The sequence below is a fragment of the Phenylobacterium sp. Root700 genome, assembly GCF_001429025.1.
In the GTDB taxonomy this organism is placed as follows: Bacteria; Pseudomonadota; Alphaproteobacteria; order Caulobacterales; family Caulobacteraceae; genus Phenylobacterium.
The window spans coordinates 1-46,177 of sequence record NZ_LMHT01000005.1; the positions used below are offsets into that span (position 1 = coordinate 1).

Annotated in this window: 53 protein-coding genes and 1 pseudogene; 23 read left to right on the forward strand and 31 right to left on the reverse strand. The window is 68.1% G+C overall.

Annotated features, from left to right (window positions below; translation table 11 throughout):
- Positions 1-158: 158 nt before the first annotated feature.
- Positions 159-1,040, reverse strand: a complete 882-nt coding sequence (locus ASE02_RS01505; protein WP_056730471.1) for an alpha/beta fold hydrolase — start codon at positions 1,038-1,040, stop codon at positions 159-161.
- Positions 1,041-1,186: 146 nt separating this feature from the next.
- Positions 1,187-2,272: a hypothetical protein gene (locus tag ASE02_RS01510; RefSeq protein WP_056730472.1), complete on the reverse strand. Its 1,086-nt coding sequence runs from the start codon at positions 2,270-2,272 to the stop codon at positions 1,187-1,189.
- A 176-nt stretch (positions 2,273-2,448) separates the two neighbouring features.
- On the opposite strand from ASE02_RS01510, the gene ASE02_RS01515 reads away from it, so the two are divergent.
- From ASE02_RS01515 to ASE02_RS01535, 5 genes are all read left to right on the forward strand, one after another.
- Positions 2,449-3,729, forward strand: coding sequence for a cytochrome P450 (locus ASE02_RS01515; RefSeq protein WP_056730474.1), 1,281 nt, complete (start codon positions 2,449-2,451; stop codon positions 3,727-3,729).
- A 5-nt stretch (positions 3,730-3,734) separates the two neighbouring features.
- Complete coding sequence (locus ASE02_RS01520) at positions 3,735-4,754, forward strand: phosphotransferase family protein (protein WP_056730635.1); 1,020 nt, start codon at positions 3,735-3,737, stop codon at positions 4,752-4,754.
- Positions 4,751-5,167, forward strand: coding sequence for a hypothetical protein (locus ASE02_RS01525; protein ID WP_156405875.1), 417 nt, complete (start codon positions 4,751-4,753; stop codon positions 5,165-5,167). The genes ASE02_RS01520 and ASE02_RS01525 overlap by 4 nt, the downstream gene beginning before the upstream one ends.
- A gap of 262 nt (positions 5,168-5,429) precedes the next feature.
- Positions 5,430-5,834, forward strand: coding sequence for a Zn-ribbon domain-containing OB-fold protein (locus ASE02_RS01530; protein ID WP_056730478.1), 405 nt, complete (start codon positions 5,430-5,432; stop codon positions 5,832-5,834).
- A gap of 10 nt (positions 5,835-5,844) precedes the next feature.
- Positions 5,845-6,984: a thiolase gene (locus ASE02_RS01535; protein ID WP_056730480.1), complete on the forward strand. Its 1,140-nt coding sequence runs from the start codon at positions 5,845-5,847 to the stop codon at positions 6,982-6,984.
- A gap of 202 nt (positions 6,985-7,186) precedes the next feature.
- On the opposite strand, the gene ASE02_RS01540 is transcribed toward ASE02_RS01535, so the two are convergent.
- On the reverse strand, positions 7,187-8,314 hold the full coding sequence (locus ASE02_RS01540) for a zinc-binding dehydrogenase (protein WP_056730482.1): 1,128 nt from the start codon (positions 8,312-8,314) through the stop codon (positions 7,187-7,189).
- 146 nt (positions 8,315-8,460) lie between these two features.
- Complete coding sequence (locus ASE02_RS01545) at positions 8,461-9,078, reverse strand: TetR/AcrR family transcriptional regulator (protein WP_056730484.1); 618 nt, start codon at positions 9,076-9,078, stop codon at positions 8,461-8,463.
- A gap of 90 nt (positions 9,079-9,168) precedes the next feature.
- Between ASE02_RS01545 and ASE02_RS01550 the strand changes: the two genes are divergently transcribed.
- The 4 genes from ASE02_RS01550 (at position 9,169) to ASE02_RS01565 (ending at position 12,224) form a co-directional block, all read left to right on the forward strand.
- Positions 9,169-9,519, forward strand: a complete 351-nt coding sequence (locus ASE02_RS01550) for a darcynin family protein (RefSeq protein ID WP_056730486.1) — start codon at positions 9,169-9,171, stop codon at positions 9,517-9,519.
- A 51-nt stretch (positions 9,520-9,570) separates the two neighbouring features.
- Complete coding sequence (locus tag ASE02_RS01555; RefSeq protein ID WP_082601817.1) at positions 9,571-11,073, forward strand: CehA/McbA family metallohydrolase; 1,503 nt, start codon at positions 9,571-9,573, stop codon at positions 11,071-11,073.
- Between the two features lie 123 nt (positions 11,074-11,196).
- A complete protein-coding gene (locus ASE02_RS01560; RefSeq protein WP_162257124.1) occupies positions 11,197-11,748 on the forward strand; it encodes a response regulator in 552 nt (183 codons plus the stop codon).
- Positions 11,745-12,224: a hypothetical protein gene (locus ASE02_RS01565; protein WP_056730490.1), complete on the forward strand. Its 480-nt coding sequence runs from the start codon at positions 11,745-11,747 to the stop codon at positions 12,222-12,224. Before ASE02_RS01560 ends, ASE02_RS01565 begins: the two co-directional genes overlap by 4 nt.
- 3 nt (positions 12,225-12,227) lie before the next feature.
- On the opposite strand, the gene ASE02_RS01570 is transcribed toward ASE02_RS01565, so the two are convergent.
- The 13 genes and pseudogenes from ASE02_RS01570 to ASE02_RS22795 all read right to left on the reverse strand — a co-directional run.
- Positions 12,228-12,677, reverse strand: a complete 450-nt coding sequence (locus tag ASE02_RS01570; RefSeq protein ID WP_056730492.1) for a hypothetical protein — start codon at positions 12,675-12,677, stop codon at positions 12,228-12,230.
- Positions 12,674-13,270 carry a response regulator gene (locus tag ASE02_RS01575; RefSeq protein WP_056730493.1) on the reverse strand — a complete coding sequence of 199 codons (597 nt, stop codon included), beginning with the start codon at positions 13,268-13,270 and terminating at the stop codon, positions 12,674-12,676. Before ASE02_RS01575 ends, ASE02_RS01570 begins: the two co-directional genes overlap by 4 nt.
- 14 nt (positions 13,271-13,284) lie before the next feature.
- Entirely contained in the window at positions 13,285-13,653 is a 369-nt protein-coding gene (locus ASE02_RS01580) for a hypothetical protein (RefSeq protein ID WP_056730495.1), read from the reverse strand.
- Complete coding sequence (locus ASE02_RS01585) at positions 13,653-14,213, reverse strand: chemotaxis protein CheD (RefSeq protein ID WP_056730497.1); 561 nt, start codon at positions 14,211-14,213, stop codon at positions 13,653-13,655. The genes ASE02_RS01580 and ASE02_RS01585 overlap by 1 nt, the downstream gene beginning before the upstream one ends.
- Entirely contained in the window at positions 14,210-14,599 is a 390-nt protein-coding gene (locus ASE02_RS01590) for a response regulator (protein ID WP_056730499.1), read from the reverse strand. The genes ASE02_RS01585 and ASE02_RS01590 overlap by 4 nt, the downstream gene beginning before the upstream one ends.
- Positions 14,599-15,633 carry a chemotaxis response regulator protein-glutamate methylesterase gene (locus tag ASE02_RS01595; protein WP_056730501.1) on the reverse strand — a complete coding sequence of 345 codons (1,035 nt, stop codon included), beginning with the start codon at positions 15,631-15,633 and terminating at the stop codon, positions 14,599-14,601. The genes ASE02_RS01590 and ASE02_RS01595 overlap by 1 nt, the downstream gene beginning before the upstream one ends.
- Positions 15,630-16,511, reverse strand: a complete 882-nt coding sequence (locus tag ASE02_RS01600; protein ID WP_056730503.1) for a protein-glutamate O-methyltransferase CheR — start codon at positions 16,509-16,511, stop codon at positions 15,630-15,632. Before ASE02_RS01600 ends, ASE02_RS01595 begins: the two co-directional genes overlap by 4 nt.
- Positions 16,508-16,975: a chemotaxis protein CheW gene (locus ASE02_RS01605; RefSeq protein WP_056730505.1), complete on the reverse strand. Its 468-nt coding sequence runs from the start codon at positions 16,973-16,975 to the stop codon at positions 16,508-16,510. The genes ASE02_RS01600 and ASE02_RS01605 overlap by 4 nt, the downstream gene beginning before the upstream one ends.
- Before the next feature lie 2 nt (positions 16,976-16,977).
- The gene (locus tag ASE02_RS01610) at positions 16,978-19,281 is read right to left on the reverse strand and encodes a chemotaxis protein CheA (protein ID WP_056730507.1); all 2,304 of its coding nucleotides are present in this window, start codon (positions 19,279-19,281) and stop codon (positions 16,978-16,980) included.
- A gap of 25 nt (positions 19,282-19,306) precedes the next feature.
- Entirely contained in the window at positions 19,307-19,672 is a 366-nt protein-coding gene (locus ASE02_RS01615) for a response regulator (protein WP_056017186.1), read from the reverse strand.
- Positions 19,673-19,682: 10 nt separating this feature from the next.
- Positions 19,683-19,964, reverse strand: a complete 282-nt coding sequence (locus ASE02_RS01620) for an STAS domain-containing protein (RefSeq protein ID WP_056730509.1) — start codon at positions 19,962-19,964, stop codon at positions 19,683-19,685.
- A gap of 35 nt (positions 19,965-19,999) precedes the next feature.
- A partial coding sequence (locus ASE02_RS22790; RefSeq protein WP_369818507.1) for a methyl-accepting chemotaxis protein occupies positions 20,000-20,795 on the reverse strand: 796 nt, incomplete at its 5' end.
- 14 nt (positions 20,796-20,809) lie between these two features.
- Positions 20,810-21,832, reverse strand: a pseudogene (locus ASE02_RS22795) (HAMP domain-containing protein); the annotation flags it as partial.
- A 641-nt stretch (positions 21,833-22,473) separates the two neighbouring features.
- Here ASE02_RS22795 and ASE02_RS01630 point away from each other — a divergent pair.
- The 4 genes from ASE02_RS01630 to ASE02_RS01645 all read left to right on the forward strand — a co-directional run bounded on the left by ASE02_RS01630 (position 22,474) and on the right by ASE02_RS01645 (position 25,992).
- Positions 22,474-23,667, forward strand: a complete 1,194-nt coding sequence (locus ASE02_RS01630) for an acyl-CoA dehydrogenase family protein (RefSeq protein ID WP_056730513.1) — start codon at positions 22,474-22,476, stop codon at positions 23,665-23,667.
- 1 nt (position 23,668) lies between these two features.
- Positions 23,669-24,754, forward strand: a complete 1,086-nt coding sequence (locus tag ASE02_RS01635) for an acyl-CoA dehydrogenase family protein (RefSeq protein WP_056730514.1) — start codon at positions 23,669-23,671, stop codon at positions 24,752-24,754.
- Positions 24,755-24,820: 66 nt separating this feature from the next.
- Positions 24,821-25,699, forward strand: a complete 879-nt coding sequence (locus ASE02_RS01640) for a hypothetical protein (protein WP_056730516.1) — start codon at positions 24,821-24,823, stop codon at positions 25,697-25,699.
- Complete coding sequence (locus tag ASE02_RS01645) at positions 25,696-25,992, forward strand: UBP-type zinc finger domain-containing protein (protein WP_056730519.1); 297 nt, start codon at positions 25,696-25,698, stop codon at positions 25,990-25,992. The genes ASE02_RS01640 and ASE02_RS01645 overlap by 4 nt, the downstream gene beginning before the upstream one ends.
- A 9-nt stretch (positions 25,993-26,001) precedes the next feature.
- Here the strand turns inward: ASE02_RS01645 and ASE02_RS01650 are convergent, their stop codons facing one another.
- The 3 genes from ASE02_RS01650 to ASE02_RS01660 all read right to left on the reverse strand — a co-directional run bounded on the left by ASE02_RS01650 (position 26,002) and on the right by ASE02_RS01660 (position 28,930).
- Positions 26,002-26,790: an SDR family oxidoreductase gene (locus tag ASE02_RS01650; RefSeq protein ID WP_056730521.1), complete on the reverse strand. Its 789-nt coding sequence runs from the start codon at positions 26,788-26,790 to the stop codon at positions 26,002-26,004.
- Between the two features lie 61 nt (positions 26,791-26,851).
- Positions 26,852-27,625: an SDR family oxidoreductase gene (locus ASE02_RS01655; protein WP_082601819.1), complete on the reverse strand. Its 774-nt coding sequence runs from the start codon at positions 27,623-27,625 to the stop codon at positions 26,852-26,854.
- 45 nt (positions 27,626-27,670) lie between these two features.
- Positions 27,671-28,930, reverse strand: coding sequence for a multidrug effflux MFS transporter (locus ASE02_RS01660; RefSeq protein WP_235536563.1), 1,260 nt, complete (start codon positions 28,928-28,930; stop codon positions 27,671-27,673).
- Between the two features lie 89 nt (positions 28,931-29,019).
- Here ASE02_RS01660 and ASE02_RS01665 point away from each other — a divergent pair, with 89 nt between their 5' ends.
- The 4 genes from ASE02_RS01665 to ASE02_RS01680 all read left to right on the forward strand — a co-directional run bounded on the left by ASE02_RS01665 (position 29,020) and on the right by ASE02_RS01680 (position 32,006).
- Positions 29,020-29,511, forward strand: a complete 492-nt coding sequence (locus ASE02_RS01665; RefSeq protein ID WP_056730525.1) for a helix-turn-helix domain-containing protein — start codon at positions 29,020-29,022, stop codon at positions 29,509-29,511.
- 96 nt (positions 29,512-29,607) lie between these two features.
- Positions 29,608-30,014: thioesterase family protein (locus ASE02_RS23270; protein ID WP_369818509.1), on the forward strand; the 407-nt coding region annotated here is incomplete at its 3' end.
- 20 nt (positions 30,015-30,034) lie between these two features.
- Positions 30,035-30,295: an acyl-CoA thioesterase domain-containing protein gene (locus ASE02_RS23275; RefSeq protein WP_056730529.1), complete on the forward strand. Its 261-nt coding sequence runs from the start codon at positions 30,035-30,037 to the stop codon at positions 30,293-30,295.
- Between the two features lie 82 nt (positions 30,296-30,377).
- Positions 30,378-32,006: a GMC family oxidoreductase gene (locus ASE02_RS01680; protein WP_156405876.1), complete on the forward strand. Its 1,629-nt coding sequence runs from the start codon at positions 30,378-30,380 to the stop codon at positions 32,004-32,006.
- A gap of 13 nt (positions 32,007-32,019) precedes the next feature.
- Here ASE02_RS01680 and ASE02_RS01685 read toward each other — a convergent pair whose 3' ends face one another.
- The 4 genes from ASE02_RS01685 to ASE02_RS01700 are packed head-to-tail and all read right to left on the reverse strand — an operon-like array spanning position 32,020 to position 34,890.
- Positions 32,020-32,805 carry an SDR family NAD(P)-dependent oxidoreductase gene (locus tag ASE02_RS01685; RefSeq protein WP_056730530.1) on the reverse strand — a complete coding sequence of 262 codons (786 nt, stop codon included), beginning with the start codon at positions 32,803-32,805 and terminating at the stop codon, positions 32,020-32,022.
- The gene (locus tag ASE02_RS01690; protein WP_056730532.1) at positions 32,802-33,347 is read right to left on the reverse strand and encodes a carboxymuconolactone decarboxylase family protein; all 546 of its coding nucleotides are present in this window, start codon (positions 33,345-33,347) and stop codon (positions 32,802-32,804) included. The genes ASE02_RS01685 and ASE02_RS01690 overlap by 4 nt, the downstream gene beginning before the upstream one ends.
- Before the next feature lie 26 nt (positions 33,348-33,373).
- A complete protein-coding gene (locus tag ASE02_RS01695; protein ID WP_200957586.1) occupies positions 33,374-34,363 on the reverse strand; it encodes a zinc-binding dehydrogenase in 990 nt (329 codons plus the stop codon).
- Positions 34,363-34,890, reverse strand: coding sequence for a VOC family protein (locus ASE02_RS01700; RefSeq protein ID WP_056730534.1), 528 nt, complete (start codon positions 34,888-34,890; stop codon positions 34,363-34,365). Before ASE02_RS01700 ends, ASE02_RS01695 begins: the two co-directional genes overlap by 1 nt.
- 205 nt (positions 34,891-35,095) lie before the next feature.
- On the opposite strand from ASE02_RS01700, the gene ASE02_RS01705 reads away from it, so the two are divergent.
- The 3 genes from ASE02_RS01705 to ASE02_RS01715 all read left to right on the forward strand — a co-directional run bounded on the left by ASE02_RS01705 (position 35,096) and on the right by ASE02_RS01715 (position 37,262).
- Positions 35,096-35,668 (forward strand): TetR/AcrR family transcriptional regulator, encoded by a 573-nt coding sequence (locus tag ASE02_RS01705; protein ID WP_082601821.1) that lies wholly within the window; start codon positions 35,096-35,098, stop codon positions 35,666-35,668.
- An 84-nt stretch (positions 35,669-35,752) separates the two neighbouring features.
- On the forward strand, positions 35,753-36,385 hold the full coding sequence (locus ASE02_RS01710) for a DUF1326 domain-containing protein (RefSeq protein WP_056730536.1): 633 nt from the start codon (positions 35,753-35,755) through the stop codon (positions 36,383-36,385).
- A 10-nt stretch (positions 36,386-36,395) separates the two neighbouring features.
- Positions 36,396-37,262: a DUF2182 domain-containing protein gene (locus ASE02_RS01715; protein WP_056730538.1), complete on the forward strand. Its 867-nt coding sequence runs from the start codon at positions 36,396-36,398 to the stop codon at positions 37,260-37,262.
- Here ASE02_RS01715 and ASE02_RS01720 read toward each other — a convergent pair.
- The 5 genes from ASE02_RS01720 to ASE02_RS01740 all read right to left on the reverse strand — a co-directional run bounded on the left by ASE02_RS01720 (position 37,259) and on the right by ASE02_RS01740 (position 40,564).
- Positions 37,259-37,558: a GNAT family N-acetyltransferase gene (locus tag ASE02_RS01720; protein WP_056730540.1), complete on the reverse strand. Its 300-nt coding sequence runs from the start codon at positions 37,556-37,558 to the stop codon at positions 37,259-37,261. The two genes, ASE02_RS01715 and ASE02_RS01720, sit on opposite strands and share 4 nt — an antisense overlap.
- Before the next feature lie 100 nt (positions 37,559-37,658).
- Positions 37,659-38,717, reverse strand: a complete 1,059-nt coding sequence (locus ASE02_RS01725) for a trans-aconitate 2-methyltransferase (RefSeq protein ID WP_200957587.1) — start codon at positions 38,715-38,717, stop codon at positions 37,659-37,661.
- 116 nt (positions 38,718-38,833) lie between these two features.
- Positions 38,834-39,472, reverse strand: a complete 639-nt coding sequence (locus tag ASE02_RS01730) for a VOC family protein (protein ID WP_056730542.1) — start codon at positions 39,470-39,472, stop codon at positions 38,834-38,836.
- Entirely contained in the window at positions 39,472-39,981 is a 510-nt protein-coding gene (locus ASE02_RS01735; protein WP_056730544.1) for a hypothetical protein, read from the reverse strand. Before ASE02_RS01735 ends, ASE02_RS01730 begins: the two co-directional genes overlap by 1 nt.
- A 187-nt stretch (positions 39,982-40,168) precedes the next feature.
- Complete coding sequence (locus ASE02_RS01740; RefSeq protein WP_156405877.1) at positions 40,169-40,564, reverse strand: hypothetical protein; 396 nt, start codon at positions 40,562-40,564, stop codon at positions 40,169-40,171.
- A gap of 82 nt (positions 40,565-40,646) precedes the next feature.
- Here ASE02_RS01740 and ASE02_RS01745 point away from each other — a divergent pair, with 82 nt between their 5' ends.
- The 3 genes from ASE02_RS01745 to ASE02_RS01755 all read left to right on the forward strand — a co-directional run bounded on the left by ASE02_RS01745 (position 40,647) and on the right by ASE02_RS01755 (position 44,132).
- Positions 40,647-41,636 (forward strand): YafY family protein, encoded by a 990-nt coding sequence (locus tag ASE02_RS01745; RefSeq protein WP_056730548.1) that lies wholly within the window; start codon positions 40,647-40,649, stop codon positions 41,634-41,636.
- Position 41,637: 1 nt separating this feature from the next.
- Positions 41,638-42,135, forward strand: coding sequence for a lactoylglutathione lyase (gloA, locus tag ASE02_RS01750; RefSeq protein ID WP_056730550.1), 498 nt, complete (start codon positions 41,638-41,640; stop codon positions 42,133-42,135).
- A 251-nt stretch (positions 42,136-42,386) separates the two neighbouring features.
- Positions 42,387-44,132: a hypothetical protein gene (locus ASE02_RS01755; RefSeq protein WP_200957588.1), complete on the forward strand. Its 1,746-nt coding sequence runs from the start codon at positions 42,387-42,389 to the stop codon at positions 44,130-44,132.
- A gap of 102 nt (positions 44,133-44,234) precedes the next feature.
- Here the strand turns inward: ASE02_RS01755 and ASE02_RS01760 are convergent, their stop codons facing one another.
- The gene (locus ASE02_RS01760) at positions 44,235-45,062 is read right to left on the reverse strand and encodes a PIG-L deacetylase family protein (RefSeq protein WP_056730553.1); all 828 of its coding nucleotides are present in this window, start codon (positions 45,060-45,062) and stop codon (positions 44,235-44,237) included.
- The gene (locus tag ASE02_RS01765; protein ID WP_200957589.1) at positions 45,050-46,057 is read right to left on the reverse strand and encodes a serine hydrolase; all 1,008 of its coding nucleotides are present in this window, start codon (positions 46,055-46,057) and stop codon (positions 45,050-45,052) included. Before ASE02_RS01765 ends, ASE02_RS01760 begins: the two co-directional genes overlap by 13 nt.
- Positions 46,058-46,177: the final 120 nt, after the last annotated feature.

Genomic DNA, 46,177 nt, shown 5'->3' on the forward strand with positions numbered 1-46,177 from the left:
GTTGAATCAGCTCAGCTCAGCAAGGGGAATCACTTCCGTGCATCCCGTAGCCCGCTGGGGGAGCTGTCAGCCGCTTGGCTGACGGAGGGGGACTTTGACTCCTTCAGAAAGCCCCCTCCGTCGCGCTGCGCGCGCCACCTCCCCCAGCGGGGGAGGATCTAGGCCGCCTGCCCGAAGAACGCCGCGATGGCGGCCTTGGCCTCCGGTTCTTCCAAGGTTGGCGCGTGGCCCATGTTCGGGATCTCGACGCGGGTCATGTGCGGGGCCGCGGCGCTCATCCGGCCGGCGATGTCGGCGTCGAGGATGTCGGAGGTCTCGCCGCGCACCAGCAACAGCGGGCGGTCCTTGGCCAGGGCGCCAAACAGCGGCCAGAGGTCGGGGACGCCCGCGGCCGGGGCGCCGTCGCTGGCCGGCGCGGCGGTCTTGAAGGCTTGGGAAATCGCCGGATCGTAGTCGAGCGAGAAGACCCCGTGATCGTCGCGGAACACCCGGCGGGCGAAGCGTTCCCAGTCGGCGTCGGTCAGGTGGGGCAGGGCCTCGCCGTTGATCGCCTTGGCGTAGGCCGTCGCCTGCGCCCAGCTGGAGACCGCCGGCGCACCGCCGACATAGCTGGCGATGCGGGCGATGCCGGCCGCCCCGACCTCCGGCCCAATGTCGTTCAGCACCGCGCCGGCGATCAGGTCCGGCCGCATGGCGCAGAGCGTCATGGTGATCAGCCCTCCCATCGAGGTGCCGACGAAGTGGGCGCGGCCGATGCCCGACTGGGCCATCAGGGCGATGACGTCGGCGGCGTAGACCGCCGGGTTGTAGTTGGCGGGATTGGGGTCGCGGCCTGAATTGCCGCGTCCGCGCACGTCGATGCTCAGCACCCGCCGGCCCTGGGCGGCGATCAGCGGGGCGAGGACTTCGAAGTCGCGGGAATTCCGCGTCAGGCCATGGATGCAGATCACCGGCAGTTTCGCCGGCCCCGAGGCTGGGGCGTGGTCGCGGGCGAACAGGGCCAGGCCGTCGGCGCTGGTCCAGGTACGGTCGGTGATCATGTGGTCGGCGCCTTCTTCAGATCGTCATGGCCGGGCTTGACCCAGCCATCCATAGACCCCGCGGTTCGCGGCTATTTGGTGAGTTTGGTGTTTATGGATCCCCGGCGTTTCAGCCGGGGATGACGAGTCTAGCGGGGCGGGCGCCCCTATCCCAACCCATACGGCCGGTACGGCCCGGCGATGAGCTGTTCGAACACCCCCATACCGGTTTGCACCGCCTCGCCGGGGGTGGAGAGCGTCACCCGCGAAAGGGCCTGGATGTGGACGTTCTCCGGGCTGGCCATGTCGACGGCGGCCAGGTCGATGTCCTCGCGCTCGACCACCAGTTCGCCCTTGTAGCCTCCGTGCCGCCAGGTCGGCGCGCCATAGCCGATGCCGCGCATCAGGAAGGTCAGGAAGGGTTCGAAGGTGATGCTGGCGCTGCCTTGCGCCAACGGCACGTTCAGCGTCCCGCCGCGCGCATGGCGGGTTCCGGCGATGAGATTGACGTCCCCCATCACCGCGGCCTCGGTCTCGTAGTGGGCCTCGGGGCCCGAGCCGTCCGGCGCGATCACCGCGCGGGTGTTCCAGGCGCGGCCCTCAGGATCGGCGTTGATGTGGAAGAAGACGCTGCGATCCACGAAGTTCAGCGGCGTCCACTGCCAGAAGAACCCGCCAAGCGTCATCGGGACCGGCGGCTGGGGATCGGGCGCGCCGATCGGGCGAATGCCCCAGGAGCGGTCGCGGCTGCCCACCGTGCCGGCCTGAAGGTCGCGGCGCTGGCCGTCGATCTCGATCCAGCCGGTGATGCGGGCGTTCTGGGTCAGGCGGGTATAGTCCATGAAGGCGCGCGGGCCGATCCGGCGCATGAAGCGCGGCTCCTCGATCGGGAAGGCGCGACCCTCGAAGATCAGTTCGGCGGCGAACCCGTTGGATGGCTCGATCACGACTTTCAGTTTCTGCAGCGGCTCCAGCACCTCGATGCGGATCGGGCCGCAGGTCAGGTCCATGCGCTCCATGTTCAGGATGCGGCTGGCGTGCAGGCAGTATTGCACCCCGTCGCGGATCACCGAGAAATGGGCGTCGGCGATGTTGAGCTGGGGGTAGACCCCGAAGGCGGCGGCGAAGAACTCACTGCCGTCAGGCGCATAGCCGTTGAAGAAATAGCGATCGTAGAAGTTCCGGTCCGTGCCGGCGTAGGCGATCGGCTCCGGTGTCTGGTGGATCGGAAAATCGTCGGCCTTGGTCAGCATGAGGCGTCCTCCCAGACGTTGAATTGGCGCGCGATCTTGTCGCAATCCGTCGACGGTATTGCGACGCCGCCTATTGAGGCAGTATCAAGTGAAGCAAGAAAACAAAACAAGGGAGGATGCTTTTCGCTGACGCCACGTAAGGTTACGGGACGTAAAGACGAAGAGCTCGGCGCACCATGAGCAGCATCGGCGTTCGCATACCCGACGACCACGCGCGCAACCTGGTCGACCCTACCGCCTATGCGGATGGGCGAATTCACGAAACCTATGCCTGGTTGCGCGGCGCCAACCCCTTCGGATTGGCCGAGGTCGAGGGGTTCGACCCGTTCTGGGTGGCGACCAAACATGCCGACATCCTGGAGATTAGCCGCCAGAACGCCCTGTTCCACAGCGGCGATCGCTCCACCGTGATCACCAACAAGGCCGCCGATACGGCCGTGCGCGCGATGATGGGCGGCAGCCCGCATCTGGTCCGCAGCCTGGTGCAGATGGACGCACCCGATCATCCGAAATACCGCGCCCTGACCCAGGCCTGGTTCATGCCGCCCAACATCAAGGGCCTGGAGGACCGCATCCGGGGCATCGCCCGCAAGGCGGTGGACAAGATGGCGGCGACCGGCGGCGAGTGTGACTTCATCAGCCAGGTGGCGCTGCACTACCCGCTGCACGTGATCATGGAGATCCTCGGCGTGCCCGAGGCCGACGAGCAGCGGATGCTCACCCTGACCCAGGAGCTGTTCGGCGCCACCGACCCGGAGCTCGGCCGCAAGAGCGACCGCGAGGCCGACCTGACCAAGCTGCTGTCGGAGGGCGTGGTCGCCGACTTCTACGCCTATTTCGCCAAGCTCTCGGCCGACCGCCGGGCCAATCCGACCGACGATCTGGCGACGGTGATCGCCAATTCGCAAATCGACGGCCAGCCGATCTCCGAGTTGGAGGCGATGAGCTACTACATGATCGTCGCCACCGCCGGCCACGACACCACCTCCTCGTCCACCGCCGGCGCCATCTGGGGCCTGGCCGAGAACCCCGAGCAACTGGCCAAGGTGAAGGCCGATCCCTCGCTGATCCCTGGCCTGGTGGACGAATCGATCCGCTGGATCACGCCGGTGAAGACCTTCATGCGGACCGCCACCGAGGCGACGGATTTCGCCGGGCGCAGCCTGGCCAAGGACGATTGGATGATGCTCTGCTACGCCTCGGGCAATCGCGACGAGGCGGTGTTCGATGATCCCGCCGCCTTCCAGATCGACCGCAAGCCCAACAAGCACCTGGCGTTCGGCTACGGCGCGCACCTGTGCCTGGGCCAGCATCTGGCCAAGATGGAGATGCGGATCCTCTGGGAGGAACTGCTGCCGCGCATCAAGTCGCTGGAATTGAACGGCCAGCCCAAGAACAGCCAGGCCACCTTCGTCAGCGGTCCCAAGACCCTGCCCATCCGCTTCGAGATGCATTGACCAGCATGGCGTTGGAACCCCGACTGGCGACCTATATCGCCGCCCGAATGCCCCATGCGTCCGACATCGCGGTCGAGGATCTGTCCCGGATTTCCGGCGGCGCGTCGCGTGAGACCTATCGTTTCCGGCTGCTGTGGACGCAGGACGGCGCGCGCCAGGAGCGCAAGCTGATCCTGCGGCGCGATCCGCCCGCCTCGCTGATCGACACCGAGCGGCGGATCGAGTTCGAGGCCTATCGCGCCTTCCGCGGCAGCGCCGTGCCGGTGCCCGAGATGCTGTGGCTGGAGGAAGAGGACGCCGTCCTCGACCACCCGTTCTTCATCGCCGAGGAGATCGCCGGCTTCCAGGCCTCGCCGCAGCTGTTGTTCGGCCCGCCCTATGTCGAGACCCTGGCGAAGCTGGGCGAACGCAAGTGGACGATCCTGGCCGAGATCGCCAAGGCCGATCCCGCCGCCATCGGCCTGACCGAGGTGATGCCCGCCGTCGCCGCCGACGCCTGCTGGGATCGCGAGCTCTCTTACTGGGAGGGCGTGCTGGACGAAGACGAGTCCGAACCCCTGCCGATCATCCGGGCCGCCATCCGCTGGCTGCGGGCCAATCCGCCGCCGCCGGCCCAGAAGGTCGGTGTGGTGCACGGCGACTACCGGACCGGCAACTTCCTCTATGACGAGGTGGGCGGCATCCACGGCATCCTCGACTGGGAGATGGCCCATCTGGGCGATCCGCTGGAAGATCTCGGCTGGAGCTTCAATCCGGTCTGGTCGTTCGGCGCCGGCATGGCTGGCGGGCTGCTGCCGCGCGAGCAGGCCATCGCCATCTGGGAGCGGGCCAGCGGCCTTAAGGCCGATCCCGCCGCCCTGCATTGGTGGGAATTGTTCAACTGCGTGAAGGGCCAGGCGATCTGGGTGTCCTCGGCTCGGGCCTGGCTCGACGGCGGCAACCGCGAGCCGATCATGGTCTATCCGCCCTGGGCGCTGCTGAACGCCCAGGACCGCGCCGCTCTGATCGTGATGGGACGCCTATGACCCCCTCCGTACCCGCCGTGCTGGCCGAGATCGCCGGTCTGGCCATTCGCAACACCATGCCCGACGTCCACCCGGCCGACCGGGCCAGTTCGCTGGGACTATCGGCGCTGCTGCTCAGCATGGCCGCCGAGGTCTGGGATGGGACCGCCGCGCGGCTGGTCGAGGAGAACCGCGCCGTGCGGGCCTTGTTGGCTAGGGCTGGCGAGGTCGGGTTGGACTTCGCCGCGCTGGCGGCCGGCGACGACGCCGACCTGCGGATCTCGTCGCTACAGGCCGGCAACGACGCCCTGCGCGCGGCGCTGATCACCCTGCACGCCGCCGCCGAGGCCAAGGGCGCGGCGCTTGAGGCCGACATCTGGGCCGAACTGGTGGCCTCGACCGAGCGTCGCAAGATGGCGGCCTCGCCGGTTTAGGCCCGCTCCCACTGTCGTCATCCTCCGGTCGTCTGCAAGACGATCCGGGGGACCCAAGCTGCCTGGCAAGTTCGACAACTCAGCTTGGGTCCCCCGGATCTCGCTTCGCGAGCCCGAAGGATGACGAGGTGGGGACCTTTCAATCCGCTTGCCTCAACGTAAGCCGTCGACAAGCGCGTCCCGGTCGGGTTTGCTGCGCCGCCCGCTGGTTTCAGCGGGCCAATTGCAAACTCGTATTTTTTGATTGGGGACGATTTTTCAGATGGCGAGAATATTGCCCGAACCCACGCCGGAGACCCAGCATTTCTGGGACGGGGCCCGCAACGGCGAGCTGCTCCTGCAACGCAACAAGGCCACCGGCGAGGCCTATTTCCCGCCGCGTCCGTTCTGCCCGAAGACCGGCTCGCGCGACGTCGAGGTGTTCAAGGCCAGCGGCCGCGCCACCCTGTACTCCTATGTGATCAACCACCGCCCGCGCCCCGACATGGGGACCGAACCGCACTCGATCGCCGTCGTGCAACTGGAGGAAGGTCCGCGGATGATGACCAACATCGTGGGCTGCCCGCAGACCCCCGAGGCCCTGGTCCTCGACATGCCGCTCGAGGTTGTTTTCGAGAAGGTGAGCGACACGATTTCGCTGCCGCTGTTCCAACCGGCGAAGGGCTGAGGCGAGATCCATGAAGCAGAATTCAGTCGCGGTCGTCGGGGCCGCGGAAACCACGAAGATGGGCAAGATTCCGGACGTGTCCGTGATCGGCCTGCATGCCGACGCCGCGCTCAACGCCATGAAGGACGCCGGCCTCAATCCCTCGGATATCGACGGCGTGGCCTGCGCCGGGATCAGCCCGGTGGAGCTGGCGCACTATCTGGGCATCACGCCGACCTATGCCGACGGCACCAGCGTCGGCGGCTGCTCGTTCATGCTGCACGTGCGCCACGCCGCCGCGGCGATCAATGAGGGGCTCTGCAAGACCGTCCTGATCACCCACGGGGAATCGGGGCGCAGCAGAGTCGGCGCCGCCGGCTGGGGCCGCGCGCCGTCCAGCCTGATGGGTCAGTTCGAAATGCCGTTCGGCGTCACCTCGCCGCCGACCATGTTCACGATCCCGGTGCTTCGCTACATGAAGACCTACGGCGTGACCGAGGAAGACCTGGCCACGGTCGCGGTGGTGCAGCGCGAGTGGGCGGCCAAGAACCCCCGGTCCAGCTTCAAGGATCCGATCAGCGTCGACGACGTCCTGAACTCGCCGATGATCGCCTGGCCGTTCCGGATGCTGATGTGCTGCCTGGTCACCGACGGCGGCGGCGCGCTGATCCTGACCAGCGCCGACCGGGCCAAGGACTTCCCGAGCAAGCCGGTCTACGTGCTGGGCACGGGCGAGAGCGTCGAGACCCCGATGGTGAGCCAGATGGAGGACTTCACCTCGTCCAAGGCGTTCCGCGTCTCGGGCAAGAAGGCCTTCGACGAGGCGGGCATCAAGCACTCCGACGTCGATCACCTGATGATCTACGACGCCTTCGCCCACCTGCCGCTCTACGGCCTGGAAGACCTGGGCTTCGTGAAGCCCGGCGAGGCCAAGGACTTCGTGCGCGAACGCAACACCGCCATCGGCGGCAAGCTGCCGATGAACACCAACGGCGGCGGGCTCTCCTACATGCACTCGGGGATGTACGGCATGTACGCCCTGCAGGAGAGCGTGCGTCAGATGCGCGGCATCGCGCCGGCCCAGGTGGAAGGCGCGAAGATCAGCGTCTGCCACGGCGTCGGCGGCATGTTCGCCGCGTCCGGGACGGTGATCTTCTCGAACGAGAAGTGACCTAGCGCCGCCCCTCCACACGTCGTCATGGCCGACCGCTTGTGTCGGCCATCCATAGACACCCGCGTCGGCGTTTATGGATCACCGGGACAAGCGCCCGGTGATGACGATCTGGAGGGGAGAGCTATTCTAAAACAGCGACTTACCGCAGTTTATGCTGCACCTATGCTGCAAGGCGTGGGTGCAGCATTTTTTCTGCGCCCTAGACGCCCTTGTTCGGGTTGATCAGGTACTTCTCGCCGGTCGCGCGCTTGTTGTAGGCGGCGATGATGTCCGGCTGCAGCGCCTCGGCCAGCGAGATCTCGGCGGTGTAGTGGCTGGCGAAGGTGGTCTTCAGTTCGGCCGCGACGCGGGCGCGCAGCTTGGCGGCGTCGGCGCCGATCTTCACCAGGAAGGGCGTGAGCAGCCAGCCGTTGACGCCCCAGGACAGGCCGAAGTTGCGGGCCAGTTCGGTCGGCCGGGTGTCCAGGCCGCCATAGATGTAGACCTGCTTGTAGGTCGAGGAGCCGTAGCGGCTGTAGACGGTGGCCTTGCGGTTGGCCGCGACTTCCATGGCCGAGAGGATCTGCGAGGCCAGCTTGCCGCCGCCGATGGCGTCGAAGGCCAGCGTCGCGCCGGTCTCGTCGATGGCGTTGGTCAGGGCTTCGATGAAGTCGGGGGCGGTGGAATCGACCACATACTTCGCGCCGATGCCAGCCAGCAGGTCGGCCTGCTCCTGGCTGCGGACGATGTTGACCAGGGCTACGCCGTCCTTGATGCAGATCTTGTTCAGCATCTGGCCGAGGTTCGAGGCCGCTGCGGTGTGGATCAGGGCGGTGTGGCCTTCACGGCGCATGACCTCGACCATGCTGAGCGCGGTCAGCGGATTGACGAAGCACGAGGCGCCGTCGGCCGGGGTGGCGTCGTCGGGCAGCAGCAGGGCGTCGGCGGCCTTGACGCTGCGGTGCTGGGCGTAGGTGGCGCCGCCGAGGATGGCGACGGTCTTGCCCAGCAGGGCCTGGGCTTCGGGAGAAGCGCCGGCCGCGATCACCACGCCGGCGCCTTCGTTGCCGACCGGCATCGAGTCGTCCAGACGGCCGGCCATGGCGCGCATGAATTGCGGCGGGATCGGCGCGGTGAGGACCGCTTCGGCGCCTGAACCGGTCACCTTGGCGCCCGAGACATCGGCCGGGCCGAGCAGCAGGCCAAGGTCGGAGGGGTTGATCGGCGCAGCTTCGATCCGCACGACGATCTCGTCGGCCGCCGGCTCGGGGATCGGCACGGGAACCAGCGAGAGTTCCAGTTCGCCGCTCGACTTCACCTGTGAGCGCAGTTGCAGGCTCGTTCCCATAGTCGTCTCCCGTCCTGATTGATTGTGGTTGGCAAGTAGGGGCGAGGCGCGGCCCCGGCAATGGGAAAACGCACGATCGGTCGTATTATGTACCTCGTGCTGCGCAGCATGGCCCGCAGCATTTCGCCGCGCGATCTATCCTTAGTCTAGCGATGTTCGATCGGTGGGGGCTGCGCGAGATAGCCGAACGCGGCGCGCAGCACCCGGCGTTTCAGGCCTGCGCGGTCGGGCGCCGGGTTGCGGCCTTCGGCGTCGATCAAGGCGCGGGCGATGTGCAGCAGGTCGGCGGCCGCCTCGGCGCAGGCGGCGGGCTGGGCGCCGGGCGCGCGCCGCAGAATCTCGGCGATCAGCCTTTGCATGGCGTCCTCGGCCTGGCTCGTCTCGGGGTCCAGCGGCAGGCGCGCTTCCTCGAAATCCAGGATGCGGGCCAGGGTCGGACTGTCCAGCTGGTGGGCCACCGCCACGTCGACCAGCCGCTCCAGCGCGGCCGTCCAGGCGCCGTCGTTCGCCGCCGCATCCTGGGTCAGGCTCAGGAAGTCCCGCGCGTCACGGCGTATCAGGGCGGCCATCACGGCGTCCTTGCCGGGGAAGTACTGGTAGAGCGATCCGACGCTGACCCCGGCGCGAACCGCCACGGCGTTGGTGTTGAATCCCTCCAGGCCATGGCTCTCAAGAATGTGAGCAGCGCCGTCGAGAATGGCGTCGACCGTGGCCGTCGATCGCTGCTGACGCGGGCGTTTTCTTGGGCTGAGCGCGGGCGGCATGCGACGCCTCCGGATGCGAGTAGGTCTAATCCGATGAAAAGCTCACATTTGGCGCGCGGTCAATGGCGGCCGCGTTTCCAGAGATCCGACATGTCTGAGCCCGCCCCCTCGCAGAACATCACCGTCTTCATGTTGATCAAGACGACGCCGGCCTGGTTGGCCTTGCCGCCCAAAGCGCGGTTCGCCTTCTTCGACGCCCATGTGCGGCCGCTGCTGGCCGCCCGGCCTCAGGTGCGGCTGCGCTACTTCGACGCCGAGTTCTACACCGCCCGCTGCACCGACGTGATGATGTGGGAGACTTCCGATCAGAGCGCCTATCGCGCCATCGTCGAGGAACTGCGCGAGACCCTGTTCTGGGATCATTACTTCCAAATTGTCGAGATCGTGCCGGCTGTCGAAGACGCCTATGCCGACCACTACGACCAGGATCGTATCGCTTGATCCGCTGAGGGGACGGCTCGGCCCGAGCTTGGCCGTGCTATACAGCCTCTGATGGTCAGGACCCTCCACCAAGGTCTGCGCGCCGGGGCGGTGCTCATCGCCCTGGTCGCACTCCTCTTCGGGATCGCGCCGGCGCACGCCGCGCCGGCCCGCGCCCCGGACGTGATCTTGACGGGAACGCTCACCGGCGCCGCGCACGAGACCTATACGGAGCTCCCGTTCAAGCTGCCGGCCGGGGTCGAGCGGGTCACGGTCGAGTTCGCCTATACCGGCCGCGAGCAGCGCTCGGTGATCGATCTGGGCCTGCGCGATCCCGAGCGGTTTCGCGGCTGGAGCGGCGGTAACAAGAGCAGCTTCACCCTGGCGGAATCCGACGCCACGCCATCCTATTTGGCCGGGCCATTGAAGCCGGGCGTCTGGAAGCTGGTGCTGGGCGCGCCGAACATCCGCAAGGACAGCCGGCCCGCCTACACCGCCAAGATCTGGTTCGACCGCAAGGGCGCGCCGTTCGCGGGTTTTGGCGATCAACCGCTGGCCACCGGCGAGCGCTGGTGGCGCGGCGACCTGCACATACACACCGGCCACAGCGACGGATCGTGCCTGTCGCGCAAGGGCGCCAAGGTCCCGTGCCCGACCTACAAGACCCTGGAGGCGGCGAGCGCGCGGGGGCTCGATTTCGTGTCGGTCACCGACCACAACGCCACCTCGCAGTTCGGGGCGCTGCGCGAGCTGGCGCCCTATTTCGACGATCTGCTGATCATTCCGGGGCGCGAGATCACCACCTTCCACGGTCACGCCAATCTGTTTGGCCCAACGGCCTTCGTCGACTTCCAGCTGGGGAGCGCGCACGCGCCCAGGCTGGCCGACATCCTGAAAGAGGTCGAGGCGAGCGGCGGGATGATCGCGATCAATCACCCTGGCCTGCCGTCCGGCGAGTTTTGCATGGGCTGCGGCTGGACCGCGCCGGACACCGACTACGCCGGGATCGCGGCCATCGAGGCGATCAACGGCGGGCAGGTCGAGGGGCCGCTCTCCGGGATCGGCTTTTGGGAGGCGCGGCTGAACGAGGGGCTCCGGATCACCGCTATCGGCGGATCGGACAATCACGACGCCACGCTTGATCCCGCCAAGGCGCCGGCCATCGGGATGCCCACGACCGTGGTGCGGGCGGGCGAGCTGAGCCAGGCCGCGATCCTGAAGGCGATCGGCCAGGGCCACGTTTTCCTCGACGTCGCCGGGACGCGCGACCGGATCCTGGAGGTCCGCGCCAGCGCTGACGGCACGACGGCGCAGATGGGCGATGAGTTGCCCGCGGCGGCCGGGACCAAGGTCCGTGTCGAGGTCAGGGTGGTCGGGGTGGCGGGCGGCTCGATCTCGCTGGCCGGCGATGGCGCGAAGCTGGCGACATTGGCCGATCCGAAGCTGACCGCCGCCGACCAGACGCTGGTGTTCGAGTTCGCCGCCGACGGCGCGCGCCGCTGGCTGCGGGTGGATGTGCGCTCGTTGCAGGGCAAGCTCGTCCTGCTGGGCAACCCGATCTATCTGAGGCCCTGAGGCCCGCGCCCGGAAACTCTTATTAACCCTGTTGGGGGTAGGGTTTGGCGTCGTGACGTCGTCGGGAAGAGCATGGGGCTAAATCCGGAATCTCGCGCCCGTTTCAATCTCGAGCGCGCTTCGGTGCTGTTGCTCGAAGAATCCCCCATGGGCATGAGCATCCTGGTCCAGATCCTGACCGGGTTCGGCGCCAAGACCCTGCATCGCTGCGAAAAGGTCGAAGAGGCCAAGGACGCCATCGGCAAGGTCGAGGTGGACCTGATCATCTGCGACGCCCTGGGGGCGAGCGGCGCCGGGTACGATTTCGTCGAGTGGCTGCGCGGCAGCCGCATCGAACCCAATTGCTATGTCCCGGTGCTGCTGACCGCCGGCCATACGCCGAGCAACGCCGTGGCCCGGGCCCGCGATTGCGGGGCGCATTTCGTGATGGCCAAGCCGCTGACGCCCATCGCCGTCCTGGAGCGCATCCTCTGGATCGCCAGGGAAGGGCGCCGGTTCGTCGAGTGCGACACCTATATGGGCCCCGACCGGCGCTTCAAGAACGAGGGCGTTCCCTCCGGCATGGTCGGGCGCCGCCGCGACGATTTGCATGGCGACATCGGCCAGGCCGAAACCCCCAACATGGATCAGGAAGTCATCGACAGCCTGATGAAGACGCGACGGGTGGAACTATGAGCTCAGTCAAAATCCACACCCCGCCGGTCCGGCTGGCGAAACTGCTGCGCACGCCGGGCGGTCTGCCGGTCGCCGAGGCCGTGCAGCGGGCCGGGGCCGGGCTGGAGAGCCTGAAGACGGACTGCCTGGGCGAACTGAAGACGGTGCTGGAGGCCGCCGAGGCCTGCGCCGCGCGGGCCAGCGACGCCTTCGATGCGGACCTGTTGGCCGAACTCTACGGGGTGGTCTCCAAGCCGATCGGGGTGCCGAGCGTCTGCGGCCTGGCGTCGATGGACACCGCCCTGATCAGCCTGTCGGATCTGCTCGATTATCTGAAGGGCCAGCAGCGGTGGGACGCCAACGCCGTGGCCGTCCACCTGCGCGCCCTGCGCCTGTTGCTGCACACCGAGGGCGCGGCCGACGCGGCCGGCACCCAGGCGATCCTGGCCGGCCTGCGCAAGGTCAGCCAGCGCTACGCGCGGCCCAGCGGGGCCTGACGCTCAGGGATTGAGGCGGTCGGTGATCGCCCAGAGGCCGTCGACCACGGACTTCATCGTCGCGGGGTCGGCGTCGTCCTTGCTCCACAGCATGCGCATGGCGTTGACGTGCACGCCGATCGAGGCCCAGTCGGCGCGATTGTGCGTGCGCTGACGGTCGACCAGTTCGCAGAGGCTGTAGCAGGCGTCGCAAAGCACGCGCTTGTTGAACACCCCGGCGATGTCGAGGATGGTCGAGCCTTCCTCATAGACGGTGTCCAGCGCCGCGGTCTTTTCGCGGCACATGACTTCCAGCCGGCCGATCATGTGGCCGAGGGACTTCATCGCGTCGCCGGCGTGGGCGGCCAGTTCGCGCTGGGCGCGGTCGCTGGCCAGGCCCGCGGTCATGCCGCCCGGCTGGGCGACCTGCTCGGAGAGGCGGTACTTCACCTTGACGAATTCGGCTTCGCTCACAGCTGCACCTTCGAGGGTTTCATCAGCATGTCGATGTCAGACTGATCGAGATTTGGGGCGGTGGCCGCGCCGACATTGGCTGAGAGGTCGTCTTTCCGACGTCCCTTGATCCCCAGCGGCGGGCCCATGTTCTTGAAGCGGCGGTCGGGGCCGACATAGCCCTGGGCGACGACCATCTGGCGTTCGTCCTTGGCCACCCAGAATACCCGCTGCAGCAGGATTTCCGGGGTGAAGGGCTTGGAGACCACGAAGTTGGCGCCGGAATCGCGGCTTTTCTCGACCATGCTGCGGGCGGCGTGGCCGGCCAGCATGATCACCGGCGTGAACTTCGACACATCCGGCGCCTCGCGGCGCAGCCATTGCACGAAGTCGTAGCCGTCCATGTCGGGCATGGAGCTGTCGATGACGATCAGGTCGACTTCCTGGGTCTTGACGACGTGCATCGCCTCGGCCCCGGAGCCGCACTTGAACTGCTTGCGAACCCCGAACCCGCGGAACATCGAGTTCAAGGCCTCGAGCGCCTGCGGATTGTCGTCGACGAGCAAGACCCTGGAACGGTCCAGATTGATTCTGATCTTGGGGTCCAGGGCCATGTCGATGCGGTCCCTTAGAAGAGATCCAGATCGCCGGCGTCGGCGGCTTGGGCGCGCATCGGACCTTCACGCGTGACCCGGGCCAGGCGGTTGGCGAGATCGCCAAGCGTTACGCTGGCGACGGCGTCGGAGAGATCATAGCCGCCCGACTCCGCCTGAAGGGCGAGCTTGCGGGTGAAGGTGGCCAGGGCCGCGAGATGCTGGGTCAGCACGTCGAGGGTCTGGGCCTCGTGCAGGGCGATGGCCAGCGGCTCGCCGCGGCTGGCGCGCACGAGTTGCGTCACCAGCGTTTCCAGCCGGTCGCACAGCTCTCCTGCATGCTCCAGTTCCTGGGCGATGGAGGACAGGACCTCGGGGGTCTGAACGGCGGCGGATCGGCTCATCAAAACAGCTCCACGGACCCTTCGTCCTGAACCGGCGCAGGGGGCCGCACCACAGGATCGCGCAGACGGGTTAGCTCCGCGTTATCAGTGACGGTTCTTTGTTGGGCGCGGCCGGTGGTCGGCCAGTACTGGACACGCCGCGCGGCCAGTCCGCCAAGGCTCGATCCCACCACCGGAATGCCTTCGTCGCGAAGGAATTTCTCGGCGAAGGCGGCGTTCGAGGCCCCGACATCCGACAGCCCGCCGAACATCCGTGCGCCGCCGAACAATTTTGCTTCCAGCCGGTCGCGACGCGCGCCCGAACGCAGCAGTTCGTTGATCAGCAGTTCCATGGCGTAGGCGCCGTAGCGCCGTCCCTCGTCCAGGCCCTCGGCCCGGCCTTCAGGCAGCAGGAAGTGGTTCATGCCGCCGACGCCGGTCTTGGCGTCGCGCATGCAGACCGCCACGCACGATCCGAGGATCGTGGTCAGCATGACCTCGGGGTCGTCGGAAATATGATGCTCGCCTTGCACCACATGAATCCGTTTGCCCGGTCGTCCAGAGACGTTTTCGACGATCATGTGAGGGGGCCGAACACCGCTTCGATTTTTTCTTTGAGGGTCTGGGTGGTGAAGGGTTTCACCAGGTAGTTGTTGACCCCGAACTGCACGGCGCGCTGCACCAGCTCGCGGTCGGCGCGGCCGGTCAGCATGATCACCGCGGTCTTGGAGGTCGGGCCGTGCGCGCGGATGGCGCGCAGCAGGCCAAGACCGTCCAGCTTGGGCATGTTGAAGTCGGTGATCACCAGGTTGCACGGCGCCGAAACCAGGGCGCGCAGGGCTTCCTCGCCGTCGGGCGCCTCGCGCGTCTGGGTGATGCCCAGGGCGTGCAGGCTCGTGCGGATCAGCGAACGCATGGTCTGTTGATCGTCGACGATCAGGGTTTTGATGCTGAGAGCGGTAGGCATCAGGCGTTCCTATGCGTATCTGCGGCGCAGAGATTCAAGATTGCGGATCCCATCCTCGAGAGCCCGACCTGCTTCTCGACGGCGCCGATTTCGAACGCGACCCGGGGCATGCCGTAGACGACGCAGGACGATTCATCCTGGCCCAGGGTGCGTGCGCCGGCTTGCTTCATGGACAACAGGCCGGACGCGCCGTCCCGGCCCATGCCGGTCAGGATGACCCCGACCGATGGACGGTTCAGCCTGGCGACGGACTCAAACAGCACGTCGACGGAGGGGCGGTGGCCGTTGACCGGCTCGCCGGCGCGCAGCCGGATCACCGGATGGGAGGACGAGGTGACCTCCATGTGCGCGTCGCCGCCAGGCGCGATGTAGATGTGCCCGGCCTGCAGGCGGTCGCCGTCCTGAGCCTCGGTCACATGGGCGCCGGAGATCTTGTCCAGGCGGGCGGCGAAGCTCTTGGTGAAGGTCGCCGGCATGTGCTGGGTGATCACGGTCGGCGGGCAGGTGTCGGGGAAGTTCGACAGGATGGTCATCAGCGCCTCGACCCCGCCGGTCGAGGATCCGATCGCCAGGACACCGTCGGTGGCCCGGTAGTCGCGGGCGCGTTCGACCGGGACGATGGGGCCGTTATAGGGCTTCACCCTTGCACGGGCCGCGGCCTTCACCTTGGCGGTGAGCTCGGCGAAAGCGTCTTGGGCGGTGACGCCGCCCACCGGCTTGCCGACGCAATCCACGGCGCCCAGCTCCAAGGCCTGCAGGGTCACGTCCGCGCCGGCCTGGGTCAGGGTCGAGACCATCACCACCGGCGTCGGCCGCAGGCGCATGATCTTTTCCAGGAACTCCAGGCCGTTCATCTTCGGCATCTCGATGTCGAGCGTGACGACGTCGGGATTGAGCTTCTTGATCTGCTCGCGGGCTTCGATGGGATCGTTGGCGAAGCCCAGGACCTCGATCTCGGGGTCGCGCTTCAGCGCCGCCCCGATCAGGCCGCGCATGGTGGCGCTGTCGTCTACAACCAGGACGCCGACGGTCATCGCACGACCCCCGCGACGGCGTAGGTCGTCAGGCCCGTGGTCTCGAACAGGCTGGCGCCTGGCCCGGTGACCCGCTCGGAGTGGCCGATATAGAGGGTGCCGCCCGGCTCCAGGGTCGGGGCGAACCGGCTCCAGATGCGTTCCTGGGTCGGCTCGTCGAAATAGATCACCACGTTGCGGCAGAAGATGGCGTCGAACTTGCCCTTCATCGGCCAGTCGCCGATCAGGTTCAGTTCGCGGAACGACACCAGGGTCCGCAGCTCGTCGGCCACTTCCCAGGCGCCGTCGCCGGCCTTCCTGAACCACTTGCGTCGCAGGTCGAGCGGCACCGGGGTCACCGCGTCCTCGCGATAGACGCCCGCGCGGCCCTCGGCGACCATGTTCGGGTCGATGTCGGTGGCCAGGATCTTCACGTCCAGGTTCGCCGCTTCCGGCAGAGCCTGCAGCACGGTGATGGCCATGGAGTAAGGCTCTTGCCCGTTGGAGCAGGCCGCCGACCACAGCCGGATCCGGCCGCCGCGGCGCGCGCGGTCCACCAGCTTGGGCATCACCACGTCGCGCAGATGGTCGAAGTGGTGCGGCTCGCGGAAATAGCGGGTCACGTTGGTGGTCAGCGCCGCCATCATGGTCTGGCGTTCGTCGACCCCCTGCTTGTCCTCGATCAGGGCGCAGTAGTCCCGGAACGAGCGCAGGCCGAGCGAGCGCAGGCGCTTGGCCAGACGCGAATAGACCAGCGCCGCCTTGCCCTCGGCCAGCGCGATGCCGGCGTGGCTGTGCAGGATTTGGGCGATCTTCTTGAAGTCTTCCTCGGTGAACAGGAACTCGCCTTCGACGAGCCCTGTACCGTTGGACTTGGAGCGTGTGTCGGCTGTGGTCATGCCGCTTCGGCTTCCATTTCGGGCAGGACCCGGTCGAGCGAGATTAGGCTGACCATGCGTCCGTCGACGGCGAACAGGCCCTTCACGAACATCTTCACGGTGTCGCAGGCCACGTCGGGCGTCGGCTGCACCATGTCGTCGCTCAGGTTGATGATGTCGCTCACCGCCTCGACCAGCAGGCCGAGCGTGCGGCCGCCGACATTGACCACCATGATCACGTGGCGGGCGCTGGGCTCGCTGGTGGTCAGGCCCAGGCGCGCGCCCAGGTCGACGATCGGCAGCACCGCGCCGCGCAGATTGATTACGCCCTTCATGTAGGACGGGGTGCGGGGCAGGGGCGTGGCCGGGGTCCAGCCGCGGATCTCACGCACCTGCATGATGTCCACGCAGAATTCCTGGTCGGCGATGCGGAAGGCGATCAGTTCGCGGCGCGCGCCGGTCGATTGGGTGACGGGATCGTGCATGCTCATCCGGCCATTCGCTTTTCGCTTCTCGGCGCCGGCTTGCGCCGATGCTGGGTGGTGACGAGCGCATCGACGTCGAGGATGAGCGCGACGCGGCCGTCACCCAGGATGGTGGCCGCGGCGATGCCGTCGATTTGCTGATAGTTGGCTTCCAGGCTCTTGATGACCACCTGGCGCTGGCCCTGGATGGCGTCGACCAGCAGGGCGGCCTTGCCGCCGCCTTCGCTCTCCACCAGGACGGCGACGCCTTGGCCGGGCTCCATCGGCGTCTCGCGGAAGCCGAGCGCCACGCCGACGTCGATCAGGGGCACGAAGGTGTCGCGGATGCGGATCACCGCGTCCTTGCCGCCGACGAAATGGACGTCTTCGGCGCGGGGCGTCAGGCTTTCGACGATCGCCGACAGCGGCGTGACCAGGGTTTGTTCGGCGGCGGTGACCACCATGCCGTCCAGCACCGCCAGGGTCAGCGGCAGCGACATCGTGAACTTCGAACCCCTGCCGGGCTCCGACGAGATCGAGATGCGGCCGCCCAGGCCCTGGATCGAGCGGCGAACCACGTCCATGCCGACGCCGCGGCCGGAGATGTCGGAAACGGTCTCGGCGGTCGAGAAGCCCGGCAGGAAGATCAGGTTGTCGACCTCTTCGTCCGACAACACCGCATCCTCGGTGATCAGGCCCTTTTCGACGGCGATGCCGCGCACGCGCGGGCGGTTGATGCCGCGGCCGTCGTCTTGGATTTCGATGACGATGCGGCCGCCACGATGCAGCGCGCGCAGCTTCACGACGCCCTCGGCCGGCTTGTCGGCCTCGACGCGGCCCTCGGGCGTCTCCAGCCCGTGGTCGATGGCGTTGCGCAGCATGTGGGTGATCGGGTCGGTGAGGCGCTCGATGACGGTCTTGTCGACCTCGGTGCCTTCGCCTTCCATCAGCAGCTTTACGCGCTTGCCGGTCATGTCAGCGACTTCGCGGACCAGGCGCGGCATGCGCTGGAACACCGACTTCACCGGCTGGGCGCGGATGGCCATGACGCTGTCCTGGATCTCCCGGGTCAGCAGTTCGAGGTCTTCGAGGCCGAGCACGACATTGGACGACCGCGCCAGGCCGCTCTCCAGCACGCGCTGGGACAGCATGGCTTGCTGGATGACCAGCTCGCCGACGGCGTTGATCAGGCGGTCGACGCGGTCGAGGTCGACGCGGATGGTGGCTTGCGGGGTGGGCGCGGGCGCGCCGGTGTTGGCCGGAGCCGGCGCGGCGGCCTTGGCCACGGGCGTCGGTGTCGGCGCGGCGGCGGCCGGGGGCGCGACGGTTTCCGACTGGGCGCGGGCGATCAGCGCCGCGACGTCCAGATCGTCGGGCGCGGCGGCGACGACGGGTTCCGGCTCGGCTTCGGCGACAGGGGCGTCGCTCTGGATGCGGGCCAGCAGGGCGGCGATGTCCAGCGGCGCGTCGGCGCTGGCCGCGGCCAACTCGTCGTCGCTCAGCGGGCGGTCCGGCGGCGATCCGGCCCCGCCTTCCTGGGTGATGGTGATGGCGCAGTCGTCCTCGACGAACTCGAAGACTTCGCGGATGTCGGCTTCACCGGCCTCGGTGGTCAGGCGGATCGTCCAGGTGAGGTAGGAGGTCTCGGCGGCCAGCTGGTCCAGCGGCGGCAGGGCGCTGTCGTCCAGGGTGACGTCCGTCGCGCCCAGGCGGGCCAGTTCGCGCAGCACCAGGCCGGACTCGTTGGCCTTGGCGTACATCTCCGACCGGGGGCCGAATTCGATGATCCAGGCGCCGGCCGGGCTGGTGTGCAGCTCCACCGGCATGGCCGGCAGGTCGAGGTCGAAGGCCGGAGCAGGGCTGTCGTCGCCGTCGATGGTGACGGCCATCGGCACGAAGCCGAAGTCCTCGTCGCCGCCGAGGGCGTCGTCGTCGGCGAGGTCGTCGCCGATCAGGCCCTTGAGTTCGGAGAGCATGCCCGCCGAACGCCCCTCGTCGACCGAGCCGCCGTCGCGCGCCGCCGCCACGTGGTCGGCCAGGACGTCGAAGGCCCGCAGCAAGGTCTTGGCGACCTCGTCGGTCAGCTCCATCTTCCCGGAGCGCAGCTCGTCCATCACCGTTTCGAAGACGTGGGCGAAGCGGATCAGGTTTTCGAGGCCGAAGGCGCCGGCGCCGCCCTTCACCGAGTGAACGGCGCGGAACACGGCGTTGATCGTTTCGTCGTCAGCGTCGCCCGTCTCCATCGCCAGCAGACCCTGCTCGGCGTCGGTCAGGAGCTCGTCGCACTCCTGGAAGAAGGTCTGCTTGATGCTTTCGAACGGATCCAACTGGACGCTCCGGGTCGGGAAAGGGTTAGGCGGCGACTCGACGGACGGCTTCGACCAGCTTGACCGGATTGAACGGCTTCACGATCCAGCCGGTGGCGCCGGCCGCGCGGGCCCGCTCCTTCTTGGCCGCATCGCTTTCGGTGGTGAGCACCAGGATCGGCGTGGCGCGGTGATCGGGATTGGCGCGGACGCCTTCGATCACGCCAAAGCCGTCCAGGCGGGGCATGTTGATGTCGGTGATGACGACGTCGGCGCCGTTGGCCTGCAGGACCTCCAGGCCCTCCACGCCGTCGACGGCCTGGATCACGGTGTATCCAGCCTGCACCAGCGCGTGGTTCAGCATTTCCCGCATCGTGCGGCTGTCGTCGATCGTCAGAACGGTTTTGCTCACGAGAGTCCCCCTAGGCCCCGAATTGCAGTTCGGGTTCACCGAATGCAGCCAATTGCTCTGAGAAGCCTGAAGACGGTTGATCCACAGTTAAGCTGTGGCCGTCCTCCGCCCACATTTTTCGCGCCGACATCAAAACCTGCAGGCACAGCCCGCCCAGACGGGTCACCTGCGAGGCGTCCAGCGTCAGCGGCCGGCCCCGCAGGGCCATCAGTTCAGCGCGCAGCGGCTCAGCCGCTTGCAGGTCCAGGACCGGCGACAGACTCACCACGGCGGGTGCTGCAAGCTCAGACATCGACACTCCCCATCGGCCCCGCGGCTTGCGGCGCCTTAGAATTCTTCCCAGCCGTCAACTTCGGGCTCCGGCCTGCGGAGCGCCGAACCATCACGGCTCGATCGTCTGATCTGCGTCGTTGTCGCGGCCGGACGGCGTCCAGACGCGGCGACGTACGCCTGACCAATCTTGAACCGCGCAACTGATCCAGCGAGCGCCTCGGCTTCATTGGCGAGGGCATGGCTGGCGGCTGTCGATTCTTCGACCATGGCCGCATTCTGCTGCGTGACTTGATCCATTTGGTTAACAGCGCCGTTGACTTCGGCGAGGCCCGTCGCCTGCTCCTGGGCGCTGGCGGCGATTTCCCCGACCAGGCTGTCGATCTCGGCGACCCGCCCGACGATGCGTTGCAGGGCCTCGCCGGTCTCGCCGACCAGGTGCACGCCCTGGCCGACCTGCTGGGTCGAGGCGGAGATCAAGGTCTTGATTTCCTTAGCAGCTTCGGCCGAGCGCTGGGCCAGGGCCCGGACTTCGGAGGCGACCACCGCGAAGCCGCGGCCAGCTTCTCCGGCCCGCGCGGCCTCGACCCCGGCGTTCAGCGCCAGCAGGTTGGTCTGGAAGGCGATCTCGTCGATCACCCCGATGATCTGGCTGATTTGTTGCGCCGATTGTTCGATTTGGCTCATCGCCGCGACGGCTTGACGCACGACATCGCCGCTCTTCTGGGCGTCGCCGCGGGCGGCGAGCACCACTTCGGCGCAGGTCTTGGCCCCGCCGGCGGTCTTGTTGACGGTGGCGGTGATCTGGTCGAGCGCCGCGGCGGTCTCTTCCAGGCTGGCGGCCTGCTGCTCGNGTCGTCGGCGGCNGGTGGAGATTTCCCCGGCGCCGTTGCGGATCCCGCCGACATTGGTGACCACCACGGTCATGGCGTCCTGAAGCTGGCCCATGGCGGCGTTGAAGTCGTTTTGCAGCTTCACATAGTCGGCGGGGAAGTCGCGGGTGATGCGATAGGTCAGGTCGCCCTGGCTCAGATTGTCCAGGCCCTCGGCCAGGCCCCCGACGACGGCGGCCTGTTCCTGGGCGGTGGCGGCGCGGACGGCTTCGTTGCGGGCGCGTTCTTCCTCGACGGCCTTGCGCTGTTCAGCGGTTTGGCCCTCCAGGCGCAGCTTCTCGATCCCGGCGTCCTTGAAGACCGAGACCGCTTCGGCCATCTGGCCGACCTCGTCCTTGCGGCCCATGGCCGGGATCATGGCGGTGAAGTCGCCTTGGGCCAGGCGGCGCATGGCCGCGGTCATGGCGTTCACCGGGGTCGCGATCATGCGGGTGAGCAGGAAGCCCAGGCCGATGGCGATCAGCACCGCCAGGGCTAGACCCACGGCCAGCGAGGCGTAGGCCATCCGCGTCGAGTTGATCTGGACGGTCTGAAGCTCGTCCATCTTGGCGACCTCGGCGGTCACCACCGCGTCCATCGCGTCCTCGACCGGCGAGATGACCTTGTCGGCGAGGCCGTCGGGGCCGACCATTTCAAGGGCCTGCGGCTGGGTGGCCGGATCGGCGCTGAGCCGGACGCCGGCCTTCACCACGTCGGCGTACCAGGTGTCTGCCCCCTGGGCGGCGACGTCGATCTTGGCGGCGAGCTCCGGGGAGTCGGTCAGCAGGGGGCGCGCGGCGTCCAGGCGCTTCTTGAAGTTCGCGCGGTGCTTGTCGACGCGCTCCAGGTAGTAGTCGTTCTTGGACAGCAGATAGCCGCGATAGCTGTTCTCCTGCCGCGTCAGGTAGAACTTGGCTTCATTGAGCGTGACAAGGGTCTCGCTGCTTTCCTTGATCTCCACCCGCGCCTCGTCCAGCGCGCGCAGGTTCACCAGCATGGCGCCGCCCATCCCGGCCATCGTCAGGGTCACGGCCGCGAAGCCGAGCGCGAGTTTGCGGGAGATCTTCAAGTTGTCGAACAGCACAGGACTTCCTCGGTTCGTGAGATTGCGGAACGGGGCGGGGCGCGGTGAGCGGCTGACGGGTCAGACGCGACGTCAAGTAACGCTGGTATGAATGGTTTGCGGCGTCGACCTATCGGATGCGAACTCATCCGAATATTTTCGAACGCCAACAAACTGATCCCCAGGTTTTCGAAATTTCACTTGACGAATACTTGGCGCCTAAGGGTTGCGTTGGGCCAATCCCCTTCCAGCACGTGTGTTCTGGCTAACGGCTGTCCCTTGAAGAAAGGGTTACCGCGTTCGGTCAAATCGCCGACTTCCTCTGTAAAAGCCGGGGGTTGAGAGCGATGCTGCGACAATCTGGCACGCGGAGGGGCCGCCTTGGGGAGGGGTGAACCTTGACGGGCGTCGCGTCACGGCCTCGCAGTTCTGGGTAGAGTAACGGCGTTCTTTTCGCATTGAGTCGGAGTTCAATTTGAGATTAGGGCGATGACACGCGCCCTGGCGGTGTCAGGGTTTGGCTTCCGCCGGGTCACACTTGCGATCCAGGTCCCGGGATGTTCGCCTAGGCGCGAGGATCTGGCGGGAGAACGACCATGGACCTGAAGCTCACCCCGCAGATGGAGGCGTTCCGCGAAGAGGTGCGGGGCTTTCTCGCCGCTCATCGCGACCACTATGCCGGCGGCGTTGCGGGGAGCCGGCCGCGCGAGGCGGCGCTGGAATGGCAGAGGCTGCTGATCGAGCAGGGCTACGCGGCGCGGACGATCCCCAAGGCCTATGGCGGCTACGGCGCCGAGCCGGACATCCTGAAGACCCGGATCATCGCCGAGGAGTTCACTCGCGCTGGGGCGCCCCGCGGCTTCGCCAACCAGGGGATCTCGATGCTGGTCCCGACCCTGCTGGAGGTGGGCTCGGAGGAGCAGAAGACCCGCTGGATCGGCCCGACCCTGCGCGGCGAGGTGGTCTGGTGCCAGGGCTATTCCGAACCGGGCGCCGGATCGGACCTGGCTTCGCTCCAGACCAAGGCGGTCGAGGACGGCGAGGACTTCATAATTTCGGGGTCAAAAATTTGGACCAGCACCGCGGCCCAGGCCGACATGATCTTCTGCCTGGTGCGGACCGAGCCTGACGCCGCCAAGCATGACGGGATTTCCTACATCCTGTTCCCGATGACCACGCCGGGGATCGAGGTGCGGCCGCTGAAGACCATGACCGGATCGGCCGAGTTCAACGAGGTGTTCTTCACCGACGTTCGGGTGCCGCAGAGCGCGGTGGTTGGAGGTCGGGGGCGGGGGTGGTTTGTTGCGAATGCGACGCTCAAGCATGAGCGCGGCATGCTGGGCGACCCCAACGCCACCGAGGCGCGGCTGCACTCCCTGATCGAGCTGATGAAGACCGAGCGCGTGGACGGCGAGCGGCTGATCGACAACCCGGTGATGTGCGACCGGCTGATGCAGCTGCAGGCCCGGGTGATGGCCATGAAGTTCAACGGCCTACGCCTGCTGACCGCGTCGATGACCGGCGAGCCGGCCGGCATGGCCGGGCTGGTGGTCAAGTTGCAGGGCTGCGAGCTGAACCACCAGATCGCCGCCCTGGCCATCGACGCCCTGGGCGAGCTGGGCGTGCTCTACGAGGACGGCCCGCACCTGCGCGCCAAGGGTAGCTGGCAGTGGAACTACATGTTCGACCTTGGCCTGATCATCGGCGGGGGCACCGCCCAGATCCAGAAGAACATCATCGCCGAGCGAGGCCTGGCCCTGCCGCGCGAACCCAAGCTTGCGAGCGTCTGACATGGATTTCTCGATCACCCCCGACCAGCGGCTGATGCAGGAAAGCCTGGCCCGCACCCTGGCCGATGTCAGCGGGCTGGAGCGCGTGCGGCGCTTCGCCGGGGACCCGGCTGACAAGGGCGCAGACGTCTACGCCGCCCTGGCCGATTTCGGCCTCACCGGCCTCATCATCCCCGAGGAGTACGGCGGGCTGGGCCTTGGCCTGCTGGGCGCCGCCCTGGCCGCCGAGGCGCTGGGCGCCGCCGTGGCCCCGGGGCCGTTCCTGGGCGCCTGCGTGCTGGCCCCCCTGGCCCTGCGGCTGGCGGGCTCGAAGGCTCAGCAGGGCGAGTGGCTGCCGAAGATCGCCGCGGGCCAGGTGGTGGCCGGCGTCGCCATCGCCGAGCAGGTGGCCGGCGCGCGCGACGGCGCGGGCGTCACCGCGTCCGGCGGCAAGCTGACCGGCAAGGCGCTGTTCGTCACCGACGCCCTGATCGCGGACCTGTTCATCGTCGCCGACCAGGCCGGCGGCCTGCACCTGGTGCGCGGCGACGCGGCGGGGCTGACCCGTTCGGCCATGATCAGCATCGACCTCACCCGGCCGCTGGGCGAGGTGGTCTTCGCCGCCACCCCGGCCGAGCCGCTGGACGGGGGCGACGGAGCCTTGGCCGCCCTGCGCGACGCCGGCTGGACCCTGCTGGCCGCCGACACCCTGGGCGCGGCCCAGGTGATGATCGACAAGGCCGTCGACTACGCCAAGGAGCGGCGCCAGTTCGGCCGCGTCATCGGCTCGTTCCAGGCGGTCAAGCACATGTGCGCCGAGATGATCGCCGAGCTGGAGCCCTGCCGCTCGCTGGTCTGGTACGCCGCCTACGCCTTCGACGACGCCCCGGACGAGGCCTCGCTGACCGCCGCCCACGCCAAGGCCCATACCTCCGAGGTCGGCCGCTTCATCGCCCGCACCGCGACCGAGGTGCATGGCGGCATGGGGATCACCGACCTGCTGGGCCTGCACTTCTGGTTCAAGCGGATCGGACTGAACCGCCAATTGCTGGGCGGGCCAGAGCGGGTCCGCCGCCTGGCGGCGCAGATCCAGGGGCTGACGGCTTAAGACCCCACGCCGGGTCTTGCGCCGGCACGTCATGGGATTAGCGTTGGGCCTCTGATCGGAGGTTCCATGGCGCCGCCTCAGCGCATCCTGATCCAGACGACGATCCCGCCGGTGGCCGACGACTGGCATGCGGGGCGGTTCTCGCTGCTGGCCGACTATCTGCGCGGCCTACGGGGCGAGGACGGCGCGGCCCTGTTCGAGGTGGTCGCCCGCGACCGCGCCGCGGCCAATGACGGCGCCGACCCGGTGCTGGCCAATATGGACGAAACCGATTTCGATCAGCTCTGGCTGTTTGCGGTGGACCAGGGTGACGGCCTCAGCGCCGAGGAGTGCGCGGCGATCGGCCGGTTCCGGGCCGAGGGGGGCGGGCTGATGGTCACCCGCGACCACATGGATCTCGGCTGCTGCGTCTGCGCCCTGGGCGCGGTGGGCAAGGCCCATCACTTCCACTCCTCGAACCCCGAGCCTGACACCGACCGCTGGCGGCCCGACGATGTGGAGACCGCCACGATCCTCTGGCCGAACTACCACTCAGGCTCGAACGGCGACTTCCAGACCATCCGGGCCGAGGGCGCGCCGCATCCGCTGCTGCGCGATCCCGATGCGCCGGGCGGGGTGCTGCCGTTCCTGCCGGCTCATCCGCACGAGGGCGCGGTCGGCGCGCCGCCGGACGAGCCCTCGGCGCGGGTGATCGCCACCGGCGTCAGCCAGACCACCGGGGTCCGATTCAACCTCGCCGTCGCCTTCGAGCGCGAGCCGGGCGGGGCGGGCGCGGCGGTGGCCCAGTCCACCTTCCATCACTTCTGCGACTACAACTGGGACCCGCGCGCCGGCTGCCCCAGCTTCGTCAGCGAACCGCCCTCCGACCGTATGCTGATCGACCCGCGCGGCCGCTGGTCGACCGAACGCTATGTCCGCAATCTCGCCACCTGGCTGGCTCGATGACCTGCACCCACGGCGCGTTCCTGAAGGCGGTGACCCCGTCCGCCGACGGCTGCGGAGAGTGCCTGAAGATCGGTTCGGGCTGGGTGCACCTGCGGCTCTGCCGCGCTTGCGGCCATGTCGGCTGCTGCGACGACTCCCCCAACCGCCACGCGACCCAACACTTCAAGACCACCGGCCACCCGCTGATCGAAGCCTACGACCCGCCGGACGGCTGGGGCTGGTGCTATGTCGACGAGGTGATGCTGGACCTCGAAGGCGATACGACTCCGCATCCTGCCGGGTGGCGGTATTAGGTCAGCCTGCTAGGCCCCCGTCCGATAGCGCTCGGCCGCATGGACCTGAGCAAAGCCGGGCAGCATCGCCCGTCGAGCGCTCTGATAGGCATCCCAGTCGGCGGCATCGGGAAGCGGCGGGATCGTCACCGGTTCGCGGCGGTCAAAGCCGACCAGGGCGGCGTCGACGAGTTCGCCGACTTCCATGACCGCGCTCAGCGCGTTTACATCAGCGCCGGAACGCTCCCAGATTTCCGTGCGGGTCGCCGAGGGAAGCACCGCCTGGACGTAGACACCCTTGGGACCCAGCTCGAGGCTCAGGCCTTGGGACAGAAACAGCACAAAGGCCTTGGTCGCCCCGTAGACGCTCAGGCCCAGTTCCGGCGCCAGGCCGACGACCGAGCCGATGTTGATGATCGCGCCCTCGCCAGCGTTCGCCAGACGCGGAGCGACCGCGCTGGCGAGCCGCAGAACCGCGGTGGTGTTCAGAGCGACGAGCTGCGCCACGTCTTCCGTGACCTGATCCACAAAGCGCCCACCCAGGCTGGCCCCGGCGTTGTTGACCAAGATCCCGATCCCGGCGTCGTCGCGCAGGCGCGCCTCAACGGCGGCAAGTTGGTCGTGCTTGGTGAGGTCGGCGGGCAAGATGTCGATCGTCACGCCGGTCTCTCGGCGCAGATCGGCGGCCATGGCCTCCATCCGCGCGCCGTCGCGAGCCACCAGTACAAGGTCGTGACCACGCCGCGCGAAGCGGTCGGCATAGGTGGCGCCAATACCGCTGGAGGCGCCGGTGATGAGGACGGAAGGCTTCTTGGCCATCGTGATGCTTTCTTCTCTAGTGGACCCAATGCTCATGATGAGCGACCCGATCGCGGCGCCATCACCACTTTTCGACCCAGGGCCGAAGGACGACTTCGAAGGCCCAGGTGGAGCGATGCTGGCGATGGAGCTGGAGGTAGACTTCAGCGATGTGGGCGGGGTCGGCCATATTGTCGTCCACGGTCGTTCCCGCCCGTCGGTGCGCCCGCGTCCCGTCTTCTTGGGTAAAGCCGATCGCGGCGTCGATCGGCACGTTGGCGACGTGGATGCCCTCGGGCATCAACTCTCGCGCCATGCTCTGCGCGAGCCCGGTCTTCGCATGACAGGTCATGGCGAAGGCGGCGCTCATCGCAAAGCCCTTGAGGGCGGCGCTGGCGTTCGTGAAGATGATCGTGCCCCTTACGCCATTGGCGTCGAGCGGGTTGTCGCGCATCAATCGCGCCGCGCTCTGGCCGACCAGGAATGCGCTGAAGGCGGCGTTCTGGAATGTCTCGAACGCCAGCGCCGGATCAGCATCGGCGATGCCCTTGCGGAGGATCCCAGGTACGCGGCCATCGATGTTGTGCACCACAAGCCTCGGCGTCCCGAGATCGCTCACCACATTGCGAAACAGCAGATCGACCTCTTCGGGCCGGCTGGCGTCGCAGCCGTAGCGGCGCACCCCGTGACTATCTTCCAGGGCCCGAAGGACCGGCTTGTCCGGCGACCGTGCGGCCACGGCGACGCGCATGCCGCTCTCGGCGAATAGTCGCGCGCAGCTCGCGCTGATGCCGGGCCCGCCGCCTACGATCAGGGCGACGTCTTTCGTCGACGAAGGGCTATCGGATGACGACATTGCGTTGGGCTCCAGGTGTCCGGGGTGGAGGGCTGAGGGCCACGGCTAAACCGCCGCCTTGACTTGCAGGCGCCGCAGGCCGACCGGCGCGAAGGCGGTCGCGGCAAGCAGCGACGCGCCCAACATGATCGCGGCAAGCGAGAGCGTCGGCGGCATGGGAAGAACGCTCGCCCCGGTCGAGCCAAGGGCGGCGCACCCCATCTGCAGGAAGCCCAATAGCGCTGACGCCATCCCGGCCTCGCGTCCGAAGGGCTGGAGCGCGATGGCGGTGCCGAGCGGGTTGATCAGCCCCATGCCGAAGAGAAACAGCGTCAGGCCCATCGTGATGGTGACCAGGTCCGGAGCCCCCGCGAAGGCGAGGATAAGGGCGCTGCCCGCGACCGCGAATCCCAGGCCCAGGGCGCCGGCCGCGACCGGGCTCCAGCGCCGCGCTAGTCTTGGCGCCAGAAAGCCGGCAGCGAAGACGATCACGACGGTCCCTGCGAAATAGAGCGCCAGCTGCAGGCCGGTCAGGCCCAGGACGCTGATCAGAACGGCGGGGGCGGCCGCGAAGAATGTGTAAAGCGCGCCGATGACGAGGCTGACGGCAAGGGCCGGCAGGATGAAGCGCGGGTCGCTCGCCAACCGAGCGTAGGCGACCCCGACGGCTGAAAGACTCAAGTTCTCCCGGCGTTCAGTAGGGTGCGTCTCGCCGAGCATTTTCCAGTAGGATCCGGCCAGGACGGCCGCGAACGCCGCGACGCCGACGAAGATGGTCCGCCAGCCGAACAGGCCGCCCAGCGCGCTGCCGATCAGCGGTGAGAAGCCCGGCGACGCCGCCATCGCGATCATGGTCAGGGCGAGCGCGCGGGCCAGCGCCTCTCCATCAAAGAGATCGCGCGCAATCGCCCGCGACAAGACCGACGCGGCGCAAGCTCCAAGCGCCTGGATGATGCGGCCGAGGATAAGAGCGGAAATGTCGCTGGCCAGGGCGCAGACCAGGCAGCCGAGTACGAAGGTCGCGAGCCCGCCCAAGACAAGCCATTTGCGACCAAAACGGTCCGACAGAGGCCCCACCAGAAGCTGGCCGAACGCGAAGGCGACGAAGAAGCTGCTCAGGGTGAGCGCCAGGTCCCGCGGCGAGACGTTCAGCTCGGCGCCGATCTGTGGAAAGGCCGGCAGGATGATGTTCGTCGCCAACGAGCCCAGGGCGGCGAGACCCGCGAGCAGGAAGAGAGTCCCTGGCGTCAGGCGGGTCCGCGCCTGACCAACGTCGGTGTCCGAAAGCGCTTCCAACACGATGTCCTTGCTCGATCGGAAACCCAAGGGCTGTCACGGCCGGGCTTCCGATCAGCGGTTGCCAGGGGCGCTTGGGATTGTTACTCTTATTATGAGAGTTAAAAGGACGCCGTCAAATGAAAGCGAAATCTTTTGCGGGCATGCGCTGCTCGGTCGCTGGCGCGCTGGAAATGATCGGCGACCGCTGGACCTTGCTGCTGCTGCGCGACCTGGGGCTTGGCCTGTCGAGATACGACGAGTTCCAAGCCAGCACGCAGATCCCCAACACCACGCTGTCGACGCGCTTGAAGGAGCTCGAGCGCAACGGGATCGTCGAGCGGACGCGCTATCGCGAGCGTCCGCCGCGCGACGCCTATCATCTGACCGAGAAAGGTCGTGACCTCTGGAAGGTGATCGCGGCCCTGCGGGAATGGGGAGACCGTTGGGACGCGTCCGGCTACGGCGCGCCGACCATCGAAGTCGTCGATAGAGACACCGACCGGGAGCTGCGCTTGGCTCTGGTCGATCCCCAAACCGGCCAGGCCGTTGCGCGCGAGCGCGTCAAGTACCGTCCCGGTCCCGGCGCGGACGATGTCGTGCACGCCCTGCTCGAGCGCTCCGCAAACTAAGCGGCGTCCGCGCCCAACCAGAGAGAACCAAGTATGTCGGGAAGCAATTTCGCGAGCCTGTTGTCGTCTATGGAGGCGGAGGCAGGATCGTTCTCGATGGTCCTGCCTGACGACTGGCTCCAGGGACGCACGGCCTTCGGCGGACTGTCGGCCGCCCTTTGCTGGGAAGCGGCGCAACGGGCAGATGATGCGCTACCACCGCTGCGCTCGGCTCAGTTCGCCTTCGTCGGGCCGGCCGGAGGACGCCTGCGGATCGAACCCACGCTGCTGCGTCGGGGGAAGTCCGCCGCGTTTTACAGTGTGGACCTCCACGGCGACGACACCCTCGCCGTGCGCGGCCTTCTGTGTTTCGGCGCCAGCCGCCCGTCGCAACTTGATCAGGCCGATTTGCCGGCGCCACCAGTTCCCAGCTGGGATGACTGCCCAACCTACTTCGAAACCAGCGATCAACGCCGCTTTTTGCAACATTTCGACAGCCGTTTTGCGGCGGGCGCCCGCCCCTTNTAGCGCCACACCTTCAACCATGGCCCCCTTGATCGCCCTGGCGGACGCGTTGCCGCCGGCCGCCATCGTCAACTTTCAACCGGGCGGCGGCCCGATCAGCACGATGACCTGGTCTATCGACGTGTTGTCGGATGCGCCTCGCAGCGCGTCTGGATGGTGGCTTGTGCGATCGACGGCGCAAACGGCGGTCAACGGCTATTCGGCGCAGGATATGGTGGTCTGGGATGATCAGGGCGCGCCGGTCCTGGCGATGCGCCAGACCGTCGCGATATTTGCCTGACTCAGGCGTCAGGCAGGGGGCCTTTGCACCACCCCCGCCGAACAGGGCTTGGCGAACGGCGCGGGGTCGCCGATGGATGGGCATGGCTGAGGAAGCGATCCCGTTCGACGGCGCGTATGACTACATCGTGGTCGGGGCGGGCTCGGCCGGGTGCGTGCTGGCCAATCGGTTGTCGCGCGATCCGCGTAACCGGGTGCTGTTGCTGGAGGCCGGCGGGCGCGACGACTGGATGTGGTTCCACGTGCCGGTCGGCTACCTGTTCGCCATCGGCAATCCGCGCTCGGACTGGCTGTTTGAGACCGAGGCCGAGCCGGGCCTGAACGGACGGGCGCTCAAATATCCGCGGGGCAAGGTGATCGGCGGCAGCTCGGCGATCAACGCCATGATCTCGATGCGCGGCCAGGCCGCCGACTACGATCATTGGCGGCAGCTGGGCCTGAGCGGCTGGGGCTGGGACGACGTGGCGCCGGTGTTTCGCCGGCTGGACGACCACTTCCTGGGCGAGAGCGAGCACCACGGGGTCGGCGGCGAGTGGCGGGTCGAGGCGCCGCGGGTGCGTTGGGACGTGCTGGACGCCATCGCCCAGGCCGCGACGCAGATGGGAATTCCGGCGAGCGCCGACTTCAACACCGGCGACAACACCGGGGTCGGCCTGTTCCACGTCAACCAGAAGCGGGGGCTGCGCTGGTCGGCGGCGCGCGGCTTCCTCAAGCCGGTTCTGGGCCGGCCGAACCTGCGCCTGGAGACCGGCGTGCTGGTCGAGAAGGTCCTGTTCGAGGGACCTCGCGCGGTCGGGGTGCGGTTCCGCCGGGGCGGCCAGGCGTTCGAGGCCCGGGCGCGGGGCGAGGTGATCCTGGCGGCCGGGGCGATCGGCTCGCCGCAGATCCTGCAGCTGTCGGGGGTCGGTCCCGCCGACTGGCTGGGCGAGCTGGGCCTGCCGGTCCTGGCCGACCGGCAAGGCGTGGGCCGCAACCTGCAGGACCATCTGCAGCAGCGGGCGATCTACAAAGTCCACGGGGTGAAGACCCTGAACGAGACCTATCACTCGCTGGTCGGCCGGGCGCTGATGGGGGCGGAATATGCGCTGCTGCGGCGCGGGCCGCTGACCATGGCGCCCTCGCAGCTGGGGATCTTCACGACCTCGTCGCCCGAGCACGAGCGGGCGAACATCGAGTTCCATGTCCAGCCGTTGTCGCTTGATCGGTTCGGCGAGCCGTTGCATCGGTTCCCGGCGGTGACGGTCTCGGCCTGCAACCTGCGGCCGACCTCGCGCGGGACCGTGCGGCTGCGCTCAGCTGATCCGGCGGCCGCGCCGCGTATCGCGCCGAACTATCTGGCCACGCCGGAAGACCAGCGGGTGGCGGCCGACGCCATTCGCGTGACCCGCCGGCTGATGGCGCAGGCCGCGCTCGCCCGCTTCTCGCCGCGCGAGCACCTGCCGGGCCCCACGGTGGGGGACGACGAGGCGGCCCTGGCGCGGGCGGCCGGGGACATCGGCACGACGATCTTTCACCCGGTGGGGACCGCCAGGATGGGGCTGGCGTCCGATCCCGGCGCGGTGGTCGACGAGCGCCTGCGGGTGATCGGGCTGGAGGGTCTGCGGGTCATCGACGCCTCGGTGATGCCGACCATCACCTCGGGCAACACCAATACGCCGACGATCATGATCGCCGAGCGCGGGGCGGGTCTGGTGCTGGAGGACGCGCGTTAGGGCGCGGCCTTGATCAGAACAGCACCAGGCCGCCGCAGATGTTCATGGCCTGGCCGGTGACGCCGCGCGCTTCGTTGGAGGCCAGGTAGGCGGCCATGTGCGCCACCTCGTCGGGGTCCAGCAGCCGTCGCTGGATGTTCTTGGCGGCCTTGGCGCGGAACGTCTCGCGGCTGGCGCCCGGCGCGCCGAAGTGGTCGGCGATGGCGTCCATCATCGGCGTGTCGATCGGCCCGGGGCAGAGGGTGTTGGCGGTGACGCCGTGCTTGCCCAGGATGCCGAGCTCCAGGGCCAGCGCCTTGGTCAGGCCGACGACGCCATGCTTGGAGGCCGCGTAGTCGCTGTTCAGCGCGGCGGGCAGTTTGCCTGAGGCCGAGGACAGGGTGATGATCCGGCCGGAGTCACGCTCCAGCATGCCCGGCAGGAAGGCCTTGATGCAGTAGAAGGTGGCGTTGAGGTTGACCTCGATGGTCTTGCCCCACTCTTCGCTGCTCGTCTCGGTCAGCAGCTTGCGCGCGCCCATCACGCCGGCGCAGGTCACCAGGATGTCGGTCTTACCAAGCTGCGCGTCGACCTCGGCGGCCAGGGCGTTGACGGCTGGAATGTCGGTGACGTCGACGACCTTTGCGAGGCCCTTGGCGCCGAGCGCGCGAACCTCTTCGGCCACCGCCTGCGCCTGATCGGCGACGTTGGAGACGACCACGATATCGGCGCCTTCGCGGGCCAGGACCAGGGCGGTGGCGCGGCCGATGCCGGTGCCGCCGCCGGTGATGACGGCGATCTTTCCCTCAAACCGGCTCATGCCTTGATCGCCGTGGTCCGGGGCGGGGCCGGGGCCAGGCCATTGGGCTCGATCTCCACCTCGAAGACGTTCAGAAAGTTGCTGACCAACTGGTAGAACCCGACGGTCATCACGAAGTCGGCGAAGGCGTTGGCGTCCATCAGCTCCAGCGCCGTCTCGCGCTCGGCGGCGCTCAAGGTATGGCGCGCGACCAGGGCGTCGGTGAGGGCCAGGATGGTCTGTTCCTGCGGCGAGAGGGCCGACGGGTCGGCGCCGATCGCGCAGCTGGCCAGCTGCGCGTCGGTCAGGCCGACCAGGCGGCCGATCCGCTCGTGCTGATGAACCTCGTAGGGCGAGGCGTAGAGGTGGCCGACCCGAACGATGGCCAGCTCGCGCCAGGTGGCCGGCCAGGCCTTGCTCCACATGACCGCGTCGGCCATGGCGGTGAAGCCCGGCGCGACGTTCGGCGAGTGCATCAGCATCTTGTAGACATTGGCGTCGCGCTTATCGGCGATGATCTTGTTGAGCTCCGGGGTCAGGGCGCTCAGGTCGGGATAGTTCATGATCGGGCCTCTGCTGGGCGTCGGCGTCAGCCGGTGGTGAGAATGATTTTTCCGAAGTGCCGGTTCGCGGCCATCTTCTCGAAGGCGGCGGGGGCGTCGGTCAGGTCGAACCGCGCGTCGATCGGCAGCGCCAGGCGGCCGTCGGCGATGGCGGGGGCGAGGTCGGCGCGGGTGCGCTGGACCAGCTCGGCGACCTCGCGTCCGCTGCGGGGGGTGCGGAAGGTCACGCCGACATAGGTGATGCGCCGCATCGAATGCAGGTCGAAGTCGATGGGCGCGCTCTCGCCCGCCATGCGCCCGACATTGACGATGCGGCCGCCGATGCGGGTGGCGCGCATGGTGGTGTTGAACAGCGGCCCGGCGAGCTGGTCGATGACGACGTCGACGCCCTTGCCCTCGGTGGCGGCCAGGATCTCATCGACCCATCCGTCATGGCCCGTATCGACGGTCAGGTCGGCGCCGAACTGCGGCAGGCGCGCCCGCTTCTCCGGCGACGTTGAACTGCCGATCACCAGGCCGGCGCCCAGCGCGCGGGCGATCTGGAGGCCCATCAGGCCGACGCCCGAACTGGCGCCCAGGATCAGGACCGACTGACCCTTTTGCAGCGCGCCGTGGGTGGCGACAGCGTCGTGCATCGTCTGGAGGGCGACGGGCAGGGTCGCGGCGCTGGCGAAGTCCAGCGTCGGCGGGACCGCGTGCATCAAGGCCTGATGGCCCAGCGTGTAGTCGGCGAAGGCGCCGCCGCCCGCGCCCATGACCCGGTCGCCGATCTTCCAGTCGCTTACGCCCTCGCCGAGGCCGGCGATCTGCCCAGCCCATTCGAGGCCGAGCGGCGCGCCCAGGCCGCCGACGGCGCCGTGCGAGGCGCTGCGCAGCATCGCCAGGTCGGCGCGGTTCAGCGGCGCGGCGTGGACGCGGACCAGCACCTGGTTGGGGCCAGGCGTGGGGCGCGGCCGCTCGGTGAGCGTCGGCCCTTCGGGGCTGGAGACCAGGGCCCGCATGGTCAGGGGCGCCATCAGCCGAAGGGCCGGATCGGGTCTGAGCCGTCCCAGTTCTGGGCCACCTTGCGGATGTGCGCGAAGGTGCGACCCTTCGTGCCGCTGATGTCGGAGATCTCGACGATGGTGCCGGGGTGCGCCTGGGTGTCGAAATAGGCGAACCGGCCCTTCTCGCCGCCGATCGAGCCTTCGTGGCCGACGACGTAGCCCAGCGAGATCGCCTTGTCGTAGAGGCCCTGATAGTCCTCGGTCCAATAGGACATGTGCTGCAGGCCCTCGTGGCCGGCGTCCAGGAACTCCTTGTACATCGACGGCGCGTCGTTGAGCTGCTGGATCAGCTCGATCTGCAGGTCGCCGGAGTTGGCCAGGGCGACCGACATCTTCATGTCCGAGGCGGCGCCGCGGTGCTTGAACCAGTCGGTCTTCACGTCCTCGATGTAGAACCAGGGGCCGACGCCCATCACCTCGATCCAGTGTTTCATCGCGGCGTGAATGTCGCGGACGACATAGCCGTTCTGGCAGACGCTACCGAAAATGCGGCTCACGGTTTTCTCCCGGTGCAGGTGGACTGTGAAATGAGTGAACGTTCGTTCTTGGTTGGATATTTAACGAACGTTCGTTCATGTCACAACGTCGATTGTTGGCGTGGCGCGATCGTCGTAGGAGCGATGCTCGCAAGCGCGGCCAGCGGGCCGCTGGAAGAACGGATGCCGCGTGTCGGATAGGCCAGAAGAAACAACCCGGCAGCGCATGCTGGACGCGGCGCTGGCCCTGTTCGCCGAGCACGGCTTTTCCGGCACGTCGATGCGGATGCTGGCGCGCGCCACCGGGCTGCGCGAGAGCAGCTTCTACAATCACTTCACCGGCAAGGAGGATCTGTACCAGGCGGTCACCGCGCAATGGGGGCCGATGGAGTTCGTCGAGCGCCTGAAGAGCGCGGAGTATCGCGCCCTGGCCGACGATCCGCCCGCCTTCTTCCGGCTGTGCGGCAAGCACCTGGTCGATCGCTGGGTCGACCCGCGAGAGCGCCTGTTCATGGCGCTGATCAATATCGAGGGCCCCAATGGCCCGGGCCAGAAACGCTATTACGACGCGCTGTTCCGCGAGGAGATCGAACTCCTGACCGGCTATTGCGCCCACTTCCGCGACGCCCACGGCATGGTGGCGCCGGACCCGCGCGAGAGCGCCCGCATGTTCGCCGCCGGCCTGACGCTGATCCGCCGCGAGCATCTGACGCTGACCTCGGCGCCGCTGAACCGGCGCGATGTGGAGGCCGCGGTGGCCCGCTACATTGACAACTACATCGCCACCGTCCTGCGCTGAACCCGCGCCGCCGGCCGCGATGGTGGCCGATCACGCGCCAGAGGAGTAGGGTGGCGGCTTGAGCGTCGAGAGACGGAGGTCGCCATGACGCCTTGGGAACTCAAGGGCCGGGAACTCGTCAACTGCACGTGCGAGTACGGCTGCAACTGCCAGTTCAATGCGCTGCCCGACAAGGGCCATTGCCACGCCGTCGCCGGCATCCAGATCGACGCGGGCCATTACGGCGACACCAGGCTCGACGGCCTGCGGATCGCCGCCATCTTCAAATGGCCCGGTCCCATCCACGAGGGCGATGGGGAAGCCATCGCCTTCGTCGATGAGAAGGCGGACGAGGCGCAGCGCGAAGCCTTGCTGAAGATCATGACGGGCCAGGACACCGCGCCGTTCGCGACCATGTTCGCCGTCTATGCGTCGACCGTGACCAAGATGAACGCGCCGGTCTTCACCAAGATCGATCTCGATCTCGACATCGACGGCCGCAAGGGACGCATCTTCGTCGAGGACTACATCGAGACGGTGGGCGAGCCGATCCGCAACAAGGTGAGCGGCGCTGAATCCCGCGCGCAGATCGTCCTGCCGCAAGGCTTCGAATACGCCGTGGCGGAGATCGGCAGCGCGTCGAGCAGGACCACCGGGCCGGTCAAGGTCGAGATGAAGGACAGCTACGGTCAGTTCGCGCGGCTGCACCTGAACAACAACGGCGTCGTGCGGACCTGACGGGCCGCACATGTCCGAGGGGCCGCTTGAGCGCCTGCTGAGGCGCGATCGCACGATCACGCTCGCGGGGCTGCTGGTCCTGTGCGCGCTGGCTTGGTTCTACATCCTGACCGGCGCGGGGCTCGGGATGAGCGCGTGGCGGATGACCACGCTCTCGCTATTCCCGCACCAGGCCGCCGACATGGGGTCCATGCCCGGCATGGACATGAGCGGCGTGGACATGGGCGGTGGGGCGGCGAGCCCCGGGGCATGGCGTCCCGGCGCCTTTGCGCTGATGGTCGCCATGTGGTGGGCGATGATGATCGCCATGATGTCGCCGAGCGCGGCGCCGACCATCCTGCTCTATGCCCGCGTGCATCGCCACGCTCTCGCACAGGGCCAGCTTCAGGACCGGCTGGCGCCGACGGCCGCGTTCGCCGCGGGATACCTGCTGGTCTGGCTCGGCTTCTCCATCGTCGCCAGCGCCCTGCATTGGGGGCTTGAGCGCTCGGGGCTGGTCTCGGCGATGATGATGGGTTCGCAAAGCCGCTGGTTGTCGGGCGCGGTCCTGATCGCCGCGGGCCTTTATCAACTCTCGCCGCTGAAGCAGGCGTGCCTGGCCCATTGCCGGGCGCCGGCCTCGTTTCTCGCACGTCATTGGCGGCCGCACGCCTCCGGGGCGCTCCGGCTCGGCGCGTTGCACGGGGCCTATTGCGTCGGCTGCTGCTGGATGCTGATGGCCCTGCTGTTCGTCGGCGGGGTGATGAACCTGGTCTGGATCGCCATGCTGGCGCTCCTGGTGCTGGCCGAGAAGGCCTTCCCCGCCGGTCGGTGGGTCGGCCGCGCGGCCGGGGCGGCGCTGATCGTCTGGGGCCTCGCCACCCTCGTGGTCGCCTAGCTCGGGGTCAGCGCGGCGCGCTCGTCGGGATGGACCATGGCGTGCAGTTCGGGGCGCTTGGCGATGTAGGCGCGGAAGAACGAGCAATGCGGGCGGACCAGCAGGCCCTGTTGCTTGGCGTAGGCGAGGCCGGCCTCGACCAGGCGTTTTCCGACGCCCTGGCCGGCGAAGGCGTCCGGCACGACGGTGTGCGGAAAGATGATGCTGTCCTCCTTCACCCGGTATTCGGCGAAGGCGACGGCGTCGCCCAGGCGGATCTCGAATTGCTTGTCCGTGCGGACGACGTCGGCGGTCATGGGAGCTCCTTCAACGCCCCAGCATATCGGCCCGCGCGGGACTTTCGCCATAGGCGCGGCGATATCGATGAAGGGAAACCCGGACGCCGTAGGCCGGCGCCTAGGCTCGGACTTCGAAGACCAGGTTGAACGGCGTTTCGGTGGCGCGGCGGAAGTGGGTGAAGCCGGCGTCCTCCGTGACCTTTTTCAATCGCGCCTCGCCGGCCTGGGCGCCGAGGCCAAGACCCACCTCCTGGCTGAGCGAGGCCGGGGTGCAGATCATGGTCGAGGCCGAATAGAACAGCCGGCCCACCGGGTTCAGGTTGTCGGCCAGATCGTCATGGGCGAAGGGCTCGACCAGCAGCCAGGCGCCGTCCGGGGCCAGGTGCTCGCGGATGTGCTTGGCCGCGCCGACCGGATCGCCCATGTCGTGCAGGGCGTCGAAGATGGCGATCATGTCGTAGTCGCCGCCGTCGAAATCCTTGGCCGAGGCCACGGCGAACTCGACGCGGTCGTCGACGCCCGCCTCCTTGGCCGCCTCCCGCGCCCGGTCGATCGAGGCCGGGTGATAGTCGAAGCCGTAGAAGTGCGAGTTCGGATAAGCCTGGGCCATCAGCACGGTCGAGGCGCCATGCCCGCAGCCGATGTCGGCGACCTTGGCCCCGGCTTTCAGCCGGTCCTCGACGCCGTCCATGGCCGGGATCCAGGAGCTGGTGAGGTTGGCGTTGTAGCCGGGCCGGAAGAACCGCTCGGTGCCGCGGAACAGGCAGGCGTCGTGTTCGTGCCAGCCCATGCCCTTGCCGGTCTTGAAGACCGCCGTGACCTTGGGCTCGTCGCGGAACATGGCGGCCAACACTTCGAAGCCCCCGGCCATGAAGGCGGGGCCACCGTCGTCGGCGAAGACCGCCGACTGTTCAGGGTTCATGGAGAACAGGCCGGTGACGCGGTCGTAGTCGACATATTCGGCGGCGGCCTGGGCCGAGAGCCACTCGCGGACATAGCGCTCGGAGGTGCTGGTGGCGGCCGCCAGTTGGCCGGGCGTGGCGGGGCCGATCTCGGTCAGGGCTTTGTAGAGGCCGAGCTTGTCGCCGACGATGACCAGGGCGGCGGAAACGGCCGCGCCCATGTCTCCGACCATCTTGCCCTGAAAGGCTTCGAGTTTGGATTGATCGACTTGCACCTTGCCCTCCTTTTTGTTGGCGAGTGCAATTGCATAACGATGTTCTTCGATATTCGGTCCATCACTGAAAACAATCGGACGCGCAGGCCTTTCGCGGTCGGGCGTTCCTTGCAGAACTAGCCGGCGACCCGGTCGAGGGACGACAGACGCACCACGCCGTTGGGCGTCTCAAACTCGGCGGTGATCGCCGCTGCGCCGGCCTCGGTCTCGACCTCGACGTCGAGCTTCTCCAGCAGCGGGCGCAGGCTCCAGGCCTCGGGGTGGGTCAGGGTCAGGCGGGAGAGGCGGCAGTCGTCGTCGGCGCCGTCGGCGGGGTGGGGACTGTCGCCCCAGTCGATGAAGAACGGGGCCAGCGGGCCGTAGGCGCGGCCGGTCGGGATCAGCAGCCGCCAGCGCACCAGCTGGCCGCTGGGCAGGCGGCGCGACATCGGGATGACCCCGGCGTGCGGCAGGCCGGCCTGCTCCAGCTTCACCGCCACGCGGTCCAGCCGGTCGGTGGCGACGGCGAAGGTGTGCAGGACCGGGCCGGGCAGCTTGGCGAGGCTGGCCGACGCGGTGGCGGTGGTCGCCTGGGCGGGATCAGGGGCCAGCACCTCCAGATAGCTGCGGCCGCCAAGGCCAAGGATGGCGTTGCGCGTGCCATTGCCGGGATGGGCGCCGCCGGTGCGGGGGCGCCGGCCGGTCCGGGCCGCAAGCTCGTCGATGGCGCGGTCGAGATCAGGCGCGGCCCAGACCAGGTGGTCGATCCGCGCCATCAGGAGGCGCGCCGCCGGAACGGGGTGACGACGCCGTCGTCGCAGGCAGGCGGCATCTCCTGGACCGGCCCGGCCTCCATGGGCGGCAGCCGCAGGACGAAGCCGTTCATCTCCAGCCCCTGGGCGACCAGGCAGGCTGCGGCCGGGAAGGGGGAGCGCGGCTGGTCGGCCAGCAGCCAGGCCAGGTGCGCCTCCATGCGGGGATAGTCCTCGGCCTGGGCGGCGGCGAACAGGGCCAGGATCGACTGCTCGTCGCGGGTGATGCGGTAGGAGCCGGGGGCGGCCAGAGTCACCTTGCGCCGGCCGCTTTGGCCCAGTTCGCGGACGAAGACCGACAGGGCGGCCAGGGCCTGCAGCCCCAGCGGCCCGCAGGATTCCTCGAACTGCCGGCGGATCAGGTGGCAGTCGCCGGCCCCGAAGGCCGTGGCGCGGAACGCCCAGAGCAACATGTGTTCGCCCTGTAAGAGGTCGCTGAGCTGGGCGGGGGCGATGTCGTCGGGCTGCGGCATGTGATGCGGGCTCCTGAGACTCGAACCCTATTGCTATTGCGAATGACTCGCAACAATAGTTTTGACCTCTCGCGGAGTTGGGGCGGGGCGGGCGCTTCCCCCTCAGTCAGCTTCGCTGACAGCTCCCCCAGCGGGGGAGGTGGATCGACACGTAGTGTCGAGACGGAGGGGGCATGCGGGCGCCGAGTCAGGCGGCGGCGGAGTGGCGGAGGGGCTCGGGGGCGAAGCTCTCTTCGTCCCAGAGCGAGTCCCAGTCGGCCCAGCGCTGGGCGGCGTCGCGCAGGCGGGCGTCGTCGCGGACGGTGATCACCTGGCCCTCGCGCTCGTCCCAGACCACGGTCAGGTCGGCGAGCCGGGCGGCGTCGGCGCCCAGCTTTCCTTGAGCTTGCAGTTCGTCGATCATCCCGGCGCTGAGGCGCAGCTTCAGGCGCTCGCCGGCCATGCGCACGGCGATGTCGGCGTGGGTTATGACCTGGTCGATCATCTGGGCCGTGGGCGCGCTCATCGGGCGTCGGGCGTCGAACAGGAACTGCGGTTCCTGGTAGGCTCGGCGGAAGCGGGTCACTCGGTTCGGGGAGGGCATCGGGGGAGCTCCTTTCGTCTCGGCATGATCTTGATAGAATGCCGATGCGTCAGAATCGGACGCACAGTTTCGGGGTGAACAAATGAGGCACGAAAAGGCGGCGCGGCTGCTGGAACTGGCGCGGATGCTGGCGGCCTCGGCCGAGGGTTTGACCCTGGACGAGATGACTGAGCGCCTGGGCGTCGGCCGCCGCACCGTCGAGCGGATGCGTGACGCCGTGCGCGAGGCGTTTCCGCAGATGGAGGAGGTGGACGATCCGCCGACCCGGCGGTTCCGCATCCCCTCGGGCCTCGACGGCATCTTCCAGGCCCCGAGCGCCGATGAGTTCGCCGCCCTGCGCGCGGCGGCCGAACAGTTCAGGGCCGCGGGGGCCAGGACGCGGGCGGGGGCCTTGCAGTCGCTCGAACAAAAGGTGCTCTCCGCCATTCGCGCAGGGGCGCGCCGTAAGCTCGCGCCCGACATGGAGGCCCTGCTGGAGGCCGAGACCATGGCGATCCACGCCGGACCGCGTCCCTTCGAGGACGACGAGATCCTGGGCGCGGTGCGCGAAGCCATTAAGTCCTTGCGGCGGCTACGGTTCCGCTACGAGGGCGGCTCGTCCCCCGGCCGGGTGCGGGAGATCACCCCCTTTGGCCTGCTGTTCGGCCGTTCGAACTACCTGGTCGGCGCCGAGGGCGAGTCGGTGGAGCCGCGCACCTGGCGGCTGGACCGGGTGCGCGACATCGCGGTGTCGGACGCTCAGGGGACTCGGCCTGAGGACTTCTCGCTGCAGGCCTTCATGCACCGCAGCTTCGGCATCTATCAGGACGAGGTCGAGGCGGTGGCGTTGCACATCCTGCCGCACGGCGCGGAGGAGGCGCTGGGTTGGCGGTTCCATCCGACCCAGACCGTGGAGGCGCAGGAGGACGGCAGCGTGCTGGTGCGGTTCACGGCCGGCGGCATGCGCGAACTGGCCTGGCACCTGTTCACCTGGGGCGACAAGGTGCAGATCCTGGCGCCGGAGCGCCTTAAGACGATGATGCGTGAAGAACTGGCCGTGGCGCTGCGGGCGCACGGCGTTGGAGCCGAGTGAGATGAGTGAAACCGACGGGTTCGTGCTGAACCAGACCATGCTGCGGATCAAGGATCCGGAGAAGACGGTGGCCTTCTATCGCGACATGCTGGGGATGACGCTGCTCGACCGCTACGACTTCGACGCCGGCAAGTTCTCGCTCTATTTCATGGGCTATCCCGGCGGGGAGATCCCCAGCGACCCCGCCGAGCGGGTGAAGTGGGTGTTCGAGCAGCCGGCGCTGCTGGAGTTCACCCACAACTGGGGGACCGAGAGCGACCCCGACTTCGCCTATCACAACGGCAATTCCGATCCGCGCGGCTTTGGCCATATCGGGCTGTCGGTGCCCGACGTCGCCGCCGCCTGCGACCGGTTCGAGGCGCTGGGCGTCGAGTTCGTGAAGCGGCCGAACGACGGGGCGATGAAGGGACTGGCCTTCATCAAGGACCCGGACGGCTATTGGATCGAGATCGTGTCGGGGGCCAATCTGCGCGACATCATTACGGCGGTTCGCGGCTAGGGCTGGGTTTGCGTGGGCGTAGCCTTTTCTTGGATCGTCATCCTCGACCGGAGCGTAGCGGAGTGTCGGGGATCCATAAGCGCCGGCGCTCGCGATATCTCACCGACGTCGACGTTTATGGATGGCCGGGACAAAGCCCGGCCATGACGAGCTTGAGGTGGGAGAGCGTCGGCTCGGCCGGGAGGCGACCGAATGGCGAGGTTCCGCGTTCATAGATGCTAGAGCCTGGTCGCAGCAGCCGGAGTGGTCCATTGCCAGACGCTGTCCTGAAGGCGCGGGCTGACGGCCTGGTCGAAAGCGCGCAGGCGGTCGTCCTGCCGATCATGGCGCCGCGGCTACAGGGCGAGCTTTCCGCCACCGGATCGGCGGACCTGGCGCTGTGGGGCGAGGGCGATCTTGGGCGGTTGCGGTTCACCGGCCTCGACGGGCCGTATGTCTACGGTCCCAACACCCTGAGCGCGGCGGCCGGCGCCGTCCATGTCGCCCAGGAAGCGCCGGTGATGGTGATCTGCGGGGCGACCTATCGCGGGTTCACGCCGGCCAAGCATTGCGCCGGTTGGGACCGCAGCGCGCACCCGAAGAGCTATGTGAAGCGCGAGAAGGGCCGGCGGCGGATCGACCTGCCGTGGGCCAGCGTGCTGATCGAACAGCGCGGGCCTGACCTGATCGTGGCGGCGGGGACCGACCTTGGCGAGGCCGAGCGCGCCCTGCGCTTCTCGGTGGAGACGATCATCGGCGAGGCGGTGGCCTACGCCGCCCATTGCGACCGGATGCCCGAGGCCGACCCGGTGCTGCGCAGCATGGTGATGCAGGGAACCCATGCGGCGCTGTCCAGCGTGCGGCGGGACGAGCGCGGGCGCTTCGACGGCCTCGCGGCCGGGCTGCACTATTCGGCTCCGGCGCGGACCTATTACCGCGACGGCTACTGGACGCTGCAACTGTTGCTGGATGTCGCTCCGGCCATGGTTCACGAGCAGATCGAGGTCCTGGCCTCGGGCGTGCAGGCCGACGGCGAGGCGCCCAGCGGCGTGATCGTCTCTGGTCCTGAACAAGCCCGCGCCTGGGAGAGCCTGCGCACCACGGCCTTCGGCATGGACTGGATCCATACCCGCTCGATCGACTGGTGGAGCGACCATTTCGACAGCCCGCTGTTCTTCGTCCTGACCATCGGCGACTATGTCCGCGTCACCGGCGACATCGAGCCGGCCCAGCGCCACTGGCCGCTGGTGAAGGCGATCTTCGGCCGTTACCGCGCCTTCACCCAGGCCCACCTGCCGGTGAAACCGCGGCATGATCGCGACTGGGCCGACAACGTCTATCGCGGGGGTTATGTGGCCTATGACCTCGGGCTTTGGGTCGGGGCGCTGGACGTTATCGGGCGGCTCGGAGAGACCCTCGATCCCAAGCTCGCCGAGGAGGCCGCCGCCCTGGCGGTCTCGACGCGCGCGGCCATCGAGACCGAGCTGTGGCTCAAGGACGGCTGGTACGTCGACTATGTCGCGCCGGAGGGTCTGGAGGATGTCGAGCCGATCCTGGAGGACCACCTGACCCTGGACAGCCTGACCCTGCTACGGCACGGCGCGGTGCCTGAGCCGCGCGCGCTTGAGGTGCTGGAGGCGGTGCGGCGGCGGCTGGAGACCCGGCACAACGCCAACCAGCCCTATGGCGATTGGGGGGTGATGTGCGTCTACCCGCCGTTCAAGCACAAGGCCGACACGCACTCGAAATCGGCCTTCGCGTTCCGCTACCACAACGGCTCGGACTGGCCGTGGCTGGACGGCGTCTACGCCGAGGAGCGGCTGCGGCGCGGCCTGCCGGGCTGGCGCTATCCGATGGTGCGCTGGTGGGAGACCTGCCTGGAAAAGGGCTGGATGGGCGCGGTCGAGTACTTCGCCCCGCCCTGGGGCCGGGGTTCGTTGCTGCAGGGATGGTCTGGCCTGCCGGCGGCTGTGGCGCTGAAGTACCGCGACGTGGTGCTGAAGGGCGACCTGGATTGATCATCAAAGTCAGATGCCCCCTCCGTCTCGACACTACGTGTCGATCCACCGCCCCCAGAGGGGAGGGATCTAAGAACAGGATGGCGGGCAGCTGCAAGCCGCTCAGCGGTCGATGGCCAGGGTGAAGTACTCGCGGTCGAACAGGCGGTAGTAGAGCCAGGCCGGGACGCGGTCGTAGTAGGGCTGGACGTCGGCGATGATCTTGGCCTGGGACTTGTGGACGTCCAGCAGCCGGCGCTTGGTCTTGGCCTGGCTGGCGATCGGGAAGGCCAGGGTGGCGGGCGGCAGGCCGCGGGCCGGGTCGCTCGGGTAGTTGTCGCGAAACGCCTGGACCAGTTTCAGGGCGAGTGAGACCAGGGCCTTGGGCAGGGTCGCCTGATAGAGCCGGGTCACCGAAGGCGCGCCTTCATTCACTACCTCGCGCACCCAGCGGCCGGTCTGGACGTGGTCCGGGTGGCCGTAGAAGCCGACCTGCTCGTCGAAGCTGACGATGACGCCGGGCTGGAAGCGTTCGATCAGTCCGGCGATGGCCGCCTTGGCCACGGCAGGATCGGTGGTGGTCAGGCCGCTGTCGGGGAAGTCCAGCACCTCGACGTGGGAGGCGCCGAGCAGGGCGCCGGCGGCCTTGGCCTCTTCGCGGCGGACCTTGGCCAGCTCCTCGCGCGAGTAGCCGGTGTCGCGCGCCGCCTCGCCGGCGGTGAGGTAGACCAGGGTGAGGTCGGCGCCCGACTTGGTCAGGGCCGACAGGGTTCCGGCGCTGGTGATCTCGTCGTCGGGGTGGGCCCAGATCGCCATGATCGTCCGCGGCGCGCCGGACGCGAACAGGTCGCGCCGGATCGGGACCTTCATGTCGTTCAGCCGGGCGCGGGCCAGGATGAAGGCGACCAGGACCAGGTCGGCGACGACGAAGAAGACGATCAGCGGAAGCATTGCACCATCTGGCCGACCCAGGCTTTCAGGAGGTCCTTCTTGTCCAGCGGCGTGGCGCCGTGGCGGACCAGGATCAGGTCGAGATCGGGGATCAGCACGGTGTACTGGCCGTCATAGCCGTTGGCCGAGAACGAGCCGGGGCCGGCGCCGTCCAACCACCAGTGGGCGCCGTAGCGGCCCTCGGCGACGCCGGGCTGCTGGAAGGTCGGGGTGCGGGCGTAGTCGACCCAGCCGGCAGGCAGCAACTGGCGGCCTTCCCAGACGCCGCCGCGCAGGTAGAGCAGGCCGAAGCGGGCGAAGTCCTGGGCGGTGGCGAAGCAGTAGGACGAGCCGATGAAGGTGCCCGCCGCATCGAACTTGGGGATCGGGCTCTGCATGCCGAGCGGCGTGAACAGGCGCTCCCACATGAAGCTCTTGAGATCGCCGCCGGCCGCTTGCCCCGCCAGCCTGGCGATGATGTTGGTCGTGCCGCTGGCGTAGGACCAGAAGCTGCCGGGCGCGTGCTCCAAGGGCTGGCTGGCGGCGTAGCCGGCGACGTCGCCCCGGCTGGCGCCCAACATCTCGATGACGTCGGAGGGGTGGCCGGGGACATAGTCCTCGATGAACTTCAGGCCGCTGGACATGCGCAGCAACTGGTCGAGGGTGATGGCGGCGCGGGGATCGTCAGGGGCGCTCCATTCGGGCGCGCCGGCGGGGGCGTGGATGTCCAGCTTGCCGTCGCCGACCAGCAGGCCGACCAGGGCCTGGGTGATGGACTTGGCCTTCGACCACGACGGGTAGGTGGCCTGCGGGCCGAAACCCTCGCCGTAACGTTCGAAGATCAGTCGGCCGCCTTGGAACAGGGCCAAGGCATGGGTGGCGCCGACATCCTCGCCCTCGAAGGCCTGGGCCAGCAGCGCGTCGAAACCGGCGCGGTCGAGGGTGGCGGGCAGGTCGCCCTGCGGCCAGGCTTTCGTCGGCCAGGGAACGTCGGCGGGTTGGACGGGCAGGGGCATGAGGCTCATGCCCGGAGACTGGCGGGAAGCGACGGGCTTGTCATCTGTCAGATCCTCCCCCGCTGGGGGAGGTGGCGCGCGGCACGCGCGACGGAGGGGGCCTTGCGGCAGGAGTCAAAG

Coding starts and splice junctions, on each gene's coding strand:
- ASE02_RS01505 (WP_056730471.1), bottom strand. CDS start 1,040: ATGATCACCGACCGTACCTGGACCAGCGCCGACGGCCTGGCCCTGTTC.
- ASE02_RS01510 (WP_056730472.1), bottom strand. CDS start 2,272: ATGCTGACCAAGGCCGACGATTTTCCGATCCACCAGACACCGGAGCCG.
- ASE02_RS01515 (WP_056730474.1), top strand. CDS start 2,449: ATGAGCAGCATCGGCGTTCGCATACCCGACGACCACGCGCGCAACCTG.
- ASE02_RS01520 (WP_056730635.1), top strand. CDS start 3,735: ATGGCGTTGGAACCCCGACTGGCGACCTATATCGCCGCCCGAATGCCC.
- ASE02_RS01525 (WP_156405875.1), top strand. CDS start 4,751: ATGACCCCCTCCGTACCCGCCGTGCTGGCCGAGATCGCCGGTCTGGCC.
- ASE02_RS01530 (WP_056730478.1), top strand. CDS start 5,430: ATGGCGAGAATATTGCCCGAACCCACGCCGGAGACCCAGCATTTCTGG.
- ASE02_RS01535 (WP_056730480.1), top strand. CDS start 5,845: ATGAAGCAGAATTCAGTCGCGGTCGTCGGGGCCGCGGAAACCACGAAG.
- ASE02_RS01540 (WP_056730482.1), bottom strand. CDS start 8,314: ATGGGAACGAGCCTGCAACTGCGCTCACAGGTGAAGTCGAGCGGCGAA.
- ASE02_RS01545 (WP_056730484.1), bottom strand. CDS start 9,078: ATGCCGCCCGCGCTCAGCCCAAGAAAACGCCCGCGTCAGCAGCGATCG.
- ASE02_RS01550 (WP_056730486.1), top strand. CDS start 9,169: ATGTCTGAGCCCGCCCCCTCGCAGAACATCACCGTCTTCATGTTGATC.
- ASE02_RS01555 (WP_082601817.1), top strand. CDS start 9,571: ATGGTCAGGACCCTCCACCAAGGTCTGCGCGCCGGGGCGGTGCTCATC.
- ASE02_RS01565 (WP_056730490.1), top strand. CDS start 11,745: ATGAGCTCAGTCAAAATCCACACCCCGCCGGTCCGGCTGGCGAAACTG.
- ASE02_RS01575 (WP_056730493.1), bottom strand. CDS start 13,270: ATGGCCCTGGACCCCAAGATCAGAATCAATCTGGACCGTTCCAGGGTC.
- ASE02_RS01580 (WP_056730495.1), bottom strand. CDS start 13,653: ATGAGCCGATCCGCCGCCGTTCAGACCCCCGAGGTCCTGTCCTCCATC.
- ASE02_RS01585 (WP_056730497.1), bottom strand. CDS start 14,213: ATGATCGTCGAAAACGTCTCTGGACGACCGGGCAAACGGATTCATGTG.
- ASE02_RS01590 (WP_056730499.1), bottom strand. CDS start 14,599: ATGCCTACCGCTCTCAGCATCAAAACCCTGATCGTCGACGATCAACAG.
- ASE02_RS01595 (WP_056730501.1), bottom strand. CDS start 15,633: ATGACCGTCGGCGTCCTGGTTGTAGACGACAGCGCCACCATGCGCGGC.
- ASE02_RS01600 (WP_056730503.1), bottom strand. CDS start 16,511: ATGACCACAGCCGACACACGCTCCAAGTCCAACGGTACAGGGCTCGTC.
- ASE02_RS01605 (WP_056730505.1), bottom strand. CDS start 16,975: ATGCACGATCCCGTCACCCAATCGACCGGCGCGCGCCGCGAACTGATC.
- ASE02_RS01620 (WP_056730509.1), bottom strand. CDS start 19,964: ATGTCTGAGCTTGCAGCACCCGCCGTGGTGAGTCTGTCGCCGGTCCTG.
- ASE02_RS01630 (WP_056730513.1), top strand. CDS start 22,474: ATGGACCTGAAGCTCACCCCGCAGATGGAGGCGTTCCGCGAAGAGGTG.
- ASE02_RS01635 (WP_056730514.1), top strand. CDS start 23,669: ATGGATTTCTCGATCACCCCCGACCAGCGGCTGATGCAGGAAAGCCTG.
- ASE02_RS01640 (WP_056730516.1), top strand. CDS start 24,821: ATGGCGCCGCCTCAGCGCATCCTGATCCAGACGACGATCCCGCCGGTG.
- ASE02_RS01645 (WP_056730519.1), top strand. CDS start 25,696: ATGACCTGCACCCACGGCGCGTTCCTGAAGGCGGTGACCCCGTCCGCC.
- ASE02_RS01650 (WP_056730521.1), bottom strand. CDS start 26,790: ATGGCCAAGAAGCCTTCCGTCCTCATCACCGGCGCCTCCAGCGGTATT.
- ASE02_RS01655 (WP_082601819.1), bottom strand. CDS start 27,625: ATGTCGTCATCCGATAGCCCTTCGTCGACGAAAGACGTCGCCCTGATC.
- ASE02_RS01665 (WP_056730525.1), top strand. CDS start 29,020: ATGAAAGCGAAATCTTTTGCGGGCATGCGCTGCTCGGTCGCTGGCGCG.
- ASE02_RS23275 (WP_056730529.1), top strand. CDS start 30,035: ATGGCCCCCTTGATCGCCCTGGCGGACGCGTTGCCGCCGGCCGCCATC.
- ASE02_RS01680 (WP_156405876.1), top strand. CDS start 30,378: ATGGCTGAGGAAGCGATCCCGTTCGACGGCGCGTATGACTACATCGTG.
- ASE02_RS01685 (WP_056730530.1), bottom strand. CDS start 32,805: ATGAGCCGGTTTGAGGGAAAGATCGCCGTCATCACCGGCGGCGGCACC.
- ASE02_RS01690 (WP_056730532.1), bottom strand. CDS start 33,347: ATGAACTATCCCGACCTGAGCGCCCTGACCCCGGAGCTCAACAAGATC.
- ASE02_RS01695 (WP_200957586.1), bottom strand. CDS start 34,363: ATGGCGCCCCTGACCATGCGGGCCCTGGTCTCCAGCCCCGAAGGGCCG.
- ASE02_RS01705 (WP_082601821.1), top strand. CDS start 35,096: ATGCTGGACGCGGCGCTGGCCCTGTTCGCCGAGCACGGCTTTTCCGGC.
- ASE02_RS01710 (WP_056730536.1), top strand. CDS start 35,753: ATGACGCCTTGGGAACTCAAGGGCCGGGAACTCGTCAACTGCACGTGC.
- ASE02_RS01715 (WP_056730538.1), top strand. CDS start 36,396: ATGTCCGAGGGGCCGCTTGAGCGCCTGCTGAGGCGCGATCGCACGATC.
- ASE02_RS01720 (WP_056730540.1), bottom strand. CDS start 37,558: ATGACCGCCGACGTCGTCCGCACGGACAAGCAATTCGAGATCCGCCTG.
- ASE02_RS01730 (WP_056730542.1), bottom strand. CDS start 39,472: ATGGCGCGGATCGACCACCTGGTCTGGGCCGCGCCTGATCTCGACCGC.
- ASE02_RS01735 (WP_056730544.1), bottom strand. CDS start 39,981: ATGCCGCAGCCCGACGACATCGCCCCCGCCCAGCTCAGCGACCTCTTA.
- ASE02_RS01740 (WP_156405877.1), bottom strand. CDS start 40,564: ATGCCCTCCCCGAACCGAGTGACCCGCTTCCGCCGAGCCTACCAGGAA.
- ASE02_RS01745 (WP_056730548.1), top strand. CDS start 40,647: ATGAGGCACGAAAAGGCGGCGCGGCTGCTGGAACTGGCGCGGATGCTG.
- gloA (WP_056730550.1), top strand. CDS start 41,638: ATGAGTGAAACCGACGGGTTCGTGCTGAACCAGACCATGCTGCGGATC.
- ASE02_RS01760 (WP_056730553.1), bottom strand. CDS start 45,062: ATGCTTCCGCTGATCGTCTTCTTCGTCGTCGCCGACCTGGTCCTGGTC.
- ASE02_RS01765 (WP_200957589.1), bottom strand. CDS start 46,057: ATGCCCCTGCCCGTCCAACCCGCCGACGTTCCCTGGCCGACGAAAGCC.